Below are 55201 nucleotides of genomic sequence, written 5' to 3' on the forward strand. Positions count from 1 at the left end.
CTCTCGTACGTCGGCTCGCTACCGTCGTGAGCGGTGCCGAGACAGGCCGCTCGTCCCTGCAGACACTCCAGGCGGTCGGATCGGCGATCGTCGGCGCCGCATACTTCGTCTACCTGATCGCGGCCACCAGTTCGTTCGCCAGGTTCGGCGGTCTCGCCGCATCGTGGTGGCTCCCGCTGAGCATGGTCGTCGTGGTGGCGAGCGGACTCGGCCTGTTCTGGGTGGGAGTCAGCGGCCGACTTGACCGTCTCCTGCCCGTCGCCGCCGCCGCCGCGATCGCGTACCTGGTCCTCATGACGTTGTGGTTCGTCGCATGGAACGGGACGTCCACTCGGAGCGGCGACGCCGACCCGACGATTATCGTCTGGTTCACGATCATTCCCGCGCTGGCGTGTCTGGCGCTGGTCCTCGCCGAACGACCCTTCCTGGCGGTCGCCAACCTGATCGTCGCCGGCGCGCTGAGCGAAGCCGTCGCATCGGCGGGCGACTACGGTCTGGACACGGTCCTGCGGTCGGTGTGGTCGATCGCGTGGTGCGCGGTCTACCTGGCGATGGGCGCCACCAGCGTCGCCTTCGCCCGTCGACTCGATCAGACCCGGTCGGCGACCGTGGCGGCCGCTCGCGACCTCGCACGCGAGGACATCCGCGACATCGAGAGCCGTCGCGCCGACGCTCTCGTCCACGACCGGATCATCGCCTTCCTGCTCGCCCTCCCGCCGGGGCACCCGACGTCTGCGACGAGGTCCGCGGCAGCGGCGGTCCTCCATGAACTCGACCACTGGTGGGATGAGCCGATCGAGGCGGACGCTCCGGTCGACGCTCGAGAGTTCGTCCAACGACTTCGGACCACCGTGGCGCGGCTGGGCGCCGACGTCGCCGTCCGTGCGGATGTCGATGCGTCGGTGACAGCCCGCTATCACGACGACACGACCCCGGCGCTCCTGGACTCGGCGGCCGAAGCCGTCCGCAACTTCCACCGGCACGCGGGCTCGGAGGCATCGTGCGTGGTGCTCGCCGTGGTGCATGACGACGAGATCACTGTGACCGTCGCCGACGACGGCATCGGATATGACCCGGACGAGACTCCACCCGGCAGGCTCGGCGTCTCGTTCGGAATCACCGGTCGCATGGCTGCCGTCCCCGGAGGGTCGAGCAGCGTACTCAGCGCGCCCGGCCACGGCACCCGCGTGCGTCTGCGGTGGGAGCGGCCGTGAGCCCGTCGGCCGGTGAGCGGCTCGGGCGACCGCCCGCCGTGCGGATGCTCGTCCTGGGTGTCGTCGTGATCTACTTCGCCGCTCTTGGCGCATACACCGTGCACAGTGGGATCGAGGTCGGGTTCGACTCGGTGAGCTGGATCGGCATGAGTGCGGCGTTCGTGCTGTTCGTCGCCGCGGCGGTCCCGCTGAGCATCACGATATTCGCGGAGCTCACCGACGCCCAGGCGCGGGCGATCGCGCTCCTGACCGTCGGTGGCGTCGCCGCGACATGGGGATCGGCCGCGTATGCTCACGCACCCGGTCTCGCCGCCTACCAGCCGATGCTGGCCACGGCCACTGTGGTCGCGGTGATCCTCATGTTCCGAGGCCGCGTTGCTTTGGTGTGGGCGGCGATCTCCTCGAACATCACAATCGGGCTGATCCTCGGCCCGTTCACCGAGTCGGCACGGTGGTTCAACGCGGTCCTGCCGCGTGCGAGCCTGACGATCCTGTTCGTCGGGACCTGCGGCGCCGTTTTACTCGGCCCGCAGATGGCGGAGATGCGGGCCCTCGGGCGTCGGCAGCGGGCCGACGACAAGGACGTGCAGGACCGCCGCCACGACGCCGCCGACCGCGAGGACCGGATTCGGCGGATCGACGACCGCGTCCGACCGCTGTTGAGTCGTATCGCGGACGGGCACGAGGTGACCGACGACGACGTCATCGATGCGCGACTGATGGAAGCGAAGCTGCGCGACGGCATCCGCGGTCGTGCGTTGGACGTGCCACGGGTGCGTGCCTCGGTCTGGGATGCGCGACGTCGGGGTGTATCGGTGGCGGTCCTCGACGACGGTGGACTCGACGCCCTCGGCCCGGACCGTTCGGCCGCCGTGGTCGAGGCGGCGGCAGTGGTGCTCGAATCCGAGCTGGCGACGCTGACGAGCGGCGACGTCGTCGCCCGCATCGCGCCCGCGGGGCGGGATCCCGTCGCGACCGTCGTCGTCGTGTCCGGAGCGATCCGGCGACGGATCGAACTGGGGGCCGACGGCTTCGTCGTGCGGACGGTCGAAGCGTGAACGAGTCCCGGATGCGTCGTGCCGCGTCGCTCACGGTGGCCGTCTGCACGATCGTCGTCTCGTGCGTATCGGTGATCCCGATGCGCAAAGGCGCGCAACTGACAGCATCCTGGTGGACACCGGTGTCGGTGGCTGCTGTGGTCGTCGCCGCAGTGCTCCTGTTCGCCGGAGCCCTCTGGGGCGGGACCTCCTCCGGTCGTGCCGCGCAGCGGATCGGCGTCCTGCGGGCCACGATCGTGCTCCTCGCCGCCGTCGACGTCGTCATGCTCATCCTCTGGTTCCCCGCGTGGTCGGGGGCCGTGTCGGACGTCGGGGGATCACCGCCGATCTGGATGGCGAACAACGTGGCGCTTCCGGCGTTGGCGTTGGCCACCGTCTTTCCCGTCTGGTGGTCGCTCGCCTACGCGCTCGGCGGCCTCGCCCTCCTCGCCGCGGTCCAACAGCGGATCGGTTTCGGGGGACAGGGGTGGGACGCCTACCTCAATCAGGCGATGACGTTCGGCATGCTCGCGGTGTTCCTCACCATGCTCGGCACCGCGATGCACATGGCGCGCAACGTCGATCGCAGCCGGGGCGCAGTGCTCGCCGAGACTGTCGAGACCGCGACCGCGGCGGCTCGCGGAGCCGAACGTCGGCGAGTGGACGCCGTCGTCCGCGACCGCGTCATCGGAGTGCTGCGCGACATCACTCCTGGACGTCCCGACGACCGCCGTCGAGCCGAGGCGCAGATCGCCATGGACGAGCTCGACGGGATCGTCGCGGACGCCCCGGCGCGGCATCGGACCAGCGTCGCGGACGCCGTCGTCCGACTCCGCGAATCAGCGATCGCATTCGGCGACGACGTGCTCGTGGCGGTCGACGCCGCCGACGATGCCGTCGACCTTCCCGACGACGTCGTGGACATCCTGGGCGACGCGCTGAACGAAGCAGTGGGGAACGCCGTCGCCCACGCAGGTCCGAACGCCTCGACGGCGGTCGTCGGACACATCGCCGCCGAGGGCATTCGGGTGCGCATCGTCGACGACGGGTGCGGTTTCGACCTGGCCGCGATAGCCCCCGACCGGTCCGGGATCGCCGTCGGGATCACCGGCAGACTGGCCGGACTGTCCGGTGGCCGTTCGGACATCCGTACCTCGCCGAGCGACGGAACGATGGTCTCCCTCGAATGGGTGCGCTCATGACTGCCCGCCGCGTGACAGCGAAGATCGGGACGGGGCAGATCGGGACGGGGCAGATCGGGACGGGGCCGAGTGTGGCGGGGGAGACGGGGTCTGGGCAGATGACGACGGATGTGGGCATGCCGGTGATGCTCGGCCTGCGGACCCGGCGGCTGCACGTGGCGGTGACCGGACTGCTCGTGGTCTATGTCGCGGTGCGCGCCACCGCGTTCGGCGACGCGAGGACACCGGCGCAGTGGGTGCTGGAGGCGGTCGCCGTGCTCGGACTGTCGGTGGCCGCGCACCGCGTCCTCCTCGGCGACGAGGACCCGCTGCCGTCGCGCAGCACGCTCGCTGTCGCCGTCGTCGGAGTCGCGTCCGTCGCCGCGGCGTGGTGGGCCACCCCGCTCGCCGCGGGCGTCTGGGTGCAGGCGGGCGCTCCGCTCGTCGTGTTCGCCGTCGTCGCGGGACTGTTGACGTTGCGCGGGCGTGCCGCCGCCGCGTGGACGGTGTGCGGCGCGGCTCTGGCGATCGCCGTGATCTGGTCGATGCAGCGCGGTGGCACCGCGGTCGCAGGCGGCCAGCTCACCGTGCGCATGGTGATGGCGTTGCTGCCCGCCACGCTGATGGCGTCGCTGGTGCGGCCGATGCTCCGGTTGACCGGTGCGTTGGAGGAGCGCCGAGTCCAGGCGGCTCGGTCGGCTGCCGTGACCGTTGCGACGGCGGCCGAACGCGCTCAACGACTCCGGCGTTTCGATGACGAAGTCCGCCCCTACCTGCAGCGAGTGGCCGACGGTGCGGAGTTCGACGAGGCGGCTGCGATGCGCGCGAGCCTGGTGGAGCACAACCTGCGGGACGCGGTGCGCGGCCGCGGGTGGTGGTCGGCGCAGACGAAGACGTCGTTGGCGGCGGCGCGCGGTGCGGGCGTCGCGGTGCGGGTCCTCGATGACAGTCGGACGGAGTTGTCCGCCGACGACGCCACGGTGCTGCACACCGAACTCGCCGCGACATTGGCCGCGGCGAGTTCGGGAGTGGTGACCGCTCGGATCCTGCCGAGCGGCCGCGAGGACGTCGCGGTGATCACCGTGGTGACCGCGGACGGAATCATCCGTCGGGTCGCCGGGCGTCGCAGCGGCGTCCTCGTCTGGCGTTCTGGAGTGTCGGTCGACTGACCGGCGAGCGCTTCTGGCGGCCGAGTGCTTCTAGCGGCCGTGACCGGACATCTGCGAGGCGAGGTCCTGCACAGCAGTCGCCGACAGCTTCCATGTGCCGTCGACGTTCACGTACGCGAAGTCCATGTCGACCGGGGCGGGCGCGTGCGGCGACTTCACGGCAACGGCGGCTGTGGCCTTGTCGCCGTCGACCTTCACCGACTTCACGGTGTAGATGTCCGGCGTGTAACCGGCCTTCGACGAACCCTTGGCGTAGCCGACGAGAGCGGCCTTCACGCCGGGGTTCGTGATCTCGACGATCGCGTCCAAGTCCGCTTCGGGGGTCGCCGGGTCGACCGCGGTGCGCAGAATGGTCTGGGCCTGCGCGTTGTCGAGTTCAGCGGACTGCTCGGCCGACGTCGACGACGTCGCGGTCGAGTCTGCTGCGGTGTCGTCGTCTGACGAGCAACCAGTCAATGCGATGGCGGCGCCTGCGGCGAGAGCGACGACGCCGACGAGCGGGCGACGCCAAGCGGGAGAGACGGTCATGAGATTCCTTTCCTCGTGTGAGGTAAACCTAACATGACGGTCTTCTGGCGGAAGGTTCGCAGGTCGCTAACCATGCGAGTCCATTCGTCTTGAATACTTTCCCATATCGGAATATATTGTTGGCATGGCTCGAGCAGCGACGACGTCCGACGTTTTCAACGCGATCGCCGAAGTGCGGCGTCGGGACATTCTGATGCTGCTTCGGGGCGGGGAGTGTCCGGCGACCGCGGTCGCCGAGGAACTGGGGCTCACCCAACCCGGAGTGTCCAAGCATCTGCGGGTGCTCCGTGAAGTCGGCCTCGTTCGGGACCGTAGGGACGGCAAGCAGCGTCTCTACTCACTCGATGCGCACGGGCTGCGATCGGTCCACGAGTGGGCCGGTGGATTCGAGCAGTTCTGGAACCAGAGCTTCGACCGGCTGGACGACTACGTGCAAGAACTCAAAGAGGAAGCACGAACTCAAGAAGGCAGCAACAACCCCAACAAGAAGGCAGGACGAGTCGATGAGTGAGACAGACACGGGTGCGGCACTGTCCGCAGGCGGCCGCGAGATCGTGATCTCCCGGGTGATCGATGCACCGCGAGAGCTGGTGTTCGAAGCGTTCACGCAGGTGCGTCACCTATCGCGATGGTGGGGGCCGCACGGGTTCACGACCACTACGCGGGCATTCGAATTCCGCGCAGGCGGAGTGTGGGAGTTCGTGATGCACGGACCTGACGGGACCGACTACCCCGAATGGATCACGTGGACGGAGATCGTCTCGCCGGAGCGGATCGCCATACTGCACGGCGAATACAGCGACGACCCGAACACGTTCGAGTCGGTGTTGACCTTCGAACCGATCGGGCAGACGACTCGGGTCGAGATGCGGGCGGTGTTCGCCACCGAGGAGCTTCGCGACGAGGCGGTGCGCAAGCACGGTGCGATCGAGGGCGGCCGCCAGACGCTCGCCGGCCTCGCCGCCTACGTGGCCGACCTCGCCCGCGACGCCCAGGCGCGCTGACGGCCCGGCGCGCTGACGGCCCGGCGCGCCGTGGACTCCGGTGGTCAGCCGATGTCGACGGCGTCCTCGAACACCATCGACAGGTTCTCGACCGAACTCGTCATCAGGGCGTGCCGGGACAACTGGAGTCGACGCAGTTCGTCAGCCATCGGATGGTCACCGAGACGCAGCGTCGCTCCGCCGATTCGAGTGCGAGTGCCCGTCGTCGACGTCAACCGCCAGGGGGTGCGCCGGGTTACCGCGTCCAACTGCGCATACGACTGCAGCACCGCTTCGGACGTACTGTCCGGGACGCCGATCCCGCGTCGGACCGCCAGATCGACGATGAGCTTGCCCTCCTGACTCACCCGACCGGTCTTCGTCGCCGAATCGTGGTCGACGTCGAAGTCGGCGAGCACCTTGGGGAAACCCCAGATCCCGCGGCCGGCGGCCAGCGTGAACTCGCCGTCGACCGGGAGTTCGTGGATGAGTGCGTGTGCGTCGCCCTTCACCAACGAACCGAGCGCGCGCAGCGGCGACGGCGCGGCACGGTCGGGGTCCTGCACGAGGAAGCAGACCCCGAACTCGTTGTACGGGCCGAGATCGCCGTCGACGTAATCGACGAACACGAGCATGCACATCGCGCGGCCGGGACGGACCCGCAATGGCGCCAGTTCGACGTCGCCCCGCGAGGCGATGGCGGACCGGACTGCGGACTCGGACGCGGTGAACCCGGCGACGAAGCATCGGGCGGAACGGATATGGACGGGCATCGACACTCGCGTGCCGAGAACCTGGTGGCTCGAATCGGGCATGTCGTCGACGCTAGGCGAGCCCGGCGGGCTTCGTGGCCGATTCGACGGACCGATCGGGACAGCGTAGAGCAGGAGAACGAGGGCAGTACGAAAGCCCGTCGGGGACTCGAGAAGGCAGGAATTGTCCGAGGTATCTACTACGTTAGGTAGAGGATTCCGATGAAGTGGTCGGAGCAGGGGCGAACAGCAGAAGGACGTCGTGATGACGGAATCGCAAACGGCAGTACGGGTGGGGATGGTCGACGACCATCCGTCACCGGTGTGGGGGATCGACCGGATTCTGGAACCTCAAGCCGACCTTGATTTCGTCTGTGCGGCAGCCACCGTGACCGAACTCCTCACGACCGCCGCCGATCTCGATGTCGTCATCCTCGATCTCCGACTCAACGACGGAACCACTCCGCGCGAGAACGTGGAGCGGCTCACCCAGCGGGGGATAGGCACCGTCGTCTACACCTCCGGCGAGCATCCGGACCTGTTGCGGTCCGCGGCGCGCGCGGGCACTCTCGGCGTCGTGCTGAAATCCGCCTCGGAGGACGAGATCCTGGACGCGGTCCGTGCCGCGGCGGCGGGCGAAGGCGTCATCACGACCGAGTGGGCCGCGGCCGTGGACGGCGACCCCAATCTCGACGCTGTCGACCTGAGTCCGCAACTGCAACGGGTGCTCACTCTCTATGCGTCCGGGGGCACGTCGACGAGCGTGGGTAGGGAGCTCGGCGTCGCTCCCGACACCGTGAACGAATACCTCAAACGCATCCGGCAGAAGTACGCCGACGCCGGGCGGCCGACCCACACCAAACTCGACCTGTTCAAGCGCGCAGTCGAAGACGGGTGGTTGCCGATGCCGCACCGCGCGCGGGGTGAGTGACCCCAGTCCCGGTGTTCAGATAACCGGTGTCACCAGCTCTGGGTCTACCGCGGGCTGTCGTGTGTTCGTACGGTTGTATTTGAGCCTGACGTGATGGATGCCGCACGTAGGTGTTTCACCCCATTGGTCGGTTTCTCACAGGAGGACTCCCATGACCGCTGCTCCTATGGCCGCTGCTCCTATGGCCGCTGCCCCCATGACCGCTGCCCCCAAGCCCCTTACTCAGGTCGAGCCGATGATCGCACCGAATCAGACGCCGGTCGTCTCCCTCAGCAGCCCCGCACAGCACAGACCCGCGGGCGTGCCCCCGTTCTTCGCCACGGGCGACCCCACGCTGGTTCGGCCCGCGTTGTCCTCGCGCGAAGTCGAGGTTCTGCTCGCGTGGCTGGCCTCCGAGTCGAAAGAGGATGCGGCGGCACGTCTGTTCATCTCGGCGTCGACGGTCAGTACCCACATCTCGCGGATCCGCGCGAAGTACGGCGCCGTCAGACGGTCCGCGCCGACCAAAGCGCACCTGCTGGCACGTGCCCTGCAAGACGGATACACCACGCTCGACGTCTGGTGACCAAACCGGCGACCACCAGCTGAGGCGCCGCGTGACAACTGTCTCTGCACTCAGACGATTGGCCTCGAAGCCGTCCCCGGACGGTGTCGAGGCCAGTCGCCGTCGTGGGCGCCAGCCATCGGTCGAACACGACCGCATCGTCATCGTCATGTCGACGATCATCGCCGTCGGATACGTCGTCTACCTGATCGTGACGCTGCCCGCGATGCTCGTCGAGGCCAACGGAGTGGTCGCGGGCTGGTATCCGTTCGTCGGCACGATCCTCGCGTTCGGTCCCGGCCTGGCATTGCTCGCGGTCCGGTGGGCGCGGGCCCCGCAACATCGCGCGCTCGTCACCGCGATAGCTTGTCCGGTCGGCGCCGTGGTCGCCGCCGGGGTGTGGGGGCTGGCCGGCGTCGGCGAGTCGGCGGAGCCCGCCGTGTGGATGCTCGACTTCGTCGGGCTGGCCGCCGTCGCGGTGGCCATCGTCCGACCAGTACGCGAAGCGCTCCTCGTGCTCATCGTGTGCAAGAGCACCGCGGCGTACACCGCGCTCGCCCACAGCCCCGGCGTCGACGTCGGGGCGATGGCCCGCGAAGCGGTCTTCGGGATGCTGTTCACCTCGGCGTTCGTCTACGTGACGTCGATGGTTGTGCGTGCTGGCGCATCGTTGGACGCGTCCCGGTCCGAAGCCGCCGACCTGGTGGCGGCGAGCGTGCGTAACGACGAGCTCACCCGGTTCGACGGTTTGATCCACGACCACGTCATCTCCACCCTCGTCGCCGTCGGCGCTGATCGGCGAGACCCGAGAGTCGTCGACCTCGCGTCGTCTGCGTTGGCGCGACTGGACGCACTCGCCGGCCACGACGGCGACGACGAACAGGTGTCCGGCACCGAGCTCGTCGCCCGGATCCGCACCGCGATCGACTCGACCGTCGAGACCGTGGTCCACGTCGACACGTCGACGGCATCGTCGTTCGATTCGTCGACGGTCCGCGCGCTGTCGGAGGCGGTCGGCGAGGCGGTCCGGAACTCCCGAACACATGCGGGCGCCGACGCCGACGTCTTGGTCGCCATCGACGTCGCAGACGGTCGAGTGTCGGTGGTGGTCGCCGACGACGGGATCGGATTCGATCCCACCGGGGTCGCCACCGACCGACTCGGCCTGCGATCGAGCGTGCGGTACCGGATGGACTCGGTGGGCGGCTGGTCTCGGGTGCGCAGCGCACCCGGGCGGGGGACGACTGTCGAGGTCGGATGGGCGCGACCGTGACCGGGCCGGACATTCAGGTGCCAGACATCTGGTGGCGGGGTCGTCCGCGCGACGACGCGTCGGCGATCGTCGGGTTGCAGACGCCGCAGGTGATGATCGGGGCGGTCATCGTCTGGGCAGGGTTCGTCGTCCTCGGTCTCAGCGGGGGAGGGCTCCAGTGGCCCGCCCTGTACGCGGTGTCGTTTATCGGCACGGGGGCGGCGTGGGCAATCGCGCTGCGCGCTCGCGGCACTCCGATGGCTCGGTCGTCGGCGGCCGCTGTCGTGGTCCTCGAGACCGCAGCCGTCGTCGGGGTGATTGCGGCCGTCGAACCTCTGGTGCGCGGACCGCTCATGCCGTGCGCGGGCGCCACCGCGATCGTCGGCGCCCTGCTGTGTCTGCGGGGGAGGGTCGACGTCGCGTGGATATCGTTCGTGGTCTCGACCGCGGCCATCGGGGTGGCGGGGATGGTCCGCGCCGACTCCGGTGAATATCTGGTGATTATGACCCCGGGCAACCTCGGGGTCCTCGTCCTGATGACGGTGTTCGCGACGGTGATCGGCCCGCGCGCCGAGCAGATCTTCGCGCTGCGTCGACAGGCTCGCCGGGAGAGTGCGGCGTTCGCCGTTCGCGCCGTCCGCGACCAGCAGTTGGCGCGTCTGGACGAGCGTGTGCGGCCGCTGCTGCAGTCGATCGCGGCGGGGGAGGTCCTCGACGACGAGCAACTGGCGCACTGCCGGCTCGTCGAAGCCCAGCTACGGGATCGGATCCGCGCACCAGGACTCGATGTTCCCGCGCTGGCAGACGCCGCATGGGCGGCGCGCAAGCGTGGGGTCCGCGTCCTCCTCCTCGACGACCACACCGACCCCACCGTCGCGGACGAGCCCGCGCTCGCCGTCGTGGGCGACGATCGTGCCCGACTCGTCGAGAGGGTGTGGACCGCGGGGACGGCCGCGCTCGATCAGGCGGAGCCAGGCGCAGATGTCACCGTCCGGCTGCTGCCCGCCGGACGTGCGGTCGCGGCGACGATCTCCGTCGCCGCCGACGGCACGGTCAGCTTGCAGGAGTTCGCGTGAACCCCCATCGGACTCGACTCGCTCGGGGCGGCTCGTGATGACGGTGGGCTTGATTGACGGCGGCCTTGATTGAGGGTGGCCGTGATTGACGGTGGCTAGGAATTTGTCCCTGACCGGCCGTTTCGCCTACACTAGAGCGGTTGCCTGCGGTGCGTGCACCGCGAGCCGGCATGCGAACCCACTGGCATGGAGCCGTTCACGCGGCGAAATGCCAGGCAGGCGCATGTTTCGGTGGCGGCAGACCATGTGCGTCGGGTCGGAAATCCGGCGGACATAGAAATCCAGGTCAAGGAGACAAGCAGTGATTCAGCAGGAATCCCGCGTGCGCGTCGCCGACAACACCGGTGCCAAGGAAGTCCTTTGCATCCGTGTCCTCGGTGGTTCGGCGCGTCGTTATGCAGGCGTTGGCGACGTCATCGTCGCCACCGTCAAGGACGCCATCCCCGGCGGAAACGTGAAAAAGGGTGAGATCGTCAAGGCCGTCATCGTTCGCACCACCAAGGAGCGTCGACGCCCTGACGGTTCGTACATCAAGTTCGACGAGAACGCCGCAGTGCTTCTCAAGAACGAGAGCGACCCGCGGGGCACCCGCATCTTCGGCCCGGTCGGCCGTGAACTTCGCGACAAGCGCTTCATGAAGATCGTGTCGCTCGCACCGGAGGTGATCTGATTCATGAAGATCCACAAGGGTGACACTGTCATCGTCATCGCAGGCAAGGACAAGGGCGCCAAGGGCAAGGTCATCGAGTCCTACCCGAAGCGTGAGCGCGTTCTCGTCGAAGGCGTCAACCGCATCAAGAAGCACGTCGCAGACTCCGCCAACGAGCGCGGCGCGAGCTCCGGCGGCATCGTGACCCAGGAAGCTCCGATCCACGTCTCGAACGTGATGATCGTCGACTCCGAGGGCAACCCGACCCGCGTCGGCTACCGCGTCGATGACGAGACCGGCAAGAACGTCCGTATCTCGCGCAAGACCGGGAAGGACATCTGAACATGACCGCAACCGAAAAGGTTCAGCCGCGGCTGAAGCAGCGTTACCGCGAGGAAATCAAGGAAACGCTCAACAACGAGTTCAACTACGCCAACGTGATGCAGATCCCGGGCGTCGTCAAGGTCGTCGTGAACATGGGTGTCGGTGACGCCGCGCGTGACGCGAAGCTGATCAACGGCGCCGTCGCCGATCTCGCTCTGATCACCGGCCAGCAGCCGGAGATCCGTCGCGCTCGCAAGTCGATCGCCCAGTTCAAGCTTCGTGAGGGCATGCCGATCGGCGCCCGCACCACGCTGCGCGGCGACCGCATGTGGGAGTTCCTCGATCGCCTCGTGTCGATCGCCCTCCCGCGTATCCGCGACTTCCGCGGCCTGAGCGACCGTCAGTTCGACGGCAACGGCAACTACACGTTCGGCCTGACCGAGCAGTCGATGTTCCACGAGATCAACATCGACAACATCGACCGGCCGCGCGGCATGGACATCACCGTCGTCACCTCGGCCACCACGGACGACGAAGGCCGTGCGCTGCTCCGCGCGCTGGGCTTCCCGTTCAAGGACAACAACGCTAAGGACAACTGACATGGCAAAGAAGGCGCTGGTCAACAAGGCCAACAAGAAGCCGAAGTTCGCCGTGCGTGCCTACACGCGCTGCAACAAGTGCGGTCGCCCGCACTCGGTCTACCGCAAGTTCGGTCTGTGCCGCGTGTGCCTGCGCGACATGGCTCACGCCGGCGAACTGCCGGGCGTGCAGAAGTCGAGCTGGTGACTTCTTCTCGGATCCTCTCTCTGCGCTGATCCGAGAACACCGCAATAACGCTGTCGGCCCCGTCTCCCTTGTCAGGAGGCGGGGCCGACGGCGTTTTCGTGCAACGCGGATGCGGCGTCCAGGGCCTAATCGCGACTATTTGGTTGCGCACAATCGAGTTACGTGCAACTATGAATGGGTGGATGCAGATCGGAAGCTGGAATCGCAGTTGTGCTTCGCCCTCTACTCGGCGTCGAAGGTGGCTTCGGGTGCTTACCGCGGAGAACTCGCGGCACTCGGACTCACCTACACCCAGTACGTGACGCTGCTCGCCCTGTGGGACGAGGATGCGGTCACTGTCCGTGATCTCGGCGACCGACTCCACCTCGACAGCGGCACGCTGTCGCCGCTGATCCGGCGTCTCGAAAAGAGCGGGTACGTCGAGCGACGCCGTGATCAGTCCGACGAACGCCTGGTCACCGTGCACGTGACCGAGGCGGGACACGCACTGCAGCCCGTGGTCGACGCCGCTCGCGAGCGGGTCTACGAGGGATTCAAGCTCTCCGTCGACGACGCAGTTTTGCTCCGCGACCTCGCGGTCCGCTTCTGTGAGGCCCACAGTGCACCCAACCCCTCCCAATCGAGTTAGGAACTAACGATGAATGCCGTCTATACCGCTGAAGCCATCGCGACCGGAGCAGGCCGCGACGGGCGCACCCGCACCGCCGACGCCCGCGTCGATCTGCAACTTGCCGTCCCGAAGGAGATGGGCGGCTCGGGCGAGGGTGCCAACCCGGAGCAGTTGTTCGCTGCTGGCTATGCGGCCTGTTTCCATTCGGCGCTGCAGATGGTCGCCCGGTCGCAGAAGGTGGATCTCGGTGACTCGAGCGTCGGAGCCCGGGTCGGCATCGGCCCCAACGGATCCGGTGGATTCGAGCTCACCGTCGCCCTCGAGGTGATCATTCCCGATCTCGACCACGACGCTGCGCAGGCCCTCGCGGACGCCGCGCATCAAGTGTGCCCGTACTCGAACGCGGTGCGAGGCAACGTCGACGTAGCCGTCTCCGTCTCTGACGACTGAACCGCAGACGCCACCGAATACGCTCGGCCACCGCTCACCGCTCGACCACTGACCTCAAGGAGAACTCATGCGCGCACTCGTACACGACGAATTCGGCGATCCCGCTACCGTCCTGTCCGTCCGCGACGTCCCGCTTCCCGAACCCCGCCCGGGCCAGGTGCGTGTCCGCACGCTGCTCGCGCCGATCCACAACCACGACCTCTGGACGGTCAAGGGCGACTACGGCTACAAGCCCAGCCTGCCGGCCGGATCCGGCTCGGAGGCGGTCGGCGTGATCGATGCCCTCGGCGACGGTGTCAGCGGTCTTGAAGTCGGGCAGCGCGTGGCCACCGGGTCCGCCTTCGGAACCTGGGCGGAGTACTTCGTCGCGAGTGCGAGCGGCCTGCTTCCGGTGTCCGACCTCGTTTCCGACGAAGCGGCCGCACAGCTGTTCGCGATGCCCTTCAGTGCGGTGACGCTGCTCGACTACCTCGACGTCGAGCCGGGCCAATGGGTTATCCAGAACACCGCGAACGGGATGGTCGGACGGCTGGTGGCACAGCTCGCGAAGGCTCGTGGAGTCAATGTCGTCGGCATCGTCCGTCGATCGGCGGCCGTCGACGAACTCGCCGCGGCCGGCGTCATCGATGTCGTGTCCACCGATACGGACGGCTGGCGAGAGAAGGCAGCGGCGTTCGCCGGCGAGGCGGGCTTCGCCGCGGCGATCGATTCGATCGGCGGTCCTGCGAGCACCGACCTCGCCGAATTGCTCGGCTTGCGCGGCACACTCGTCTCGTTCGGTGCGATGAGCGCACCCGGCGCGGGCCAGAAGGCGCTCCTGGAGATCCCGGTCAACGCGGCGATCTTCAAGGAACTCACGGTGAAGGGCTTCTGGGGCCGCACGGTCAGTCAAGAGATGTCGCTGACCAAGCGCGCGGCGCTGATGCGAGAGGTCATCGACTCCGTCACCACCGGACGCATCACGCTGCCGGTCGACGGCGTGTTCCCGCTCGCCGAGATCGCCTCTGCGGTCGACGCCAGCGGGACTCCGGGACGGTCGGGCAAGGTCCTGCTTCGGCCGTGATCGCATCCGCCGCAACGGTGACGGTTCACCGTCTGCGGCGTGCGAGGTAGTCGCCGATCGACGCGACCGCCCGCGTCAGGACGTGTTCGTCGGGGAGACAGACGATCCGGAAATGGTCGGGCTCGGGCCAGTTGAAGCCCGTCCCGTGTGTCACCAGGATGTGCTCGGTGTGCAGCAGGTCGAGCACGAAAGCCTCGTCGTCGGCCACACCGAACATCTCACGATCGATCCGAGGGAAGCAGTACAGTGCACCGCGCGGCGGGACGCAGGTGACGCCGGGGATCGCGTTGAGCGCATCGGCGGTCAGTGCGAGTCGACGCTCCAGGCTCCCGTCGGGATCGACGATGTCGGCGGGCAGCGGAGAACCGGGTGCGCCCGCGCCGAGTGCGACGGGAATCGCGTACTGGCCGGACACATTCGGGCAGACACGCATGTTGGACAGGAGGGTGACGCCTTCGAGCAGATCGGCCGCGCGATGCAGCGGTCCGGTCGCGACCACCCATCCCGCCCGGTAGCCGCACACCCGGTAGGCCTTCGACAAGCCGCCGAACGTCAGACACAGGACGTCGTCGCCCGCCGTGCGGGCGGCATGGTGGTGGCGGGCGTCGCCGAACACGAGCTCTTCGTAGATCTCGTCGCTGAGCAGGATCAGGTCGTGGCGGCGCGCGATGTCGGCGATCCCGCGGACCGTCTCCTCGCTGTAGACGGCGCCCGTCGGGTTGTTTGGGTTGATCATCACGAGAGCGCGAGTTCGCGGGGTCACCTTCGACTCGATGTCCTCGATGGACGGATTCCATCCGTTGGCCTCGTCGGCCAGATAATGCACCGGTACCCCGCCGGTGAGGTTCACCGCGCCGGTCCACGTCGGATAGTCGGGGGCGGGCACCAGGATCTCGTCGCCCGGGTTCACCAGCGCCTGGAGTGTGAGCGTGATGAGCTCGCTGACCCCGTTGCCGAGGAACACGTCGTCGGCAGACACGTCGTCGATGCCGCAGCGCCGATAGTGCTCGGCGACCGCCTCTCTCGCCTCGGGGATTCCGCGGGAGTCCGAGTACGCCTGCGCGGGAGCGAGGCCGGCGGCGACGGCGTCGACGATCTCGGGGCGGGCCTCGAGTCCGAACGGGTGCATGTTGCCCAAGTTGAGGCGCAGCACGTCGTGGCCCTCGGCCTCGAGGCGCATGGCCTCGGTGAGGATGGGGCCGCGGACGTCGTAGCGGACATTACGGAGGCGGTCGGACTGTCGGAACGATGTCATACGGCTATTCCACCCGCGAAGTGGCCATCATGGTAGATCCACTTCTGTCATTATCGCAGGACCACTATTCTGGGTTCCATGCCACGCAACCCCGGTCCTGGTTCTCTAGTCCTCGGCGATGTGGCGGGTGCCGCCGACCTGGTGAACGCAATCGTCGACCGGATCGCCGACGGCGCGCTCACGGACGGCGACGCCGTGCCGTCCACTCGCGTGCTGGCTCGGCAGACCGGACTCTCCCGAGGAACCGTGGTGCGGGCGTTCGACGAACTCGCCGCCGCGGGCTTCATCTCCTCGACGCACGGGTCGGGCACGCGTGTCAGCGGCGGGGCGACACAGGCGGCACGGGCCGGGGCGAGGACACGCGGGCGTGACGAGGCAGGTCCGGGGCTCACCGTCGAACCGAGACGCGGTCGGTCGCACCGCGACCTGAGGCCCGGAATCCCCGACGCCACGCTGGTCGACGCGCGGGCCTGGCGCAGCGCGGTCCGAACTGCTGCGGTCGGAGGACTGGCCGGATTGAATCCGTGGGAGGAACCGAGCCCGACACTCCGCGCGGCTCTGGCCGGGCATCTTCGGCGTCACCGAGGCATCGCCGATGCAGACCCGATGCTGTTCGACAGCTCGCGATCGGCCGTCGCGGCTCTGTGTGCGGCGTTCGCGGCGGACGGGCAGGCCCCGTTTCACATCGAGGACCCCGGCTATCGCGGAGCAATGCTCATGGCGCGCGAGCAAGGACTGTCCGTGCGAGTGCATCCCGCAGACCTCGACGGCCTCGACGCGGCCCTGCTCGGCGACGAGCCCTCGATCGTCTTCGTGACACCAGCGCACCACTATCCGCTCGGGTATCGGATGAGCGTGGACCGTCGTGTGGCGTTGGTCGAGTGGGCGCGCACGACCGGCTCACTCGTGATCGAGGACGACTACGACGGGGAGTTCCGCTACGGCGTCGCCCCGTTGCCCGCGCTCGCGACACTGCCCGGTGGGGCGGAGAGCGTGGCGTACGTCGGGACGTCGTCCAAATCCGTCGCGCCCGACCTCCGGGTCGCGTGGTGTCTGCCACCTGCGACGTTGCGCCGCGGTGTGCAGCGATGGCTGGCCGTGCACCGTCGCGGCCCGTCGTCGGTGCCCGCCGATGTGCTCGCGGAGTTCATCGGATCGGGAGCGATGGATCGCCATCTCGCGAGGGCGGCCCGCGTGTACAGCGACCGACGCTCACGGCTGGTGTCCGCGCTCTGCCGAGAGTGTCCCGACTTGGCGGTGACCGGTGTCGAAGCGGGGCTGCACCTGTGCGTGTTGCTGCCAGGGCGGGACGACGACGAGATCGTCCGCGCTCTGGAGGCAGCGGGGTGGCGGACCCGATCGTTGAGCAGTCAGGCGCACCGGTATGCGGTCTCAGGTCTCGTACTGAACTATGCGCGTCTGCGCGGACCGGACGCCGCAGAATTCGCGTCTGCTCTGCGCGAGGTACTCGCGCGAGCCGGGTAGCCCGATCGCCTCAGCGGCCGAGGAATCCTCCGAGCATGCCGCCGACACCTGCATCGTTTCCTCCGCCGGTTCCGCCGATGAACCCGCCGGGCGGCTGCTCGGACGGTTGGACGACGACGAAACCCTGTCCGCCGAAGGCCAGGGTAAACCGTTCCCCGGTGCTGCGACCCAACAGTGTGTTGAGACCGAAACTGTCATTGGTCTTCACCGTGGTCCGCAGGCTCGAGGACCAGGCGACGGCGGCCTGCGGATCGGCGAAAGTGTCGCCGGCGACGTTCAGTACGACGGGCGAACCGTTCGTCGTGATCGCGATGCGTCCACGGCCGGTGAACACGCAGTTGAACATGCCCGCATTGCTCATGGCGCCTGCGCCGTGCATGCGTTCGACGTTGTACTGCAGCGTCGGTTCGAAGGCCAGCACGTTGGCACCGTTGATGGTGAGCCCGTCCGACCCGTCCAGGTCGATGAGGTGGACGTCGGACGCATTGTCGGCGAGGAACAGATCGCCTCGACCGGACACCTTCATGAGCGGCACCCCCTCACCGGTCACCGCTTGACGCACCATCCGTCCCATGCCGCCCGCGCCGAGCGCTTCGAAACGGAGGTCGCCCTGGTAGGCGACCATCGAACCCTGGCGGGCCATGACCTCGCCACTGAGCCCGACCCGGCACATCTTGCTGCCCTGCTTGCCGATGCCCTGCGACTGCACTTCGGCGTGTGCGGGGGCGAACAGTTCGCTCTGCATGGACCCTCCTGGGGTGCGGCCCGCGACGCTGGCGGTCGCGGCGGGGTTGGGCACCGGCGTCGGTGACGGCGGCTGCTGGATCGAAGTCGGCGTGGGCGGCCACTGCTGTGGGTCGGCCATCGGTGGCCCGCTCGGCTGCGCGGGCTCGTCGTCGACGGAGATGCCGAACGCGGACGCGAGGCCGGCGAGCCCGGTGTCGTAGCCCTGTCCGACGGCACGGACCTTCCACGCGTCGCCGCGGCGATACACCTCGAGGCAGACGACGGCGGTCTCGCTCGTCAGGCCGGGAACAGTGAAGTCGGCGGTCGCGGTCCCGGCTGCATCGAAGACCGTCGCCTGCAGGACGCCCGCGGTCGCGAACGATGCGGGGCCGGTGCCGTCGAGGCTCGCGGTGATCGCGATGGTCACCACATCCTGGTCGACGGAGCCGGTGTCGATGGCGATCGTGTCGACCGCACCCTCGTCGCGGTACTGCACCCCGCGCGCCGACGGCTGGTTGTAGAAGACGAAGTCGGCGTCGGACCGGACGCGTCCGCTGTCGGTCAACAGGATCGCCGATGTGTTCGCCTGCGACGCGCAGCGGACCTGCACACCGATCGTCGACGACGGCAGTGGCTGGTTCTCGCCGGGTGACAGCTGCTTCACGGATCACAGTGTACTGAGATCCAGGCTCGAAGGCCCCCGGCTCGAAGCGGATGTACGAACGATGTTCCCTGTCTCGGATGCGGCCGCGCTACCGGCGGTGGCTACGCTCAATCCGAAGAGTCGGAGCGAACCGATGCGAGCGGAGGCGGATGTGAGTGTTGCGCAGTCGGTCGTGCTGGCGGCCGACATCGACGATGCGGCGTCACTCGTCCACGAGATCGGCGAGATGATCGGCACCATCGCGTTCGCCGCGTCCGGAGCACTGTTGGCCGTCCGCCGGAACCTCGACATCGTCGGCATCGTGTTCCTGGCTGTCAGCACCGCGCTCGGCGGTGGCATCATCCGCGACGTTCTGGTCGGCAACACGCCGCCGACCGCATTCACCGATCTTCAGTACCTTGCCGCGGCGGCGGTCACCGGGTTGATCATCTTCTTCTGGCATCCGCCCACGCGGTTGACGCGCTGGCCGCTCGACGTGACCGACGCGATAGGTCTCGGAATGTTCGTCCTCACCGGCACCGCGGTCGGTTACGCGTGGGGAGTGTCGCCGCCTGCCGCCGCGCTCCTCGGGCTCACCACCGGCGTCGGCGGCGGCATCATCCGCGACGTGCTGTCCGGCCAGGTGCCCGCGATCCTGCGCACGGACGAACCCCTGTATGCGATCCCCGCGTTCGTCGGCGCGGTGGTGACGTCCGCCCTGATGTACTTCGACTGGTATCGGCCGTGGATCGGACTGATCTGCGCGGCGCTGGTGATCTTCGCGCGACTCCTCTCCCTCAGGTACGGATGGCGGGGCCCGCGACCGTACTACGTGTCGCGCGGCGAATGAGGGTCAGGCCGAGCGGCCGTACGCGGCGACCTCGGGGCTCCTCGGACTCACCTTGATCAGCCGCCACAGGTCGGCGGCAATCAGGAACGGTCGGACGAATCCGCGCGAACTCGACGTCGGTGATCTTGCCGCGGCTGATGAGTCGGTATCAGGGGCGCCCTACACCGCTCAGGCCTTGCAACGGTCTATAGACAAGTGTTCGCGCTACGCGGTGTAGGTTCAGTCCCGTCCTGGGGGCGACACGGCGCAGTTGGCTACTTTCGGCGTTTCCAGAACTGTGAGGGATCGACCCTCGATCAATCGAGCGCGGGTCACCTAGTCGAGTGGACTCGCGTCGCTGGCCGCGGTGTTCGACCGGAAGACCGCCCAGCTGCGGGACTGGGTCGAGGCGAGCGCGGCGGCCGGGCGACGGGTGTACGGCTATGCGGCGGCCTCCCGGGGCTTGCGGGGCCTGGCGTCGAGGAGTGTGGGGCGACCTACACCGCTCAGGGCTTGCGTTGGTCTATCGGCGAGTGTGTGCGCTGTCCGGTGTAGGTTTACGCCCGTCCCTCGTGGTGCCGCGCAGCGCGACGGTCAGCATCACGGCCGAGTCTTCGTCTGCCATCAGCCCGTGCCGCACGTTCGGGATGTCGATGAGATCGCCCGCCGTGCCGTGCCATTCGCCGTCGGCGGTGGTGAGTCGGACGGTGCCGCGCAGCACCTGGAGAGTGGCCTCGCCCGGACTCTCGTGATCCGACAGTCCGTTGCCTGCGGCCAATGCGATGACCGTGTGCCGCAGCGTGTGCTCGGCGTGGCCGCGGACGGTGCGCGCCGACCGGCCCGAACTCGCCTCGCGCGCCTCGGACATCAGCTCGTCGACAACGGCGGGCAGCGATACCGAACTCATGACTTCTCCACTCTCGGTTCCTTGACTCTCGATTCCGCCGCAGACTCGGAGGCACTGCGCCCGATGCCGAACACGGTGAACAGGCAGGCGGCTGCGGCGAACGCGACCAGGAGTGCGAGGCCGATCGTGTACGAGTGGCCTGCCTCGTCGTAGGTCGCTCCCATGACCAGCGGCGGGAAGAATCCGCCGAGGCCGCCCGCGGCGCCGACGAGACCGGTGACGGCGCCGACCCGCGCAGCGGGCGACGCGGTCGCGACCCAGGCGAACACCGAACCGGATCCGAGTCCCATCATGATGGCCATGCCGATGAAGTCGACGGCGGCCAGACCCGATCCGGTCGACGGCTTGGTGATCATCCAGACCGCGAGCAGGGCGGCGCCGCCGCAGGAGATCGCGGTGATCAGCCGGGCGCCGAACTTGTCCGACAGCGCGCCGCCGATGGGGCGGGCGATGACCGCGGCGATTGCGAACCCGGCCGTCCTGGTGCCGGCCGACGTCGGATCGGTGATCTCGTAGACGTCGTTCAGATAGGTCGGCAGGTAGGTGGAGAAGGCGACGAAGCCCCCGAACGCCGCGGCGTATAGGAACGACATCTGCCAGGTGATCGGCAGCTTCAACGCGCTGATCAGCTTCGGGAAGCCGGGCTCGGTGCTCGGCACGAACGACGGCGCGTCACGCATCCACGCCCAGCAGATGCCTGCCACCACGACGAGCGCCACCGCGATGATGATGTGCGTCGCGGTGTACCCGAACCAGTTCACGAACCGAGGGGTGAAGAATGCGGACAGGGCGGTGCCGCCCATGCCCGCACCGAACACGCCCGTCGCGAGACCTCGCCGAGACGGCTCGAACCAGTTGTTGACGAACGGGATACCCGCCGCGAACGTCGTGCCGCCGATGCCGAGGAAGAAGCCGATCACGATCATCATCGGATACGAGCCGAGGTTGCTGGCGACGGCGATGAGGACGACGAACGGTGCGGTCAGCACCAGCAGCGCGGGGAACATGACCCGTCCGCCGTACTTCGGGGTGAGGACGCCGACCACGATCCGCCCGAGGGAACCGACGAGGATGGGGACGGCAACGAGGACCGATTTCTGGCTCGCCGACAGGTCTAACGTCTCGGTGTAGTACTTGCTGAGCGGTCCGACGAGGTTCCACGCCCAGAAGCTGATCGCGAACGCTGCCGTCGCCAGAACGAGGTTACGGGTCTGCCCGGTGACCGAGGCAGGGGCGGAAACGCCGGGTGCGGTCATCAGTCTCGATCCTTCACTCCGATGGGCGACCAGCCGCGGCGCGGCGGCGCGTTGCCCGGAGCGGGCCGGTCGTCGCGACTGCGGTAGACGATGTAGGGGCGGAACAGGTAGTGCAGCGGTGCGGTGAAGATGTGCACCAGTCGGGTGAACGGCACCAGGATGAACATGCACATGCCGATGACGACGTGAATGTGGAATCGCAGGGGCGCGGCCTCCATCGCGGAGATGTCCGGCTGCAGGGCGAAGATCGACCGGAACCACGGGGAGACGGTCACGCGGTAGTTCACCCCGTGCCCGTGCGGGTCGATCATTCCGACCAGCGTGATGTAGCTGCCCGCGAGTAGAGCGGCCAGCAGGACCGCGTACATGAGTTTGTCGTTCCGGGTGGTCGCCATGAACACCGGGCCGACGGTCCGACGCCGGTAGACCAGAAGGGAGACGCCGACGAGGGTGGCGACTGCGGCGATGATTCCGCCGACGGCGGCCACCCAGTGATAGAAGGTCTCGCTGATGCCGATGGCAGCCGTCCACGATTCGGGGATCACCAGTCCGATCACATGCCCGGCGATCACCATCAGGATCCCGTAGTGGAACAGCGGCGATCCGAAGCGCAGGAGACGAGATTCGTAGAGCTCCGACGATCGGGTCGTCCACCCGAACTTGTCGTAGCGGTACCGCCAGATAGTCCCGCCGATCACGGCGATCAACGCCAGGTAGGGGAGGACGCCCCACAGGAAGATGCTCATCGTAGGGCTCCCGCCTCGGCTCCGGTGTGCAGGGGAAGTAGTCGTGGGTCGAACGGTTCGAGTCCGACGGACTCCACTTCGGGGCGGTGCCCGCGCATCGCGATCGCCGACGCACGGTCCGGCGGCGACTCGCCCGGCAGCGTCGCGCACACAGCGGCGAGCACATGCGCGTACGGGGACGCCTTGTCGAGCAGCGAGAAGCGGATCAACTCGAGGGCGCCGCGGTGCTCGGCAAGGAGCGTGCCGCCGCGCTCCGGGTCGACGCGTGCCGCGAACTCCAAGATCACCGGGAGATAGTCGGGCAGCTCGCCGCGCAGTTTGACGGCGAAGCCGGAGTCTCGATACACGCGTTTGATGGCGGCGAGAGTCTCGCCGCGCCGCCGGGTGTCACCGTCGGTCCAATAGGTCAGGAACAACGTCTGTCTGCCGGAGAGGTCGAACACGTCGACATAGTCGTGGGTCAGGTGCGCCGGATCGGTCTCCGACAGGTGGTCGAGGAACGACGTCAGCAGGGCGCTCGCCTCGGTCTGCGGCGCCTCGGCCAGGCCTGCGCGCAACATGCCGATCTTGCTGAGGAGATCGTCGTCCGGGTAGGCGAGGCACCAGGAGGCGACGAGACGCACGACGCGGTGGTCGGCGGCGATCGATCGTTCGGACCGTAGACGCAGCCTCATTGCGACGCCTTCCTCTCCGGGTAGAGCCCGTCGGGGACACCGTTGCCGTCCCAGTTCAACAGGTTGGTGCGCCCGCGCAGTGCCGCGTCTCCCGCTGCACCCTCGCTGGTCTGACGTTCCTGCAAGGCGTGGAACGTCTCGACCGACACCGGGGTCGGCCGGCCGCTGGCCTCGCCGAACGCGCCGGAGTCGTACATTCCGGGACCGCCGTCGTAGTCGAGCGAACACGCGAGCTCCTCGAGTTCGCTGGCGCGCTCGTGTTGTTCGGTGTGCGCGGTCGGGATGACGTATCGGTCGTGATATTTGGCGATCGCCAGGAGACGGTACATCTCGTACATCGTCTCCTCGGACATGCCGACCGACGCCGGGATCGACGCGTCCGGTTCGCGGCCCAGATTGATGTCGCGCATGTACGAGCGCATCGCCGCCAACGTCCGCAGCACGTGCGCGACCTTGTCGGTGTCGCCTGCCGTGAACAGTTCGGCGAGGTATTCGAGCGGGATCCGCAGCGCGTCGATCGCACCGAACAGCGTGCCTGCCGCCTCGCCGTCGTGCCCCTGCTCGGTGAGGAGGTCGACGATCGGCGAGAGTGGCGGCACGTACCAGACCATCGGCATCGTCCGATACTCCGGATGCAGCGGCAGCGCGATCCGATACTTCTTAGCCAGCGCGTACACCGGTGAGCGTCGAGCCGCGTCGAGCCATCCGTCGGTGATGCCCGCGGCGCGCGCCTGGCGAATCACCTCCGGGTCCTGCGGATCGAGCATCAGATCGAGTTGTGCCTCGTACAGGTCGGTGTCGTTCTCGACGGACGCGGCCTCGGTGACGCGGTCGGCGTCGTAGAGGACCAGGCCGATGTAGCGCAGACGTCCCACACAGGTCTCCGCGCAGACCGTCGGTTGCCCGACCTCGATGCGCGGATAGCAGAACGTGCACTTCTCGGCTTTGCCGGACCGGTGGTTGAAGTAGATCTTCTTGTACGGGCAACCGGTGACGCACTGCCGCCAGCCGCGGCACCGGTCCTGGTCGACCAGGACGATCCCGTCCTCGGACCGCTTGTAGATGGCGCCAGACGGACAGGAGGCCATGCACGACGGGTTGAGGCAGTGCTCGCAGATCCGCGGGAGGTAGAACATGAACGTCTGCTCGTAGGAGAACTTGATCTGCGCCTCCGACTCGGCGCGCAGCTTCGCGATGATCGGGTCGAGTTCGGCGGCCTCCGGTCCGCCTCCGAGGTTGTCGTCCCAGTTCGCCGACCACGTGACCTTCGTGTCCTTGCCGGTGATGAGCGACTTCGGTCGGGCGACGGGGAAGTCGTCGCCCAGCGGAGCATTGATGAGTTTCTCGTAGTCGTAGGTCCACGGCTCGTAGTAGTCGTGCAACGTCGGCTGGACGGGACTGTGGAAGATGGTGAGCAGCTTCTGCAGCCGTCCGCCCGCGCGCAATCGCAGCCGGCCTCGCCCATCGAGCTTCCACCCGCCGCGCCACCGTTCCTGGTCCTCGTATTGCCGCGGATACCCCTGCCCGGGGCGTGTCTCCACATTGTTGAACCAGACGTATTCGGTGCCCGCCCGGTTGGTCCACGCCTGCTTACAGGTGACCGAACAGGTGTGGCAGCCGATGCACTTGTCGAGATTCATCACCATCGCGACCTGCGCCATGACTCGCATCAGTACGTGACCTCCTGGCTGCGTTTACGGATTGTCGAGACCATGTCCCGCTGATTTCCCGTCGGACCGAGATAGTTGAACGCGTACGACAGTTGCGCGTACCCGCCGATCAGGTGTGACGGCTTGACCAGCAGTCGCGTCGCCGAGTTGTGAATGCCGCCGCGTCGGCCAGTGGCCTCCGACTTGGGGACGTCGATGGTGCGTTCCTGCGCGTGGTGCACGTAGCAGACGCCTTCGGGCATCCGGTGGCTGACGACGGCGCGCGCGACGAACACGCCGTTGGCGTTGACGCATTCGATCCAGTCGTTGTCCTTCACGTCGATCGACTCCGCGTCCTCCGCCGACATCCAGCACGTCGGGCCGCCGCGGGAGAGCGACAGCATCAACAGGTTGTCCTGGTATTCGGAGTGGATCGACCACTTGTTGTGCGGGGTCAGGTAGCGGACGGTGATCTCCTTCTCACCGTTGGCTCCGAGCTTCGGTTCGCCGAACAGACGGTGCATGTCGAGGGGCGGCCGGTAGATCGGCAGGGATTCGCCGATGTCGATCATCCAGTCGTGGTCGAGGTAGAAGTGCATGCGTCCGGTGAGCGTGTGGAACGGCTTGTCGCGTTCGATGTTGACGGTGAACGGGGCGTACCGTCGCCCGCCGGTCTCCGACCCCGACCATTCCGGCGAGGTGATCACCGGGACCGGTCCGGCCTGTGTGTCGGGGAACGTGATCCGCTTCTCCTCCGAGCCGGAGGCGAGGTCGACGAGCGTCTTACCGACACGTCTCTCCAATTTCTCGAAGCCGTCGACGGCGAGCGCGCCGTTCGTCGTCCCGGAGAACGTCAGGATCGCTTCGGCGAGCTTCTCGTCGGTTTCGATCGCGGGCCTGCCGGCGCCTGCACCGGACTGCATCACACCGTTCTTGGCGGCCAGGCGCGGAATCTGCGAGGCGATGTCGTAGTTGACGTTCTTGACGGTGAAACCGAGTGTGTCCGCCAACGGTCCGACCGTCGCCAACTTGTCGGCGATCGCCGTGTAGTCGCGTTCGACCACCGCGAACGTCGGCATGTTGACGCCCGGCTTTCCGGGGTTGCCTTCCTCGCGCCAGTCGACGACGCGGCCGTGCGGTTGCGCAGTCTCACCGGGGGTGTCGTGCTGGACGGGCGTGCTGACCAGGTCGTGGCGGGTCCCCAGGTGGGTCTTCGCCAGGTGGGAGAGCTTTTCGGCGAGCAGGTGGAACAGTTCGAAGTCGCTCTTGGCCTCCCACGGCGGGTCGATCGCCGGGGTGAAGGCGTGCACGAACGGATGCATGTCGGTGGAACTGAGATCGTGCTTCTCGTACCAGGTGGCCGCGGGCAGCACGATGTCCGAGAGCAGGGTCGTGCTCGTCATGCGGAAGTCCGCCGACAGCATCAGGTCGAGCTTGCCCTCGGGTGCGGTGTCGTGCCAGGCGACGCTCGACGGCCGCGGCGTCTGCGGGTCTTCGGAACCGAGCACGTTGTGGTGGGTGCCGAGGAGATGTCGCAGGAAGTACTCGTTGCCCTTCGCCGACGACCCGAGCAGATTCGACCGCCACAGCGCCAGGGTGCGCGGCCAGTTCTCGGGAGCGTCGACGTCGCTGATCGCGGGAGTGAGTCCGCCGTCGCGCAACTTCTCCGCCACATACGACGCGGCGTCCGGGGCGTCACCCGCGGCGACGGCGGCCTGCGCGTCGTCGGCGACATCGAGCGGATTCGCGGTGAACTGCGGATAGAACGGCATCCACCCGAGCGCCGCCGACTGGGCGATCGCGTCGGCGGTGTGCTCGTGGTCGAGCGTGCCCTGCGAGAGCGGGGACGCCAGCGCCGACGTCGAGTAGCCGTCGCCCCGCCACTGGTCGGTGTGCATGTACCAGTACGAGGTGCCGGGCTGGGTGCGCGGTGGACGCGACCAGTCGAGGCCGTTGGCGAGGGAGATCCAGCCGGTCATCGGACGGCACTTCTCCTGGCCGACGTAGTGCGCCCAACCGCCGCCGTTCCGGCCCATGCTGCCGGTCAACAACAGCATCGCGAGGATCGCGCGGTAGGTCGCGTCGCCGTGGAACCACTGGCAGATGCCGGCGCCCATGATGATCATCGAGCGTCCGCCCGACTCGCGGGCGTTGGTCGCGAACTCGCGGGCCACCCGGATCGCGGTGTCGGCGGGCACCGACGTGATCGCCTCCTGCCAGGCGGGGGTGTATTGCACGGACGCGTCGTCGTAGCCGGTGGGCCAGACACCGGGTAGTCCGTCGCGTTGCACGCCGTATTGGGCGAGCATCAGGTCGAACACCGTCGTGACGAGGTGTCCGTGGATGCGGCGGGTCGGCACACCGCGGACGATGACGCTTCCGCTGCCGTCGGGGGCGTCGAATGCTGGGAAGCTCACTTCGCGCGGCTCGTGGTCGCCGTCGTAGAGGCTGAGCGCGGGGACGACGTCGCCGAGGTCGAGGTTCCATTTGCCTGCGCCGGATTCGGCGTACCGGAACCCCAGCGATCCGTTCGGGGCGACGGGGGTGTCGGTGACCGAGTCGAGGACAACCGGTTTCCACTGCTCCTCGGCGCCAGGTGCGTCGTCTGGGCCGTCGGTCGGTGCGCCGTCGAGTTCGTCGGCTGTCACGAACTTGCCTGCGACGAGGGTGCCGTCGCGCTCGTCGAGGCGGATCAGGAACGGCAGGTCGGTGTACTTGCGCGAGTAGTCGGCGAAGAACGGGGTCTGCCCGTCGACGTAGAACTCGCGCATGATCACGTGCCCCATCGCCATGGCGAGGGCGGCGTCGGTGCCCGCCTGGGCGGGGAGCCATTCGTCGGCGAACTTCGTGTTGTCGGCGTAGTCGGGTGAGACGGTGACGACCTTGGTGCCCCGGTACCGTGCCTCGGCCATCCAGTGCGCATCGGGAGTGCGGGTCACCGGGACGTTGGAGCCCCACATCATCAGGTACGACGCGTCCCACCAGTCGCCGGACTCGGGCACGTCGGTCTGGTCGCCGAACACTTGCGGGCTCGCGACGGGAAGGTCGGCGTACCAGTCGTAGAACGACGTCATGACGCCGCCGATCAACTGGACGAACCGGGTGCCGACGCAATGGCTCACGATCGACATCGCGGGGATCGGGGAGAAGCCGGAGCAACGGTCGGGCCCGTACGTCTTGATGGTGTGCACGTGGGCCGCGGCGGCGATCTCGATCGCCTCGTCCCAGGTGACCCGGACCAGTCCGCCCTTGCCGCGCGCCTGCTGATAGGAGCGACGCCGCATCGGATCGTTCACGACGTCGGCCCACGCGAGGACCGGGTCGCCGCCTACCTTCTTCTTGGCCTCCCGGAACATCTCGACGAGGACGCCCCGTGCGTACGGGTGCCGCACTCGGGTCGGGGAGTACGTGTACCAGGAGAATGCGGCGCCGCGCGGGCAGCCGCGTGGCTCGTACTCGGGGCGGTCGGGACCGACCGACGGATAGTCGGTCTCCTGTGTCTCCCACGTGATGATGCCGTCTTTGACGTATACCTTCCACGAACACGATCCGGTGCAGTTGACGCCGTGCGTCGACCGGACGATCTTGTCGTGGCTCCACCGATCCCGGTAGAAGACATCGCCCTTGCGGCCACCGTCGCGGAACACGGCGCGACCGTCGTCGCTCTCATCCCATTTAGTGAAGAAGTTGCCGACGTCGAGTAGGGCTTGCGCCGCCGGGCCTTGCACGCTGTGAGACTCCCGCATGGGTCGGACTCTATGCCTGAAATGCCGCCAGAACCGGCGTTCTCGCGACATTCGGGACCTTCGTGCGACAGCGTCCCAGCTCCTCGTCCGACTGCCCGATTTGGTCCTCGCCAGCGAGTTCCCTACACTAGACCAGTTGCCTGGGTGAAGTGTGCCCCCGGGACTTACAACTTCATAGCTCGCGGGTGCCGGTGAAAAGCCAATGGCATCAGCGGGGGAGAACAATGCACAACTATCCACTTCGTGGAAGGCCCACCGGCGCATCATGCGAGAAATCGCAGGTCACCGCTGTATGGGAACCGCTACGAGAAAGGTTGACGGTCAACCATGACCATGACTGACCCGATCGCAGACTTTCTGACACGTCTGCGCAACGCCAACTCGGCGTTTCACGACGAGGTAAGCCTCCCGTCGTCGAAGATCAAGGTGAACATCGCCGAGATCCTCAAGCGCGAGGGCTACATCACCGACTTCAGCGTCGAAGACGCAGAGGTCGGCAAGAAGCTCGTCGTCACCCTGAAGTACGGCCCGAGCCGGGAGCGCAGCATCGCTGGTCTCCGTCGCGTCTCGAAGCCGGGCCTCCGGGTGTACGCGAAGTCCACCAACTTGCCCAAGGTCCTGGGCGGCCTCGGCGTGGCCATCATCTCCACGTCGTCCGGTCTGCTCACTGATCGCCAGGCAGCCAACCAGGGCGTGGGCGGCGAAGTCCTCGCCTTCGTCTGGTAGGGGAGCGTAGAAAAATGTCGCGTATTGGTAAGAATCCCATCGAAATCCCGGCCGGCGTCGACGTCAACATCGACGGCCAGGACGTGAAGGTCAAGGGCCCGAAGGGCGAACTGAGCCTCACTGTCTCCGAGCCGATCGAGGTGACGAAGGAAGAGAGTTCCATCGTCGTCACCCGCCCGAACGACGAGCGTCGCAGCCGTGCCCTGCACGGACTGAGCCGTACCCTCGTCAACAACCTGGTGGTTGGCGTGACCCAGGGCTACACCACGAAGATGGAAATCTTCGGTGTCGGCTACCGCGTCCAGGCCAAGGGCAAGGACCTCGAGTTCGCCCTCGGCTACAGCCACCCCGTGCCGATCGAGGCACCGGAAGGCATCACCTTCGCCGTCGAATCGCCCACCAAGTTCTCGATCTCGGGCATCGACAAGCAGCAAGTCGGCCAGATCTCGGCGAACATCCGCCGTCTGCGTCGCCCCGACCCGTACAAGGGCAAGGGCGTGCGTTACGAGGGTGAGCAGATCCGCCGCAAGGTCGGAAAGACGGGTAAGTAGACATGTCTGAAACAACTCAAACGACCGCCAAAGCACGCAAGCCCCTCGGCAAGGACGTGTCGACGCGCCGTCGCACCGCGACGAACCGCCGTCACTTCCGTCTGCGCAAGCACATCGCCGGCACGGCAGAGCGTCCGCGCCTGGCCGTCAAGCGCAGCAGCCGTCACATCCACGTGCAGGTCATCGACGATCTGACCGGTCGCACGCTGGCAGCAGCCAGCACCATCGAAGCTGACGTTCGCGCAGCCGGTGGCGACAAGTCGGCACAGGCCAGCAAGGTCGGCGAGCTCGTCGCCGCCCGCGCCAAGGCTGCAGGCATCGACGCTGTGGTCTTCGACCGCGGCGGCAAGGCGTACCACGGCCGCATCGCGGCACTGGCCGACGCCGCCCGCGAGGGAGGCCTGAAGTTCTGATGATGATCAACAAGACCAACACTGGAGGGGACATCTGATGCCCGGACGTCAGCGTGATGGCGGCAACGGACCCGCCGGAAATAGCAACAACACCAACAGCAACGAGCGCGGCCGCGGCCGCGGCGACCGTCGCGACAACCGCGGAGGGCGTGACCGCGAAGAGCGGAACCAGCTCGAGCGCGTTGTCACGATCAACCGCGTGTCCAAGGTCGTCAAGGGCGGTCGACGCTTCAGCTTCACCGCTCTCGTCGTCGTCGGCGACGGCCAGGGCATGGTCGGCGTCGGCTACGGCAAGGCCAAGGAAGTTCCCGCAGCGATCCAGAAGGGCGTCGAAGAGGCTCGCAAGAACTTCTTCCGCGTCCCGCTGATCGCGGGCACCGTCACCCACCCCGTTCAGGGTGAGGCGGCTGCCGGTGTCGTCATGCTGCGCCCGGCCAGCTCGGGTACCGGTGTGATCGCCGGTGGCGCCGTCCGCGCCGTCCTCGAGTGCGCAGGCGTCAGCGACGTCCTGGCGAAGAGCCTCGGCTCGGACAACGCGATCAACGTCGTTCACGCGACGGTCGCCGCCCTGAAGATGCTGCAGCAGCCCGAAGAGGTCGCTGCTCGTCGCGGACTGACCGTCGAAGAGGTCACCCCCGCCGGGATGCTGCGCGCACGCGCTGCTGCCGCAGCGAACAAGGGAGCATAAGCCATGGCTGAACTGAAGATCACCCAGATCAAGGGCACCATCGGTACCAAGAAGAACCAGCGTGACAGCCTGCGCACCCTTGGACTCAAGGGCATCCGCAAGACCGTCACCCGCGAGGACACGCCGATCAACCGCGGTCTCATCAACGTGGTGCGGCACCTCGTGACAGTCGAAGAGGTTTAAGTCATGACCATCAAGCTGCACCACCTTCGCCCCGCACCGGGCGCGAAGACCGAAAAGACCCGCGTGGGTCGCGGTGAGGGCTCGAAGGGTAAGACCGCGGGTCGCGGCACCAAGGGCACCAAGGCTCGTAAGAATGTGCCTGCCGGCTTCGAAGGCGGCCAGATGCCCATTCACATGCGTCTGCCGAAGCTCAAGGGCTTCACCAACCGCAACCGCGTGGAGTACCAGGTCGTCAACGTCGGCGACATCGCCAAGCTGTTCCCGGAGGGTGGCGCCATCGGCGTCACCGAACTCGTGGCAGCAGGCGCAGTCCGCAAGAACCGTCTCGTGAAGGTTCTCGGCAACGGCGAACTGAACGTCAAGGTCGACGTGACCGCTGACAAGTTCACCGGCTCCGCCAAAGAGAAGATCGCCGCCGCAGGCGGCACCGCCACCGAGCAGTAAGACTTGGTGCACATCTGATCACCCGGTCAGGCGAGCGTAAAACGGACACATCGTGTTCGCGACCCGCTCGCCTGACCGGCTGTGGTTGGACGACTGTTAGAGTTCGTAGGGGCATCCTGACGACGGGGTGCCCGGAATCTTTCGAGCGTGATCGCCGAGAATGCTGGCCAGCGGTCCGCATACTCAGGTGCTTATAGGAGGACTTGGTGCTTTCCCCCCTCGTGGCGACCTTCCGGACGCCCGACCTGAGGAAGAAGATCTTCTACGTCCTCGGAATCCTCGTCCTGTACCGCCTGGGCGCGACGATGCCGTCGCCGGGCGTGAACTTCAAAGAGATCGATCGATGCGTCGAAGCCGCCAGCCAAGGCGACTCCGGTCAGATCTACTCGCTGATCAACATGTTCTCCGGCGGCGCACTGCTGCAGCTGTCGGTGTTCGCGATCGGCATCATGCCGTACATCACGGCCAGCATTATCGTTCAGCTGCTCACCGTTGTCATTCCGCGGTTCGAGCAGCTGCGTAAGGAAGGCCAGTCCGGCCAGACCAAGATGACGCAGTACACGCGTTACCTGACCTTGGCGCTCGCCCTCCTGCAGTCCACCGGCATCGTCGCGCTCGCCGCCAGCGGCAACCTGCTGCCGACGACCGGAGCAGACTGCAACTCCCAGGAGATCATCTCCGACCGGTCGATCTTCGGCCTCATCATCATCGTGCTCGTCATGACCGCAGGCGCCATGCTCGTCATGTGGTTCGGCGAGATCATCACTGAACGCGGCATCGGCAACGGCATGTCGATCCTGATCTTCGCGGGCATCGCGGCACGCCTCCCGTCCGAAGGCCGCACCATCCTGCAGTCGCGCGGCGGACTCGCGTTCGGCCTCGTGGTCGTCGCCGTCCTGATCATCCTCGTCGCCGTCGTGTTCATCGAGCAGGGCATGAGACGGATCCCCGTCCAATACGCCAAGCGTATGGTCGGCCGCAAGATGTACGGCGGATCGTCGACCTACATGCCGATCAAGGTGAACACCGCAGGCGTCATCCCGGTGATCTTCGCGTCGTCGCTGCTGTACATCCCGCAGCTGATCCTGCAGATCACCAACCAGAACAACACCGATGTCTCCGGCTGGCAGGTGTGGATGCAGGACAACCTGATCAACCCGTCCAGCTGGTTCCACATTGTGGTCTACTTCCTGCTGATCATGTTCTTCACGTTCTTCTACGTGGCCGTCACGTTCAACCCCGAAGAGCGCGCAGACGACATGAAGCGCTACGGCGGCTTCATCCCCGGCATCCGACCGGGACGTCCGACCGCCGAATACCTGGGCTATGTGCTCAACCGGATCACCTTGCCGGGATCGCTGTACCTCGGCATCATCTCGATCCTCCCGAACCTGTTCATGGACCTTGGTGGCAGCAGTGCGCAGAACATTCCGTTCGGCGGCACGGCGTTGCTGATCATCGTGGCCGTCGGCCTCGACACCATCAAGCAGGTGAACAGCCAGTTGATGCAACGCAAGTACGAAGGATTCCTGAAATGAGACTCGTCATCCTCGGTCCTCCCGGAGCAGGCAAGGGCACGCAGGCAGAGCTGCTGTCGGAAGCGGTAGGCATTCCGCACATCTCGACCGGAGACCTGTTCCGGGCGAACATCTCGCAGGGCACCCCGATCGGTGTCGAGGCAAAGAAGTTCCTCGACGCAGGAAACCTCGTGCCGCCGGAGATCACCATCAACATGGTGCGTGAACGCCTCGCCGAGCCGGATGCCGTGAAAGGCTTCATTCTGGACGGCTTCCCCCGCTCCACCGAGCAGGCGATCGCGCTCGAAGGAATCCTCGACGACCTCGGCACCAAGCTTGACGGTGTCTTGTCGTTCGAGGTGGACGCTGATGTCGTCGTCGAACGCATGCTGGCCCGTGGCCGCGCCGACGACACCGAAGACGTCATCCGCAACCGAATGTCGGTGTACGACGCCGAGACCGCTCCGCTGCTCGACCACTATGCGGGCACCGTCAAGAGCATCGACGCCGTCGGCGAGTTGGCCGAGGTCCATCAGCGCGTCATGTCGGCGCTCGGCAAGGCCTGACCCGGCCCGTGGGATTCCGTAAACCCAAAGCTGTGCCGTTCCGTTCGGCCGGTGAACTCGACGCGATGGCGGCCGCAGGCGAGATCGTCGGCGCCGCCCTCGTCGCGGTCCGTGCGGCCGCACGCGTCGGCGTCAGCACCCTCGATCTCGACGAGGTCGCCGAAACCGTGATCCGCGAGGCCGGCGCGGTCCCGTCGTTCAAGGGCTATCACGGTTTCCCCGGTTCGATCTGCACGTCGGTGAACGAGGTCGTCGTACACGGAATCCCATCCGGAGATGTGGTGCTCGCCGACCACGACCTCGTCTCCATCGACTGCGGAGCCGTCTACGACGGGTGGCACGGCGACTCGGCGTGGACGTTCGGCATCGGTGACCTGTCGACTGCCGACCACGAACTCAACGAAGCCACCCGACTGTCGATGGAAGCCGGGATCGCGGCCATGGTCCCCGGCGGACGCCTCACCGACGTGTCTGCCGCCATCGAAGCCGGGACGCATGCGGCCGCAACGAAGTTCGGCAGGCGCTTCGGCATCGTCGCAGGCTACGGCGGACACGGTATCGGGCGCGAGATGCATATGGAACCGTTCCTGCCCAACGAGGGCAAAGCCAATCGCGGTCCGCGCCTCGTCGTGGGGTCGACGCTCGCCATCGAACCGATGCTGACCCTCGGCACTGAGGACACCACCGAACTCGACGACGGGTGGACCGTCGTCACCGACGACGGAACCCGTGCCTCGCACTGGGAGCACACCGTCGCGGTCACCGAGAACGGTCCGCGGATCCTCACCGTCCGACCCAGCTGACCCGAGCCCGGCCTGATTCATCCGACGATCGCGTCGCCGCACGAGAATGTGCGACGGCGCGATCGTCGTCTGCCGGGCGGAGTACGCTGTCTCACACCATGACGACGCAACCGAGTGAGCCCGCCACCGCACGATCCCCAGAGGATGGGCCCGCAGAGGATCGGTATCGTCGGCTGGCCGCCATCGGGATCGTCGTCGTCTGCGTGGTCGCGGTGATCGTAGGCGGTGTGTTCGCCTACCGTGCGGTGAGTTCCGCAGACCCCAAGACCGACACCGAACTCGTCGACGAACAGGCCAGAGGTTACCTCGACGACATCTCGCACGCCGATCTGCGCAGCGCGTCGACACGCATGTGCCAGGCGCTCGGATCGGTGGTCAGCGGAACCGGAAACATCCCCGACCTCCCGTCGAGCGACAGTTCCGCACGCGACGGCGAGACCGTCGTCGACGACATCTCGATCACCGGCGACACCGCTACCGTCGACGCATCGCTGCGCTACGGCTCGACGTCGGTGCCGACCCCGATGACGCTGCGGCGCGAGAGCGACGGCTGGTGCATCACGGACGTCGGCTGAGGACGTCCCACGTCCGGGGACTGCGCGACGCGCCGACGGCCAGCACGGCGGCTGTGAAGATCACATAGGACGCACCGATGATCTGCTGCCACCAGGACCATTGCAACTCGACGTCGTTGCTGCCGGGCAACAACCAGTGCGGCCCGATGAAGAACATGATGAACGCCGTTCCGGTCGCCGCGACGAACCAGCGGTCGCTATGGCCCTCGACGATCGCGTTCCCGGCGATGACGAGTGCCGGAACGAACCACACCCAGTGATGTGACCAGCTGATCGGCGAGATGAGGAGGATCGCCGCTGAGTTGACGACCAACGCGGTCGCCAGGCGGCGTTCGACGAGCAGCCGGTGCATCCACACGGCGGCGAGGATCACGACCACCGCCGACAGCGCCAGCCACAACAGGGTCGCCGCGGTCTCACTCAACCCGAGGCGGTAGACCAGACCTTTCCACGACTGGTTGCCCGCGAAGTACGGGGCGCCGATCCGGCCGGTCTCGCTCAACTTGTGGAACCAGTATTCGCGGGAGTCGTCGGGCATCACGAGCCAGGCGACACCGACCGAGACGATCGTCGACACGATGGTCGTCGCGAACGCCCGCCAGTCGCGTCGAATCAGGAACAGCAGCAGGAACCCGGCTGGCGTCAGCTTGATCGCCACCGTGATCCCGATGAGGATGCCGCGCGGCCACCTCTCGCAGCGGTTCAACAAGTCAAAGGCGACCGCGGCCATCAGTAGAGCGTTGACCTGGCCGTATCCGAGCGTCCCGCGGACCGGCTCGGTGTACTCGGCGACGGCGACGACGGCGAGAACGATCGCCAGTCTGGTGCCGCGGTCCATCGACGGCCTGATCCGGTCGAGGACGAGCCACACGGTGAGGCCGATCGCAGCGAGCGAGAGCGCGAACATGAGCGAGACTGCCACGTTTTCGGGGAGAGCGGCCAACGGCGTGAAGACGACGGCGGCGAGAGGCGGATACGTGAACGGGAGGTGGACCTCGCCGTTCTGCAACGCGGGAAGCGGCCCGTACACCCCGTTGCCGTCGAGCAGGGCCTGGGCGCCGAGCCGATACACCAGGAGGTCTACGTGACCGTGCCATGCGTGGAACGCGACGCCAAGCGCGGTCGTGACTGTCAACAACGCGGCGGCGGCTCCGACTAGTACGGCGGGCGAGCGGTCACGGAGGGTCAACGACGATGGCACCGCGCAAGAATACCAGTGCTGCCAGCGGAAACGCCGACCTGGCAGGGGATTTCGGTCACACGTCGAGGACGATCGTCACCGGCCCGTCGTTGACGATGTCGACGTGCATGTGGGCCCCGAACCGGCCGGTCTCGACGGTGGCGCCGGCATCCCGCAGAGCGGCGACGACGGCGTCGACCAGCGGCTCGGCGACCGGGCCGGGCGCAGCCGCGTTCCACGACGGTCGACGTCCCTTCGCTGTGTCGGCGTACAGGGTGAACTGGCTGACGACCAGGATCGGCGCGCCCAGGTCGGCGGCCGACGCCTGTGGCCGGTCCTCGTCGCCGTCAAGGATGCGCAGCCCCCAGATCTTGTCGGCCAGCGCGCGGGCATTCGACTCGTCGTCGTCGTGGGTGACGCCGACGAGCGCGACGAGTCCCTGTGCGCCCGACGACAGTTGGAGGGCGCCGACCGCTTTGCCGTCGACCGTGACCGATGCTGCACTGACACGTTGAAGGACTGCTCGCATGACTGGGAGGTTAGTGCCCGTCACGTCACGAGCGTCGGCCGCCCTGCTTCCGAGCGGTAGCCGGATCCCGTTGACCGGTGACCGCGAAAAGCTCGGACCACTGTTGGGGTGAAAGATCGCGCGGCAGCGGTGTGCCCCGAAATCGTTGGCCAGCGAGCCACTTTTCAACCGCGGCTGTGCCGGACCGGCCAGTCACCCGCGGCACGATCTGATGCAGGCCGTGGCCTTTGCCTGTGAAGACGGCGTGGACGAAGGCCCTGTATCGAGGTCGGAGCGCGGGATCGACGAGTGGGATGGTCCGCCGAGTGATGGTCATCAGCCCTGCATCGACTCCCGGCCGTGGTGTGAACGCCGATGCGGGGACACGGCCGACGAGTCCGAACTCGTACCACGGCCACCATTGCGCGGTCATCATCGTCGCACCACCGACCGCTGCACGACGACGTGCAACCTCCCACTGCACAAGCAGAACCGCTGCTGTCCAGTGCTCGGCATGCAGGATGTGCCGCAGTATCGCCGTCGTGTGGTGGAACGGCAAGTTCCCCACGACGGTGTGCGGTGCTTGGGGCAGCCGGTATTGCAGAAAGTCTGTGTGCACGACTGTCGTACTCGGATCGACGCGATGTCGAAGCTTGTGCGCATGTCGCGGATCGATCTCGATAGCTGTGATCGGTCGGCTCAACGCTTGCAGGGGCAGTGTCAACGCGCCACCGCCGGAGCCGATCTCGATGAGCGGGCCATCTGTTCGAGAAACGAGGTCGACGATCGTGTCGATTGTTGTGCGGTCGGTGAGGAAGTTCTGGCCGAGCTCGTGGCGGCCGGCACGGTAGGCAGGCATTGGGGAATTCACTCCGGGCAATAGTCGGATGGCCCGGGCAGCACAAATACGCCGCCCAGCGAAGAAGATGCTGAAAGCGGCGGAGCGTTAAACGTTAGCTCTCCGCCGCTAGAAGCGGCGGAACTTGGTCACTGCGATGCTCGTAATTCCCACGGGCCGCATGCTACACCACGGATATCACGGCGTATGCAACGTCATGACTCGCAACAGTCTAGACGGTAATCGGCCTGCCGCTGTCGGCGCGGACCGCACCCGGTTCGATCCGGACGACGACCTGTTTGGACGCGGGAGTGTTGCACTCGTCGGCGACGGCGCCGCGCGGAATCAACGCGTTACCCTCGGGAAAGTACAGTGCGGCGCAACCCTTCTTGGTCGGGTAGGCGACGACGCGGTAGCCGCGCAGGACACGGTCGTCCTCGCCCGGCCATTCGCTGAACACGTCGACGGTCTGGCCGTCGGACAGGCCGAGTTCGGTGAGGTCGTCCGGGTTGACGAACACCACGAACCGGCCGGCTGCGATGCCGCGGTACCGGTCGCCGAGCCCGTACATGGTGGTGTTGTGCTGGTCGTGGGCGCGCATCGTCTGCAAGATCAGACGGCCCGCAGGCGCGGCGACGTGTTCGGCGGTGCGAACGGTGAACTGGGCGCGACCCGACGCGGTCGGGAACGTGCGCGAATCGCGGGGGCCGTGCGGCAACAGGAACCCGTGGTCGCGGTGGAGCCGTTCGTTGAAGTCGTCGAAACCCGGTATCACCTTCTCGATGGCGTCCCGGATCCGGTCGTAGTCGGCTTCGAAACCGGCCCAGTCGATGTCGCCGACGTAGGGGACCAGACGCTGCGCGAGCCGGCAGAGGACGGACACATCCGACAGGAGATCCGGTGACACGGGCGGGAGTTCGCCGCCGCTCTGATTGACGAAGCAGACGGTGTCTTCGACAGTGGTCACCTGCCGGCCGGTGGCCTGTTCGTCGTACTCGGTGCGGCCGATGACCGGCAGCAGCAGCGACTCGGCACCGGTGATCACATGTGACCGGTTGAGTTTCGTCGTCACCGAGACCGTGAGGTCCACCGACCGGATCGCCGCCTCGGCGCGTCCGGAGTCGGAGATCGCGGCGACGAGGTTGCCAGCCATCGAGAAGAACACCCGGATGTCCCCGCGGTCCATCGCATTCATCGCGTTCACACTGTCCAGACCGTGCTCGCGCGGCGGCTCGAATGCGAACGCCTTGCCCAACTCGTCCAAGAACGCGGCGGGCATCTGCTCCCAGACGCCCATCGTCCGATCGCCCTGCACATTGGAGTGGCCGCGGATCGGCGACGCGCCCGCGCCCCGCTTTCCGATGTTGCCCTTCAACAGGAGCAGGTTCATGATCTCGGCGATCGTGCCGACCGCTTGCTTGTGCTGGGTGATGCCCAACGCCCACGTGACGATCGTCGCGTCGGAGTTCAGATAGCGTTCGGCGAGCTCTTCGATCTCGGCGGCGTCCAGCCCGGTTGCAGCGAGCACCTCGTCGTCGTCGATCGCGAGGATGTGATCGCGGTACGACTCGAAGCCGGTGCAGTGCGCGTTGATGAAGTCCCAGTCGAGCACCTGTCCGGGCGAGACCTGTTCGGCGAGAAGGACGCGTTTGGCGACAGCCTGGATCAGGTGCATGTCGCCGCCGATCTTGATCTGTACGAACTGGTCGGCCATCGCGATGCCGTCGCCGAGCACGCCGACCGGCTTCTGCGGATTCTTGTATCGCAGCAGCGAGGCCTCCGGCAAGACGTTGACGGCGACCATCTGTCCGCCGTTGACCTTGGTGTCCTGGAGCGAGTTCAGCATGCGGGGATGGTTGGTGCCCGGGTTCTGGCCCATGACGATCACCAGGTCGGCGTCGGCGAAGTCGTCGAAGTGGATGGTCGACTTGCCGACCCCGATCGCCGGGACCATGCCCGCGCCGGTCGCCTCGTGACACATGTTGGAGCAGTCGGGCAGATTGTTGGTGCCGTATGCCCGGACGAGCAGCTGGTACAGGAACGCGGGCTCGTTGGTGATGCGGCCGCTCGTGTAGAAGACGGCCTCGTTCGGATCGTCGAGGCTCCGCAGTTTGTCGGCGACGAGGTCGAGTGCGTCGTCCCAGGAGATCGGACGGTAATGGTCGGAGTCGGCGGCCTTGTACATCGGTTCGCCGATCCGCCCCTGCAGACCCAGCCAGTACTCGGATTTGTCGGCCATGTCGGTGAGCGAGTGCTCGGCGAAGAAGTCACGGGTGACGACGGTCGGGATGGACTCCCACACCACCGACTTCATGCCGTTCTCGCAGAACTCCAACGGCTTGGACTTGTCTGGGTTCGCCCACGCACAGCTCGGGCAGTCGAAGCCCTTCTTGTGATTGATCGAGAAGGCGACTTTGGCCGTTCGTTCGGGATCGAGCTCGCCCAGCGCGGGCAGCATCGCGTGCTCGATGGCAGGGAGACCGACCGCCCACGTGGCCGGAGGGCCGACCGTGAGTCCCGCGTCTGTGAAATCGTCTACCGGCGGCTTGCGAGTCATGGGCGTCCTCACGCGTCCGGCGCCGAAATGCTGTTCGGACGCCAAGGGATACGACGCGTTCAGCCTATCGGTCAGTCGGGGAGTTATGTCGCGCTAATGGAGATCGGAGGTCGGGTGATCCCGCTCGGACGTGCCATCCGTGCTACAGGTTTTCCAACCTGTCCTTCATGACGAGCGCAGTCAGCCAGCCGACGATCGAGATGACGATGGCGCCGAAAATGCCCGACCAGAAGATGTCGTCGACCTCCAACCCGACATGGAAGACGTTGTCGGTGAGCCACGCCGTCAGCTTCAGCATCAGCGCGTTGATGATCACGTGGATCAGGCCGAGGGTGACGATGTACAGCGGTATCGACAGGATCTGAACGATCGGTTTGATGAATCCGTTCACCAGGCCGAAGACGGCAGCGACGAGCAGGACGACGCCGACTTTCGCCCACCAGGACGAAAGATCGCCGAAGTCGAACTCGACGCCCGGCACGATGAGAGTCGCGATCCACAGAGCGACGCCGGTGAGGGCGCTTCGGACGAGGAATGTGCGCATGGAGTCCATATTGACACGCGGCGCGGACGATCGGCGAGCACTCAGCGAGGCCGGACCGCAGCCGCTTGATCGAGCGCCGGAATACAACGGAACGCCGGACAGGTTGCACCGACTATGACAGGCAGCGACAAGACCGCACACATCGTCCGGTTCGGCAGGCACGGCGTCTGGGGCGGGTTCAACCAGTTCTCGCCCGACACGGCGCGTGAGATCGAACGACTCGGCTACGGCGCGCTGTGGCTCGGCGGTTCGCCGGCCCACTTGCGGCCCGCACGAAAGATGTTGGAGGCCACCGAGAACCTGACTGTCGCGACCGGGATCGTCAATATCTGGAACACCGACCCCGCGGCGATCGCCGCCGAATACCTCGAACTCGACCGCGACTTCCCGGGGCGCTTCTACCTCGGCATCGGCGCGGGACATCCCGAAGCGACCGCCGAATACACCAGCCCCTTCCGAGCCGTCGAACGGTACCTCGACGTGCTCGACGACGGTGGTGTTCCGGTGAACCGTCGCGTCCTCGCGGCGCTCGGCCCGCGCATGCTGGCCCTCTCCGCCGAGCGCGCACTCGGTGCCCACCCGTATCTGACGGTCCCCACACACACTGCGCAGGCTCGCGAGACGGTGGGCGACGGCGTGCTGTTGGCGCCCGAGCACAAGGTGGTGCTCGGAACCGACCCGGTCGCGGCCCGCGCCGTCGGCCGTCCGCCGGTCGACCAGCCGTACCTGCACCTGCGGAACTACACGTCCAACTTGAAGCGACTCGGCTACACCGACGCCGACATCGCCGACGGCGGCAGCGACGCGCTCATCGACGCGTTGGTCGCGCACGGCGATGCCGCCACGGTCCGCGCACAGATCGACGAGCACTTGGCAGCGGGAGCCGACCACGTCGCCATCCAGCTTCTCGGTTCGTCTGACGTGGCCGCCGACCTGGCGGCGATCATCGGTGCCGTTTGATTGAGCGAGCGTCCCGTCAGCCGATCTGAATCGGAAAGAACACCGTGTAGATGAGCGTCATGATGAAGTTGACGCCGATGATGCCGACTGTGGAGACGACGACGGTCGCGTTGACGCCGTTCGCGACGCCCTGCGGTCCGCCCCGCGCCTCCAGACCGCGCTGACAGCCGATGACGCCGATGATGATGCCGAAGACGATCGCCTTGACGACGCCGAGGATCAGGTCGCGTCCGGACGCGAACGAGCCGAACGACTGCCAGTAACTGCCTGGGCCGACGCCTTGGATCATCACGGCGAGGTAGAACGCCGCGATGACACCGACCAGGATGATGAACAGCGCGAGGAGTGGGGCGACGATTGCGGCGGCAAGCACGCGAGGCACGACGAGACGTTGAATGGGATCGATACCCATCGTGCGCATCGCACTGATCTCCTCGCGGACGGTTCGTGCACCCAGATCGGCGGCGATGGCCGAGGCTCCCGCACCGCCCAGCAGGACACCCGACGCCAACGGCGCCGCCTGCTGGATCACCGCGAAACCGCTCGCAGCGCCCAGTAACGATTGGGCGCCCAGCTGATTGATGATGTTGCCGATCTGGATGGTGACGATGACGCCGAACGGGATCGCCATGAGGAAGGCTGGCACCGCGGTGACGCTGATGAGATACCAGCCCATGACGACGGTCTCCCGGATCTTCAACTGGCCGCGGACGATGTCCAGGACGATCTGAACGATCGAGATGATCGCCAACCGAAACGTTCGGCCCAACGTGCGGATCGGGCCGAGGGCGTTGTCGTTGAAGTTGTCGGTAAACCCGCCGATCGCGGACGGCCGGGAGCGCCCTTCGATGCGCATGTCAGTTGCCGGGCGCCGGTGCGGCAGGCGCGGCCGGGGCGTCCGATGTGGACCCGAGATTGCCCGCGACGGTGTTCGTCGGGTCGCCGACCTCGGTGATGAGCCAATCCTTCGAGCGGTCCAGCGTCAACTTGTAGACGGCGACGGCGTTGCCGCCGCTCGGATTCTGCACCGTCGTGGTGTTGACGTTGACGACGGCGTCGACCCGGAATAGGTCTCCTTCGGAGTCGGAGAGTGATGTCGTCACCAGTTCGGCACTGGTCTTCATTCGCAGCGGGGTGATGATCTGTTCCATCGTCTGGCCGACCGCGTCGTAGCGCTTGGACAGTTCCGGGCTCACGCCCTTCTTCATCGCCGTGATCCAGGGCGTCAGATCCTGGTAGTCGAGCGTCGCGGCCGACACCGCGTACTTGCCTGCCACCATCTCCGCGTCTGCTTCATCGGCTGCGGTGGCACGCATCGAGTCGAGGTCGCTGCGAGCGGACGAGTCGCGGAGCACGAACAGGACGGCCGTCGCGGCCAGGACGATGATCAGCAGCCCGGCGACCAGTGAGGCGATCAGGGCAGGGATCGACATCATCACCTGACGCCGGCCGCCCGATCCGCGGGCGTTCTTCTGCGACAGCGTCTCGGCGGCCTTCTCGTCGCCGGGCCCGTCGTCAGCGGTCTTGTCTGCGGGGGCCTGCTCATCGATCTGGGGCTCGTTCAGCGTCGCCACGGCACCTCTATCGGCGTCGCCCCTATCGACGTGGTTTCTGCCGGCGTCGTCCCCACCGCTGTTTTCACGATCGGTGTAGTGGCGATCGGTGTTGTCCTCAGTCATCGGGTACTCCTGTTCGATACGGAAAGTGCTGTCGGGTTCATGTCAGTTCGGTTGGGAGATGACGAGCTTGACGCCGTCTCCTCCGCCGAGTAGTTCCAGCGCCTGGGCGAGGAAGGCGCTCATGTCGATCTGCGGGACGGTGTCGTCGATCGCGAATGCGATCGGCATCAGCGGGCCGATGGCGTCCATCACCGGGGGGATGATGTCGGCGAGGTACGGGTTGAGCTTCGCGAAGAACGGCTGCACCGAGTCGCGCATCGCCGAGTTCAAATGTCCTTTGTCGACGAGGTCGCCGGTCGCCTCCAACGCGGACAGGAACGTGACGATGATGTCGTGCAGACCGCCCGAGAACTGCGGGAGCGTCTTGACGATCCAATCGAGGTCGGCCGTGTAGACTTGCGTGTTGGAGAACATCTTCCGCATCTGTGGCGAATGTGTCATCAGCATCGTCGCCACCAGTCGCGTGCCGTCGGTGATGCGGTCGAGTGACCCCTCGGTACCGTCGAGAGCTTCGGCGAACGACTTCAATATCCCCGACATCGGCCCGGCGTCGAACACCGACGACATCGTCGAAATCTGGTTGAAAATGCCGGGGATCGACTCGGGCTCCTCCAGATTCTCCGCGGCGATCGTCGCGCCGTTCTTCAGGGACGGTCCACCGCTCGTGCCGGGGGTGAAGTTCAGGTAGGGCTCGCCGAGCGCCGACTGGAGACCGATGGACAGGACGGAATCGGCCGGCAGCGAATTGTCGGCGTCGTACTCAAGCACCAGGGTGGCGCCGTCCGGTTTGATCCGGACGTCGGCCACCTTCCCGATTCGGATTCCGCTGACGAACACACCCGTGTCCTCGAGGATCAGGTTGCTGTCGGTGAGGCTGACGTACGCGGTCTTCGTGTCCTGGAGAGGTTTCCAGTGGTAGGCCTGAGTCGCCAGGTACGTGCCGCAGACGATGATCACCGTCGCGAACGCGAGGACGTTCAAGGCCAGTTCGATTCTGCTGCTCCGGTTCATCGGACCATTCCCAACATGCGGAAGGCGCGGACCATCTCTCGGGAGAGGTCACGGTCGGACACGTCGTTCTCGACCGTCACCGACCTCAGGTTCACTCCCGGTGTGTTCTTGAGCCACGGGAGGACCTTGTCGTCGATCACGTCGGTGAGCAGCTCGGCGTTCGAGACGTCGTTCTGGGGGAAACCGGGGATCAGGAGCGGTGTGACGACGTCGCCGATCAACCGGGTCAAGCTCGACAACACCGGTACCAGCGGCAGCGCCGGGCCGAGCGCGTCGGACAGTCGGCCGAGGATCGCGACCATGTACGTGGTGCTGCTGATCGCCCGGAACTGGTTGACGCCCGCCGGGCTCAGTGCGAACTCCAGGGTGCCCTTCATCGTCGTGAGCCGCTGCGACAGGCCCGCGACATCGCTGAGGATGGCCCCGAGATCATCGGTGTTCGACGCCCAGGTGTCGAGGGTGTCGGCGAGGACCGATTGGATCTCGACGATGTCCTTCGGGTTCTCGGGGAACTGGTCGTTGACCGCGCTGAAGGCGGCGCCGAGCTGCAGAAGGCTTCCGCTGCCGAGGAAGTTGGCCAGGCTCGACAACAGTTGCTCGATCTGGACCGGTTCGGCGACCTGCTCGATGCGCAGTGTTCCGCCCGCGGGCAACGCGTTCGCGGTCGGATCCGACGGGTTCGTGATCGACACGTAGGTGTCGCCGAGCAGCGTGTCCTGCTTGAGTTCCAGCCGCGCGGTCGCCGAGACGACGGTCGAGTCGTCGATCCGCATCGTGATCCTGGTGGCGCCGTCGTCGGGCACGATCGCCGACACCCCGCCCGCGTCGATGCCGTTGACGAGCACCTTCGATTCGAGCGGAAGGTTGACAGCGGTCGGCACCAGCGCGCTGATCTCACGGCCGTCCCGGAGTCCCTGCGGAGTCGGTAGGTTCTCGGGGGCGAACTCGGCGTACGTCGAGCAGCCGGTGAGGGGCACGGCGACGACGAGGGGCACTGCGGCGACTAGAAGGATCACGATCATGCGGAGGATGGGGCGCGCCGCGACGCGAGTCACGGAGGTCATCGGGCCGCTCCCGTCAAGGTCAGGGCCAGTGACAGCGCGTCGATCTCCATCCCGGAGGGATCGGTGACCGTGCATTGCCCGGGCGCATAGCGGTTGATGTTGGCGCACGTGGTCTGCGGGTTCTTGGCCGGGATGCGCGTGGTCGGCGGGGTGTACTTGATGCGCAGGCCGAGCGTCTTCTGATCGAAGGAGATGTCGAAGGCTCGGATGAGGACCGGCACGATTCCCAGGACGTCGCCGAAATTGCGCATGCCGTTGCCGACGACCCGTGCGATCGGGACCACGACGTCCGCGGCGGGCCACACGAAGTGGCTGTAATTGTCGATCACCTTGGTGAGCATGGTGAGCGTCTCCGGCAGTGCGCCGATGATCCGGCTGACACTGCCGATGGTCGGCAGGATCAACGGTTTGACGACACCGGAGATCTCGGTGATGAACGATTCCAGGAACGGCCAGTTGTCGGCGAGACCGGTGGAGAGCGAACTGACGCTGTCGATGATGCGTGAGGTGTCGTCCAATGCCCCGGTGATCGGCGAACGTCCGGGCGCCGCGAGTTGTTTGATGATCGTGTTCAGCAGCGGGCCGGTGCCCGCCAACGCCTCGTCGAGGTTCGACATCGCCGACAGCATCTGCTTCGACTCGGTGAGCCCGCCCGCGGTCGTCAGCTGGGAGGCGACATCCGAGAGGCTTTGCAGCGACTCGGAGATGGACGCGGGGGTGTTCGTGTTCGCCAGCCGGACGCAGTGCTCGGGCTGCAGCTGTGGGCCGCCGTCGTAGTCGCCGAGGAGAGCGAGCTGTCGGACGGCGATCACCGACGGCGCCACGGTGGCGGCCTCCGTGTCGGCGGGGATCGGTACGTCGTCATTGACGGTGAATCGGACCACGGCGTGCCCGCCCTCCGCCTCGACCCCGGTGATCTCGCCGATCGGAACGCCGCGCCGGGTCACCTGGTTGCCGACGAACAATCCGATCGCGTCGTTGAACTCGGCGCAGTATTTCGCGGCTCGCGAGGAGCTGACATCGGCGATCAAGAAACCGGCGACGGCGGAGAGGATGACGGTGATGACGCAGCCGGTGATCAACCAGCGCGATTTAAGGACCTTGGCGATCATCAGCACGTCACCCCCGGCAGCGGGATGCAAAAGTCCGAGGTAAGCACGATCTTGCCTTGATCGACGACGATCGAGCCGTCGGGCTGCACCATCCCTTCGAGGCGGTAGATGAGGTCGCGGGCCCGGCTGATCATCGGCCCGTAGCGCTCGAGCGCAGGACCAAACTCCCGACCGACTGCGTCGATCTGGTCGACGAGCGGCGCGATGTCGTGCATGTAGATCATCGCCAGACCGCGGACCCGCTCCAGGAGCAGTGCCAGGTGGTCGAGGACGACGTTGAGGCGCGATCCGAACACCGAGTACTCGGTGACGAACGAGTCGAGGTTGCGTGCCAGCTGGGTGAGCACGTCGCCGTTGGCGTTGATCTGCTCGGAGTAGTCGGCGGCCAGCGCCAACATGGAGCCGAACTCGTCCTGACGGTTCTGCAAGTTGGTGAGCATCGACTGGATCGTCGTCAGGTTTTCGCGTAACGCGTCCGGATTGTCGTCCAGAGCCTGACCGATCTGGGCGATGCTCTTGCGTGCGGGCGCGGCGTCGATCTCGTCGAGCTTGGGCTGCATCTTCTGGAAGGTCTCCGCAAGGCTGTACGGGATGCTGGTCCTGCTCTCGGGAATGACGTCGTCGCCGAGCGGATCGGTGCCGACAGTGGTCAGGTCGATGTAGCTGCCGCCGACGAGCGTCAGCATCTTCACGTCGGCGTTGGTCTCGTCGCCCAGGAACGTGCCCCACCGCACGGCCATCTCGACGTCGACGTGGTCGTTGCGAAGCTCGACCGACTTGACTGTGCCGACGGGTACACCCGCGACGCGGACGCTGTCGCCGGATTCGAGCTGTCCCGCTTCGCTGAACTGGGCGACCACACGGTAGTGGCCGGGGGAGTACCAGTACGCGGCGACACCGATGACGATCGCGACGAGGGTGACGCCGATGGCCACGACGCCCCAGCCGAATTCGAGCGCACGATCGTGCGACTCGGTTCGCTGGCGCGGGTTGATGACCCACCCGATGATCCCGCCGATCCAACGGAACGGTGCGGTGACGATCTTCATCGCTTGCACAGGGTCACCTGGCTTTCCCGGATGAACAGCTGCAACTGCTTCGGAATCTCGGCGCGACCCCGGGTACACGTCGACTGGGCTTGGTTGGAACTGGTCTGGTTCGAACCGGGTGCGGGGACCGCCGTGTTGAGTGTCTCGAGCAGGACGGGCGCCAGCGACAGCAGCGAGACGGCCGCCTCGAGAGTAGGTTTCGCCTGCGCGAGGAAGAAGCTCGCGTCCGGGGTCCCGTTCGGCTCGACGCCGAGCGAGGCCAGGAGATCGTCCGCCTGGACCAGGAGCGCGCCGGTGTTGTCGGCGAGCTCACGCAACGACGGCGTCCACTGCGCGAGGACGCTGCCGAAGCGGGAGACGTAGTCGATGATCGGCGTGATGTACTGCGACCGTCCGGCCACGGAACCGGAGAGCTCGGCCAGATTGTCGACGAGCGTGTTGATCACCGCGGCGCGGTCGTCAGCGAACCGGACGACTTTCGTGAGGGACGCGACGAACTCGCCGAAGCCGGAGCCGTCGCCCTCGATCACCGCGAGCAGACTCTCGGAGAAATGGTTGATGTCCTCGGTGTTCATGGTCGCGAACACGGGTGCCAGACCGTGGAACACGCGGGTCACATCGAACGACGGGTCGGTGTGGTCGGTGCCGATCACCTGGCCTTTGCGGACCGTGGCGCCGGGCGTCGTCGGTTGCCGCACGTCGACGTATCGGATGCCGGTGAGGTTGAGGTAGCGGATGGCGAGCCGCGTGCCGTCGTAGATCTTCTGCTTCTCGTCGATCTCGAATTCGACACGACCGACCGAGGTGCCGTCCTGGTCGTCGTGGTGGACGGCGATGTCGGTGACCTTGCCGATGCGTGCGCCGAGGACGCGGACATCGCTGCCGACCTTCAGGCCTGCGACGCTGGTGAAGTCGGCAGTGTATTTCGTGGTCGCGGTGTCGACGGGGCGGATGATGGCATTGCTGATGAACAGGCCGCCACCCACGCAGAAGACGGCGAACACGATCAGATAGACCAGTGCGCGAGGGAACTTGGTCACCTGGTTCCCTCCTGTCCGGTCGGGCGGTCGGCTGGACGTTTCGTCACCGACGGCCGATCGAGGACCGCCTTCAAGCCCGGTGCGGACGCCAGGACCGCGTCGACGGTGAGCACCGGCGAGCCGTCGGGGCCCGCGGGCAGTGCTCGGCGGAGCCGCTCGATGAGCGTCGCGATCTGGATGCCGTTGGTCCGTGAGTCGGGGAACGTGTTGTTGATCCGGTCGAGGAGCGCGGTCAGCACCGGCATGAGGGGAGCGGTCTGCCCGAGTTCGGCGTCGGAGAGCAGCGCGGTGCTCTCGTCCATGACCGGCCCCTCGGTGAACGACAGCCCCTGTTCGGCGAGATCGCTGAAGCCCGGCCGCCGTGGCGCCTGCCAGTCCATGAGTCGTCGAATCGGCGGAAGGAGATCGTCGAAGGTGCCCCGAACCTGGGCGACCAACTGCGTGAACTGCGGCAACGTCCGACGCGGGCTCACCACTTGGGTTTCGGCGATGTCGTTCATGATCTGACCTGCGACGCCCAGAATCGGAAGGAGGCCGTCGGTCGCTTTCGCGGCGACGGTCAGGATGTCGCTCATGTACGGGTCGAACGCCTCGTTCTGGAGGTCGCTGAGTTCGCGCAGCAGCGTCGTCATCGTCGCGTCCTCGGGGGAGCCCGCGTCGAGCGTCGATCCGTTGTGTAGCTGAGTTCCACCCGCCTGGCTGGTCAGGACGACGGCGGATATGCCGAACAGGTTCTTCGGCGCGTACGTCACCACGGTCCGATCAGTGAGTACGGCCAGTGCGTCGTCGCCGCGGTCGCCGCTTAGGTCGAGAGTCACCGCGTAGGTGTCGGGGGCGGTGACCTCGATCTCGCTGACGACACCGACCTCGGAGCCGTTGAGGACGACGGCGGCGTCGGGGCGGATGCCGCCCGCCACCGAACTCGTCTTCAGAACGATCTCGGTGGTGTCGTCGGGCAGGGCGCGCACCCCGACGACCGTTGCGGTGGTGACGGCGGCGACGGTTACGATCGTGACCAATGCGCGGTTTCGGTATGCGCTCGCCGTGGCGGACATGCCGGGGATTCGAAATTCGGTCATTGAGTCACCCTCGGAACAGGAACGGCGAGTTGACGCCCCAGAACGCGAGCGTCAGAGCGAGATCGAGAACCATGATCGCGACGAGGCTGGCCCGGACCGCTCGACCGGATGCGACGCCGACGCCCTCTGGCCCGCCGGCCGCGAAGAAACCCTTGTAGCAGTGGATGAGGGTGATCGCCACGATGAACGTGATGGTCTTGACGGTCGCGGCCAGCATGTCGGGGAAGTTCACGAACTGGTCGAAGTAGTGGGCGTAGGCGCCGCGGGATCCGCCTCGGGAGACCACGACGAACGCACTGCTCAGATAGCTGGCGACTAGCGCGACGAGGAACGTTGGGATGGTGGTGAGGACGCCCGCGATGACGCGTGTCGAGACGACGAACGACATCGAATGCACGCCGATCACCTCGAGAGCGTCGATCTCCTCGCTGATGCGCATGGAGCCGATCTCGGCGGTCATGCGGCAGCCGGCCTGGATGGTGAAGGCGACAGCGGCGAGGATCGGAGCGAACTCCCGCGTGATCGCGAACGACGACACCGAACCGGTCACCGAGCCGAGGCCGACGAGGTCCAGGGTGCTGTCGGCGATGATCGCGACAGTCGCTCCGGCCGCGATGCCCAGACCTGCCATGAGCAAGGCCGTTCCGCCGCCGATGACGACGGCGCCACGACCCCACGTGAGGTCTGTGATCGTCCGGATGGTCTGTCGCGGATAGCGGAACGGCGTGACCGGGATGTACCGCACCGTCTGCCACAGAAACGTGAGGAACTGACCGAGATAGGCGAGTGAGAGGTCGACGCCATCCTTCGCTCGGATGAACCACCGAGCGAAGCCGGGTTCATACGTTGATGGAATGCCCAATGGATCCCCCGACCCGTCTGTCTCGTCTCCGGGAATCTGCTCCCGCGCCTGTCACGCCACGCAGTGTGTCGGCCGCCACTTCTGTGCGACGGTTGATTTCTACCACGGATGTAACACGAACGCGAACAGTGTTTCATCGAGCTGGCTGGGTTCCTGCGTCGATATCTAGGCATCGACTGTTGTGCGTCGACAGCTATGTGCCGACTGGGTGCGGCTCCGCGCGGCGGGGTTGGGTGAACGGCGTTTGGCCAGAGGGCCGGAATGGAAGCATGGCACTGGGTGGGTACGCCGGGACGCGCGGAGGTAACGGGGCTGATGTCGCACGGTTCGAGTTGGTCGGAACCGGATGCCTCGCGTAGACTCGAACGTCGGTGCGTCGTGCGGTTTCCGTGTGTCCGTAACCGAGTGGCGACAGTCACTCGGCGAGGAGGGAGCCGCAGTGCGTGCCACCGTACCGGAAGTCGAAGGATCCAGGCCCGGAGTCGCGTAACGCGTGCCTCCGGAGAATCGCGGAGGACATGGCGAAGAAAGACGGAGCCATCGAGGTCGAGGGTCGAGTTGTCGAACCCCTGCCCAATGCAATGTTTCGCATTGAGCTGGAGAACGGACACAAGGTTCTCGCCCACATCAGTGGCAAGATGCGGCAGCACTACATCCGCATCCTGCCCGAGGATCGTGTGGTCGTGGAGCTTTCGCCCTACGACCTGGCCCGTGGACGAATCGTCTACCGGTACAAGTAACCCTCGAAGTTCAACAAGGAGAACGGTGACGTGAAGGTCAAGCCGAGCGTCAAGCCGATCTGCGAGAAGTGCAAAGTGATCCGCCGTAACGGCCGGGTCATGGTGATCTGCGAAAACCTGCGTCACAAGCAGCGTCAGGGCTGATCAACGCCCCTCTTCGGGTCGCTTGAGAAACACAACTGAACATCGCGAATGAACTTCTGGCACCAGTGTTCGCAGACGCGCGGACACCTACCCCCGGTGCAGAGGCCGGGGCCCGGCATATGAGTTCGGGACGGACCAGAAGCAGACCTCTGAGAAATACGAAGGAATCGCCACATGGCACGTGTTGCTGGTGTGGATCTTCCCCGCGAAAAGCGGCTGGAGATCGCACTCACATACATCTACGGGGTGGGTCGCACCACTTCGAAAGAGATCCTCGCCGGAACCGGTCTCTCGGCCGACCTCCGCGCGAAGGATCTGACCGACGCAGACGTTTCGAAGCTGCGTGAATACATCGAGGCATCGGTGAAGGTGGAGGGCGACCTCCGCCGCGAGGTGCAGGCCGACATCCGTCGCAAGATCGAGATCGGCTGCTACCAGGGTCTGCGGCACCGTCGCGGCCTGCCGGTACACGGTCAGCGCACCAAGACCAACGCCCGCACTCGCAAGGGACCGAAGAAGACCATCGCCGGGAAGAAGAAGTAATGCCTCCGAAGTCACGTAGCGCAGGCCCCAAGAAGGGCACCCGCCGTCGCGATAAGAAGAACGTCCCGCTCGGCCACGCACACATCAAGTCGACGTTCAACAACACCATCGTCTCGATCACCGACCCTGAGGGCAACGTGATCAGCTGGGCCTCCTCCGGCCACGTGGGCTTCAAGGGCTCGCGCAAGAGCACCCCGTTCGCCGCGCAGCTCGCTGCCGAGAACGCTGCTCGCAAGGCGCAGGAGAACGGTGTCAAGAAGGTCGACGTATTCGTCAAGGGACCGGGTTCAGGTCGCGAGACCGCCATCCGTTCGCTGCAGGCAGCCGGCCTCGAGGTCGGCACCATCTCCGACGTGACCCCGCAGCCGCACAACGGCTGCCGCCCGCCCAAGCGGCGCCGGGTCTAAGCGGGAAAGGAAGAGATAAACCATGGCTCGCTATACCGGCCCCGCAACTAAGAAGTCTCGTCGACTCCGCGTCGACCTCGTCGGTGGAGACGCATCGTTCGAGCGTCGCCCGTACCCGCCCGGCCAGCACGGCCGCGCGCGGATCAAAGAATCTGAGTACCTGCTCCAGCTGCAGGAGAAGCAGAAGGCTCGCTTCACCTACGGCATCATGGAGAAGCAGTTCCGCCGCTACTACGAAGAGGCGAACCGTCGCTCCGGCAAGACCGGCGACGTGCTGCTCCAGATCTTGGAGACCCGTCTCGACAACGTCGTCTACCGTGCAGGCATCGCTCGCACGCGTCGTCAGGCCCGCCAGATGGTCAGCCACGGCCACTTCACCGTCAACGGTGTTCGCGTGGACGTGCCCAGCTACCGCGTCAGCCAGTACGACATCATCGACGTTCGTCCGAAGTCGCTGCAGACCACGCCGTTCCAGATCGCCAAGGAGACCATCGGCGATCGACCGACCCCGGCTTGGCTGCAGGTGGTTCCCTCCACGCTGCGCATCCTCGTGCACTCGGTGCCCGAGCGTGCTCAGATCGAGGTCCCGCTGACCGAGCAGCTCATCGTCGAGTTCTACTCCAAGTAGTCACTGGGGGCTGCGTCCCCCGAGTGTTCCTGGACGCTCTCGCGCAGCCTGCTGCGTGCGTGTCCAGGGCACACTCGCCAAGAGAACTCGAACGGCTAGCCGTTCACACAGAAAAGACCAAAACAGCAGCGAGATGCTGTTTGGTTTCCGCTTCCAGACCGTCAAATAGCGGGCGGTCACGAAGGAGACACACCCTCAATGCTCATCTCACAGCGACCTTCACTGTCTGAAGAGGTCATCGCCGAGGACCGGTCGAAGTTCATCATCGAACCGCTCGAACCGGGATTCGGCTACACCCTCGGCAACTCGCTGCGGCGCACGCTGCTGTCATCCATCCCGGGCGCGGCAGTGACCAGCATCCGCATCGACGGCGTTCTGCACGAGTTCACCACCGTCCCCGGAGTCAAGGAAGATGTCACCAACATCATCCTGAACCTCAAGGGACTCGTCGTGAGCTCCGAAGAGGACGAGCCGGTCACCATGTACGTCCGCAAGCAGGGTCCGGGAGCCGTCACCGGCGCCGATATCGTGCCGCCGGCAGGCGTCACCGTCCACAACCCGGACCTGCACATCGCGACCCTCAACGACAAGGGCAAGCTCGAGATCGAGCTCGTCGTCGAGCGGGGCCGCGGTTACGTGCCGGCCGTGCAGAACAAGGCGTCCGGCGCCGAGATCGGCCGCATCCCGGTCGACTCGATCTACTCGCCGGTCCTCAAGGTGACCTACAACGTCGAGGCCACCCGCGTCGAGCAGCGCACCGACTTCGATCGTCTGGTGCTTGACGTGGAGACCAAGAACTCCATCACCGCGCGCGATGCACTCGCCTCCGCCGGTAAGACCCTGGTCGAGCTCTTCGGCCTGGCTCGGGAGCTCAACGTCGAGGCAGAAGGCATCGAGATCGGACCCTCGCCCGCCGAGGCCGACCACATCGCTGCGTTCACGCTGCCGATCGAGGATCTGGAGCTGACCGTTCGTTCGTACAACTGCCTCAAGCGCGAGGGTGTTCACACCGTCGGCGAGCTGGTGGCACGCACCGAATCGGATCTGCTTGACATCCGCAACTTCGGACAGAAGTCGATCGACGAGGTGAAGGTGAAGCTCCACGGTCTGGGACTGGCCCTCAAGGACAGCCCGGCCAGCTTCGACCCGTCGCAGGTCGCCGGTTACGACCCGGCCACCGGCACATGGACGGACGAGGCGTCGTACGACGCCGACTCCGGTGAGGATTTCGCGGAGACCGAACAGCTCTAAGGGGCTGCTAGAACCACTACGACTTTCGGTCTGCAGATCGCAAGTCCCCTCCTAGGAGAGAGAAATGCCCAAGCCCACAAAGGGTGCCCGCCTCGGCGGGTCGGCCAGCCACCAGAAGGCGATCTTGGCGAACCTCGCCACGGCGCTCTTCGAGCACGGCCGCATCACCACCACCGAAGCGAAGGCCAAGCGGCTCCGTCCGTACGCCGAGAAGCTCATCACCCACGCGAAGGCAGGCGCGCTCGCGAACCGTCGCCAGGTGCTGAAGGACATCCGCGACAAGGATGTCGTTCACACGCTGTTCGCCGAGATCGGCCCGCACTTCGCCGAGCGCGATGGCGGCTACACGCGCATCATCAAGACTCTGCCGCGCAAGGGCGACAACGCCCCCATGGCAGTGATCGAGCTGGTCCGCGAAGCCACCGCGTCGAACGAGGCCAACCGCGTCGCACGCGCCGCGGCGTCGAAGAAGAAGGCCGCCGAAGGCGACAACGTCGTCGAGGCCGTCGAGGCCGAGGCGACGGACGCACAGGTCGAGAACGCCGAAGCGGTCGCTGAGGCCGTCGACGACGTGTCGACCGCAGCTGTCGTCGCCGACGCCGACGCTCCGGTAGGCTCGCACGCTCCGATCGAGGGCGACGAGCAGCCGGAGGGCTTCCCGATCAAGGGCAATGCCCAGTCGAAGCTGTACCACCGCCCGGGCACTCGTTTCTACGAGTCGACCGTCGCGGAAATCTGGTTCGCCACTGAAGCGGACGCAGAGGCAGCAGGCTACTCGCTGCCGCCGTCGCAGCAGGAAGACTGATCCTTCCAGACACGGCACTGCCCGCCCCCGTCACCGACGAGGGCGGGCAGTGCCGTCTCCGATTGACGATCGGATACGACGGCACCGACTTCTCGGGTTGGGCGACCCAACCCGGCAGGCGCACCGTGTGCGAGACGATCGAGACCACTCTCGCGACCATTCTCCGCGCCCCGGTGCGACTGACGGTCGCGGGCCGAACAGACGCAGGCGTCCACGCGTCCGGTCAGGTGGCGCACTGTGACGTGCCCGTCGCCTCACTGGCCACCCGC

Annotated in this window: 62 protein-coding genes (2 of these 62 running past the window's edge); 38 read left to right on the top strand and 24 right to left on the bottom strand. The window is 66.4% G+C overall.

All coding sequences use genetic code 11. The annotated features are described in order from the left end of the window. The 4 genes in view from L5G33_RS00660 to L5G33_RS00675 are tightly spaced (each overlapping or abutting the next) and all read left to right on the top strand, a layout consistent with a single transcriptional unit that may run on beyond the window. Positions 1-1214 carry the 3' portion of a sensor histidine kinase gene (locus L5G33_RS00660; protein ID WP_236996213.1) on the top strand. 25 nt of this gene lie to the left of the window's left edge, so 1214 of the gene's 1239 nt are visible here — the last part of the coding sequence; its start codon lies off the left edge, out of view; the stop codon is at positions 1212-1214. Continuing rightward, entirely contained in the window at positions 1211-2272 is a 1062-nt protein-coding gene (locus L5G33_RS00665; protein WP_236996214.1) for a hypothetical protein, read from the top strand. The genes L5G33_RS00660 and L5G33_RS00665 overlap by 4 nt, the downstream gene beginning before the upstream one ends. Further along, positions 2269-3453, top strand: a complete 1185-nt coding sequence (locus tag L5G33_RS00670) for a sensor histidine kinase (RefSeq protein ID WP_236996215.1) — start codon at positions 2269-2271, stop codon at positions 3451-3453. Before L5G33_RS00665 ends, L5G33_RS00670 begins: the two co-directional genes overlap by 4 nt. Further along, on the top strand, positions 3450-4601 hold the full coding sequence (locus L5G33_RS00675; RefSeq protein ID WP_236996216.1) for a DUF8320 family protein: 1152 nt from the start codon (positions 3450-3452) through the stop codon (positions 4599-4601). The genes L5G33_RS00670 and L5G33_RS00675 overlap by 4 nt, the downstream gene beginning before the upstream one ends. A 30-nt stretch (positions 4602-4631) precedes the next feature. Here the strand turns inward: L5G33_RS00675 and L5G33_RS00680 are convergent, their stop codons facing one another. Continuing rightward, on the bottom strand, positions 4632-5129 hold the full coding sequence (locus L5G33_RS00680; RefSeq protein ID WP_236996217.1) for an MTB12 C-terminal domain-containing protein: 498 nt from the start codon (positions 5127-5129) through the stop codon (positions 4632-4634). A gap of 124 nt (positions 5130-5253) precedes the next feature. On the opposite strand from L5G33_RS00680, the gene L5G33_RS00685 reads away from it, so the two are divergent. Next, positions 5254-5640 carry an ArsR/SmtB family transcription factor gene (locus tag L5G33_RS00685; protein WP_236996218.1) on the top strand — a complete coding sequence of 129 codons (387 nt, stop codon included), beginning with the start codon at positions 5254-5256 and terminating at the stop codon, positions 5638-5640. Beyond that, on the top strand, positions 5633-6133 hold the full coding sequence (locus L5G33_RS00690; protein WP_236996219.1) for an SRPBCC family protein: 501 nt from the start codon (positions 5633-5635) through the stop codon (positions 6131-6133). The genes L5G33_RS00685 and L5G33_RS00690 overlap by 8 nt, the downstream gene beginning before the upstream one ends. A gap of 44 nt (positions 6134-6177) precedes the next feature. On the opposite strand, the gene L5G33_RS00695 is transcribed toward L5G33_RS00690, so the two are convergent. Next, positions 6178-6927 (bottom strand): acetoacetate decarboxylase family protein, encoded by a 750-nt coding sequence (locus tag L5G33_RS00695; protein ID WP_236996220.1) that lies wholly within the window; start codon positions 6925-6927, stop codon positions 6178-6180. A gap of 202 nt (positions 6928-7129) precedes the next feature. On the opposite strand from L5G33_RS00695, the gene L5G33_RS00700 reads away from it, so the two are divergent. The 11 genes from L5G33_RS00700 to L5G33_RS00750 all read left to right on the top strand — a co-directional run bounded on the left by L5G33_RS00700 (position 7130) and on the right by L5G33_RS00750 (position 14549). Then, positions 7130-7795: a response regulator gene (locus tag L5G33_RS00700; protein ID WP_236996221.1), complete on the top strand. Its 666-nt coding sequence runs from the start codon at positions 7130-7132 to the stop codon at positions 7793-7795. Positions 7796-7946: 151 nt separating this feature from the next. Beyond that, positions 7947-8360 (top strand): response regulator transcription factor, encoded by a 414-nt coding sequence (locus L5G33_RS00705; protein ID WP_236996222.1) that lies wholly within the window; start codon positions 7947-7949, stop codon positions 8358-8360. 148 nt (positions 8361-8508) lie between these two features. Then, a complete protein-coding gene (locus L5G33_RS00710) occupies positions 8509-9612 on the top strand; it encodes a sensor histidine kinase (RefSeq protein ID WP_236996223.1) in 1104 nt (367 codons plus the stop codon). Then, complete coding sequence (locus L5G33_RS00715; protein ID WP_236996224.1) at positions 9597-10667, top strand: DUF8320 family protein; 1071 nt, start codon at positions 9597-9599, stop codon at positions 10665-10667. The genes L5G33_RS00710 and L5G33_RS00715 overlap by 16 nt, the downstream gene beginning before the upstream one ends. 301 nt (positions 10668-10968) lie before the next feature. Beyond that, on the top strand, positions 10969-11337 hold the full coding sequence (gene rplN / locus L5G33_RS00720; RefSeq protein WP_236996225.1) for a 50S ribosomal protein L14: 369 nt from the start codon (positions 10969-10971) through the stop codon (positions 11335-11337). Positions 11338-11340: 3 nt separating this feature from the next. Beyond that, positions 11341-11658: a 50S ribosomal protein L24 gene (gene rplX, locus L5G33_RS00725; protein WP_236996226.1), complete on the top strand. Its 318-nt coding sequence runs from the start codon at positions 11341-11343 to the stop codon at positions 11656-11658. A 2-nt stretch (positions 11659-11660) separates the two neighbouring features. Continuing rightward, complete coding sequence (rplE, locus tag L5G33_RS00730; protein ID WP_236996227.1) at positions 11661-12239, top strand: 50S ribosomal protein L5; 579 nt, start codon at positions 11661-11663, stop codon at positions 12237-12239. A 1-nt stretch (position 12240) separates the two neighbouring features. After that, a complete protein-coding gene (locus tag L5G33_RS00735; RefSeq protein ID WP_183370365.1) occupies positions 12241-12426 on the top strand; it encodes a type Z 30S ribosomal protein S14 in 186 nt (61 codons plus the stop codon). A gap of 178 nt (positions 12427-12604) precedes the next feature. Then, positions 12605-13054 carry a MarR family winged helix-turn-helix transcriptional regulator gene (locus L5G33_RS00740; RefSeq protein WP_236996228.1) on the top strand — a complete coding sequence of 150 codons (450 nt, stop codon included), beginning with the start codon at positions 12605-12607 and terminating at the stop codon, positions 13052-13054. Between the two features lie 9 nt (positions 13055-13063). Further along, entirely contained in the window at positions 13064-13486 is a 423-nt protein-coding gene (locus L5G33_RS00745) for an organic hydroperoxide resistance protein (protein WP_236996229.1), read from the top strand. Positions 13487-13553: 67 nt separating this feature from the next. Continuing rightward, positions 13554-14549, top strand: coding sequence for a zinc-binding dehydrogenase (locus L5G33_RS00750; protein ID WP_236996230.1), 996 nt, complete (start codon positions 13554-13556; stop codon positions 14547-14549). Positions 14550-14574: 25 nt separating this feature from the next. Here the strand turns inward: L5G33_RS00750 and L5G33_RS00755 are convergent, their stop codons facing one another. Further along, on the bottom strand, positions 14575-15804 hold the full coding sequence (locus L5G33_RS00755) for a pyridoxal phosphate-dependent aminotransferase (RefSeq protein WP_236996231.1): 1230 nt from the start codon (positions 15802-15804) through the stop codon (positions 14575-14577). A 78-nt stretch (positions 15805-15882) separates the two neighbouring features. On the opposite strand from L5G33_RS00755, the gene L5G33_RS00760 reads away from it, so the two are divergent. Next, positions 15883-17289, top strand: a complete 1407-nt coding sequence (locus tag L5G33_RS00760) for an aminotransferase-like domain-containing protein (RefSeq protein WP_236996232.1) — start codon at positions 15883-15885, stop codon at positions 17287-17289. Between the two features lie 10 nt (positions 17290-17299). Here L5G33_RS00760 and L5G33_RS00765 read toward each other — a convergent pair whose 3' ends face one another. Next, a complete protein-coding gene (locus L5G33_RS00765; protein ID WP_236996233.1) occupies positions 17300-18679 on the bottom strand; it encodes an AIM24 family protein in 1380 nt (459 codons plus the stop codon). A 151-nt stretch (positions 18680-18830) separates the two neighbouring features. Between L5G33_RS00765 and L5G33_RS00770 the strand changes: the two genes are divergently transcribed. Further along, positions 18831-19508 carry a trimeric intracellular cation channel family protein gene (locus L5G33_RS00770; RefSeq protein ID WP_236996234.1) on the top strand — a complete coding sequence of 226 codons (678 nt, stop codon included), beginning with the start codon at positions 18831-18833 and terminating at the stop codon, positions 19506-19508. A 502-nt stretch (positions 19509-20010) separates the two neighbouring features. Here the strand turns inward: L5G33_RS00770 and L5G33_RS00775 are convergent. From L5G33_RS00775 to L5G33_RS00800, 6 genes are read right to left on the bottom strand one after another with little or no spacing between them, the layout of a single operon-like run. Next, positions 20011-20394 (bottom strand): cupin domain-containing protein, encoded by a 384-nt coding sequence (locus tag L5G33_RS00775; RefSeq protein WP_236996235.1) that lies wholly within the window; start codon positions 20392-20394, stop codon positions 20011-20013. Then, positions 20391-21650, bottom strand: coding sequence for an MFS transporter (locus L5G33_RS00780; RefSeq protein WP_236996236.1), 1260 nt, complete (start codon positions 21648-21650; stop codon positions 20391-20393). Before L5G33_RS00780 ends, L5G33_RS00775 begins: the two co-directional genes overlap by 4 nt. Continuing rightward, a complete protein-coding gene (gene narI, locus L5G33_RS00785; protein WP_236996237.1) occupies positions 21650-22396 on the bottom strand; it encodes a respiratory nitrate reductase subunit gamma in 747 nt (248 codons plus the stop codon). Before narI ends, L5G33_RS00780 begins: the two co-directional genes overlap by 1 nt. Next, positions 22393-23070 (bottom strand): nitrate reductase molybdenum cofactor assembly chaperone, encoded by a 678-nt coding sequence (gene narJ, locus L5G33_RS00790; RefSeq protein WP_236996238.1) that lies wholly within the window; start codon positions 23068-23070, stop codon positions 22393-22395. Before narJ ends, narI begins: the two co-directional genes overlap by 4 nt. Next, a complete protein-coding gene (gene narH / locus L5G33_RS00795) occupies positions 23067-24740 on the bottom strand; it encodes a nitrate reductase subunit beta (RefSeq protein ID WP_236996239.1) in 1674 nt (557 codons plus the stop codon). The genes narJ and narH overlap by 4 nt, the downstream gene beginning before the upstream one ends. Continuing rightward, entirely contained in the window at positions 24740-28465 is a 3726-nt protein-coding gene (locus L5G33_RS00800; RefSeq protein WP_236996240.1) for a nitrate reductase subunit alpha, read from the bottom strand. Before L5G33_RS00800 ends, narH begins: the two co-directional genes overlap by 1 nt. A gap of 327 nt (positions 28466-28792) precedes the next feature. On the opposite strand from L5G33_RS00800, the gene rpsH reads away from it, so the two are divergent. From rpsH to L5G33_RS00850, 10 genes are all read left to right on the top strand, one after another. Next, positions 28793-29191 (top strand): 30S ribosomal protein S8, encoded by a 399-nt coding sequence (gene rpsH, locus L5G33_RS00805; RefSeq protein WP_236996241.1) that lies wholly within the window; start codon positions 28793-28795, stop codon positions 29189-29191. A gap of 14 nt (positions 29192-29205) precedes the next feature. Further along, positions 29206-29742, top strand: coding sequence for a 50S ribosomal protein L6 (gene rplF / locus L5G33_RS00810; protein ID WP_236996242.1), 537 nt, complete (start codon positions 29206-29208; stop codon positions 29740-29742). 2 nt (positions 29743-29744) lie between these two features. Next, positions 29745-30155, top strand: a complete 411-nt coding sequence (rplR, locus tag L5G33_RS00815; protein ID WP_236996243.1) for a 50S ribosomal protein L18 — start codon at positions 29745-29747, stop codon at positions 30153-30155. Positions 30156-30192: 37 nt separating this feature from the next. Beyond that, positions 30193-30843 carry a 30S ribosomal protein S5 gene (rpsE, locus tag L5G33_RS00820; RefSeq protein WP_236996244.1) on the top strand — a complete coding sequence of 217 codons (651 nt, stop codon included), beginning with the start codon at positions 30193-30195 and terminating at the stop codon, positions 30841-30843. A gap of 3 nt (positions 30844-30846) precedes the next feature. Beyond that, entirely contained in the window at positions 30847-31026 is a 180-nt protein-coding gene (rpmD, locus tag L5G33_RS00825) for a 50S ribosomal protein L30 (protein WP_161897451.1), read from the top strand. Between the two features lie 3 nt (positions 31027-31029). Then, positions 31030-31470: a 50S ribosomal protein L15 gene (gene rplO, locus L5G33_RS00830; RefSeq protein WP_236996245.1), complete on the top strand. Its 441-nt coding sequence runs from the start codon at positions 31030-31032 to the stop codon at positions 31468-31470. Positions 31471-31676: 206 nt separating this feature from the next. Beyond that, on the top strand, positions 31677-33008 hold the full coding sequence (gene secY, locus L5G33_RS00835; RefSeq protein ID WP_236996246.1) for a preprotein translocase subunit SecY: 1332 nt from the start codon (positions 31677-31679) through the stop codon (positions 33006-33008). Next, positions 33005-33553, top strand: a complete 549-nt coding sequence (locus tag L5G33_RS00840; protein WP_236996247.1) for an adenylate kinase — start codon at positions 33005-33007, stop codon at positions 33551-33553. The genes secY and L5G33_RS00840 overlap by 4 nt, the downstream gene beginning before the upstream one ends. Before the next feature lie 8 nt (positions 33554-33561). Then, positions 33562-34356, top strand: a complete 795-nt coding sequence (map, locus tag L5G33_RS00845; protein WP_236996248.1) for a type I methionyl aminopeptidase — start codon at positions 33562-33564, stop codon at positions 34354-34356. A 98-nt stretch (positions 34357-34454) separates the two neighbouring features. Beyond that, positions 34455-34931, top strand: a complete 477-nt coding sequence (locus tag L5G33_RS00850) for an Rv0361 family membrane protein (RefSeq protein ID WP_236996249.1) — start codon at positions 34455-34457, stop codon at positions 34929-34931. On the opposite strand, the gene L5G33_RS00855 is transcribed toward L5G33_RS00850, so the two are convergent. From L5G33_RS00855 to L5G33_RS00875, 5 genes are all read right to left on the bottom strand, one after another. Further along, complete coding sequence (locus L5G33_RS00855; RefSeq protein WP_236996250.1) at positions 34915-36132, bottom strand: glycosyltransferase 87 family protein; 1218 nt, start codon at positions 36130-36132, stop codon at positions 34915-34917. The genes L5G33_RS00850 and L5G33_RS00855 overlap by 17 nt on opposite strands. Before the next feature lie 55 nt (positions 36133-36187). Beyond that, positions 36188-36640, bottom strand: coding sequence for a D-aminoacyl-tRNA deacylase (gene dtd / locus L5G33_RS00860; protein WP_236996251.1), 453 nt, complete (start codon positions 36638-36640; stop codon positions 36188-36190). Positions 36641-36665: 25 nt separating this feature from the next. After that, the gene (gene erm(46) / locus L5G33_RS00865; RefSeq protein WP_236996252.1) at positions 36666-37478 is read right to left on the bottom strand and encodes a 23S rRNA (adenine(2058)-N(6))-methyltransferase Erm(46); all 813 of its coding nucleotides are present in this window, start codon (positions 37476-37478) and stop codon (positions 36666-36668) included. Between the two features lie 211 nt (positions 37479-37689). Then, on the bottom strand, positions 37690-40014 hold the full coding sequence (locus tag L5G33_RS00870) for an FdhF/YdeP family oxidoreductase (protein ID WP_236996253.1): 2325 nt from the start codon (positions 40012-40014) through the stop codon (positions 37690-37692). Between the two features lie 142 nt (positions 40015-40156). Beyond that, the gene (locus L5G33_RS00875; RefSeq protein WP_236996254.1) at positions 40157-40558 is read right to left on the bottom strand and encodes a phage holin family protein; all 402 of its coding nucleotides are present in this window, start codon (positions 40556-40558) and stop codon (positions 40157-40159) included. Positions 40559-40672: 114 nt separating this feature from the next. Between L5G33_RS00875 and L5G33_RS00880 the strand changes: the two genes are divergently transcribed. Then, complete coding sequence (locus tag L5G33_RS00880; protein WP_236996255.1) at positions 40673-41518, top strand: LLM class F420-dependent oxidoreductase; 846 nt, start codon at positions 40673-40675, stop codon at positions 41516-41518. A gap of 16 nt (positions 41519-41534) precedes the next feature. Here L5G33_RS00880 and L5G33_RS00885 read toward each other — a convergent pair whose 3' ends face one another. Genes L5G33_RS00885 through L5G33_RS00925 form a run of 9 tightly spaced genes read right to left on the bottom strand, consistent with a single transcriptional unit; the run spans position 41535 to position 50414 of the window. Further along, a complete protein-coding gene (locus L5G33_RS00885; RefSeq protein WP_236996256.1) occupies positions 41535-42374 on the bottom strand; it encodes an MlaE family ABC transporter permease in 840 nt (279 codons plus the stop codon). Position 42375: 1 nt separating this feature from the next. Continuing rightward, complete coding sequence (locus L5G33_RS00890; RefSeq protein WP_236996257.1) at positions 42376-43197, bottom strand: hypothetical protein; 822 nt, start codon at positions 43195-43197, stop codon at positions 42376-42378. A 42-nt stretch (positions 43198-43239) separates the two neighbouring features. Beyond that, a complete protein-coding gene (locus tag L5G33_RS00895; protein WP_236996258.1) occupies positions 43240-44208 on the bottom strand; it encodes an MlaD family protein in 969 nt (322 codons plus the stop codon). After that, complete coding sequence (locus tag L5G33_RS00900) at positions 44205-45272, bottom strand: MlaD family protein (RefSeq protein ID WP_236996259.1); 1068 nt, start codon at positions 45270-45272, stop codon at positions 44205-44207. Before L5G33_RS00900 ends, L5G33_RS00895 begins: the two co-directional genes overlap by 4 nt. Then, positions 45269-46384 carry an MlaD family protein gene (locus L5G33_RS00905; protein ID WP_236996260.1) on the bottom strand — a complete coding sequence of 372 codons (1116 nt, stop codon included), beginning with the start codon at positions 46382-46384 and terminating at the stop codon, positions 45269-45271. Before L5G33_RS00905 ends, L5G33_RS00900 begins: the two co-directional genes overlap by 4 nt. Further along, positions 46384-47433 carry an MCE family protein gene (locus tag L5G33_RS00910; protein WP_236996261.1) on the bottom strand — a complete coding sequence of 350 codons (1050 nt, stop codon included), beginning with the start codon at positions 47431-47433 and terminating at the stop codon, positions 46384-46386. Before L5G33_RS00910 ends, L5G33_RS00905 begins: the two co-directional genes overlap by 1 nt. Next, the gene (locus L5G33_RS00915; protein WP_236996262.1) at positions 47430-48473 is read right to left on the bottom strand and encodes an MlaD family protein; all 1044 of its coding nucleotides are present in this window, start codon (positions 48471-48473) and stop codon (positions 47430-47432) included. Before L5G33_RS00915 ends, L5G33_RS00910 begins: the two co-directional genes overlap by 4 nt. After that, complete coding sequence (locus tag L5G33_RS00920) at positions 48470-49552, bottom strand: MlaD family protein (RefSeq protein ID WP_236996263.1); 1083 nt, start codon at positions 49550-49552, stop codon at positions 48470-48472. The genes L5G33_RS00915 and L5G33_RS00920 overlap by 4 nt, the downstream gene beginning before the upstream one ends. A 4-nt stretch (positions 49553-49556) precedes the next feature. Beyond that, complete coding sequence (locus tag L5G33_RS00925; RefSeq protein ID WP_236996264.1) at positions 49557-50414, bottom strand: MlaE family ABC transporter permease; 858 nt, start codon at positions 50412-50414, stop codon at positions 49557-49559. 518 nt (positions 50415-50932) lie between these two features. Between L5G33_RS00925 and infA the strand changes: the two genes are divergently transcribed. The 8 genes from infA to truA all read left to right on the top strand — a co-directional run. Further along, positions 50933-51154, top strand: a complete 222-nt coding sequence (infA, locus tag L5G33_RS00930) for a translation initiation factor IF-1 (protein ID WP_007616247.1) — start codon at positions 50933-50935, stop codon at positions 51152-51154. Positions 51155-51184: 30 nt separating this feature from the next. Then, complete coding sequence (gene rpmJ / locus L5G33_RS00935; protein WP_026917227.1) at positions 51185-51298, top strand: 50S ribosomal protein L36; 114 nt, start codon at positions 51185-51187, stop codon at positions 51296-51298. Positions 51299-51472: 174 nt separating this feature from the next. After that, positions 51473-51841, top strand: coding sequence for a 30S ribosomal protein S13 (gene rpsM, locus L5G33_RS00940; protein ID WP_236996265.1), 369 nt, complete (start codon positions 51473-51475; stop codon positions 51839-51841). After that, positions 51841-52248 (top strand): 30S ribosomal protein S11, encoded by a 408-nt coding sequence (rpsK, locus tag L5G33_RS00945; protein ID WP_006895581.1) that lies wholly within the window; start codon positions 51841-51843, stop codon positions 52246-52248. Before rpsM ends, rpsK begins: the two co-directional genes overlap by 1 nt. 22 nt (positions 52249-52270) lie before the next feature. Then, the gene (gene rpsD, locus L5G33_RS00950; RefSeq protein ID WP_236996266.1) at positions 52271-52876 is read left to right on the top strand and encodes a 30S ribosomal protein S4; all 606 of its coding nucleotides are present in this window, start codon (positions 52271-52273) and stop codon (positions 52874-52876) included. Between the two features lie 198 nt (positions 52877-53074). Beyond that, the gene (locus L5G33_RS00955) at positions 53075-54127 is read left to right on the top strand and encodes a DNA-directed RNA polymerase subunit alpha (protein ID WP_236996267.1); all 1053 of its coding nucleotides are present in this window, start codon (positions 53075-53077) and stop codon (positions 54125-54127) included. Between the two features lie 64 nt (positions 54128-54191). Then, positions 54192-54932, top strand: a complete 741-nt coding sequence (gene rplQ, locus L5G33_RS00960; RefSeq protein WP_236996268.1) for a 50S ribosomal protein L17, sunset domain variant — start codon at positions 54192-54194, stop codon at positions 54930-54932. A 62-nt stretch (positions 54933-54994) separates the two neighbouring features. Continuing rightward, positions 54995-55201, top strand: partial view of a tRNA pseudouridine(38-40) synthase TruA gene (gene truA / locus L5G33_RS00965; RefSeq protein ID WP_372476835.1) — the 5' end (the start) only. 627 nt of this gene lie beyond the right edge of the window; only the first 207 of its 834 coding nucleotides appear in the window; the start codon lies at positions 54995-54997; its stop codon lies beyond the right edge, outside the window.

Origin of the sequence: Gordonia liuliyuniae, assembly GCF_021738805.1 — a bacterium.
Lineage (GTDB): Bacteria > Actinomycetota > Actinomycetes > Mycobacteriales > Mycobacteriaceae > Gordonia > Gordonia liuliyuniae.

What these genes read in the sequence shown, in the direction of transcription:
- L5G33_RS00695 (WP_236996220.1), bottom strand. Translation starts at nt 6,927, where the DNA reads ATGCCCGATTCGAGCCACCAGGTTCTCGGCACGCGAGTGTCGATGCCC.
- L5G33_RS00700 (WP_236996221.1), top strand. Translation starts at nt 7,130, where the DNA reads ATGACGGAATCGCAAACGGCAGTACGGGTGGGGATGGTCGACGACCAT.
- rplE (WP_236996227.1), top strand. Translation starts at nt 11,661, where the DNA reads ATGACCGCAACCGAAAAGGTTCAGCCGCGGCTGAAGCAGCGTTACCGC.
- rplR (WP_236996243.1), top strand. Translation starts at nt 29,745, where the DNA reads ATGTCTGAAACAACTCAAACGACCGCCAAAGCACGCAAGCCCCTCGGC.
- L5G33_RS00905 (WP_236996260.1), bottom strand. Translation starts at nt 46,384, where the DNA reads ATGATCGCCAAGGTCCTTAAATCGCGCTGGTTGATCACCGGCTGCGTC.
- infA (WP_007616247.1), top strand. Translation starts at nt 50,933, where the DNA reads ATGGCGAAGAAAGACGGAGCCATCGAGGTCGAGGGTCGAGTTGTCGAA.
- L5G33_RS00690 (WP_236996219.1), top strand. Translation starts at nt 5,633, where the DNA reads ATGAGTGAGACAGACACGGGTGCGGCACTGTCCGCAGGCGGCCGCGAG.
- L5G33_RS00675 (WP_236996216.1), top strand. Translation starts at nt 3,450, where the DNA reads ATGACTGCCCGCCGCGTGACAGCGAAGATCGGGACGGGGCAGATCGGG.
- L5G33_RS00800 (WP_236996240.1), bottom strand. Translation starts at nt 28,465, where the DNA reads ATGCGGGAGTCTCACAGCGTGCAAGGCCCGGCGGCGCAAGCCCTACTC.
- L5G33_RS00705 (WP_236996222.1), top strand. Translation starts at nt 7,947, where the DNA reads ATGACCGCTGCTCCTATGGCCGCTGCTCCTATGGCCGCTGCCCCCATG.
- rplQ (WP_236996268.1), top strand. Translation starts at nt 54,192, where the DNA reads ATGCCCAAGCCCACAAAGGGTGCCCGCCTCGGCGGGTCGGCCAGCCAC.
- narH (WP_236996239.1), bottom strand. Translation starts at nt 24,740, where the DNA reads ATGCGAGTCATGGCGCAGGTCGCGATGGTGATGAATCTCGACAAGTGC.
- L5G33_RS00840 (WP_236996247.1), top strand. Translation starts at nt 33,005, where the DNA reads ATGAGACTCGTCATCCTCGGTCCTCCCGGAGCAGGCAAGGGCACGCAG.
- rplX (WP_236996226.1), top strand. Translation starts at nt 11,341, where the DNA reads ATGAAGATCCACAAGGGTGACACTGTCATCGTCATCGCAGGCAAGGAC.
- L5G33_RS00780 (WP_236996236.1), bottom strand. Translation starts at nt 21,650, where the DNA reads ATGACCGCACCCGGCGTTTCCGCCCCTGCCTCGGTCACCGGGCAGACC.
- L5G33_RS00735 (WP_183370365.1), top strand. Translation starts at nt 12,241, where the DNA reads ATGGCAAAGAAGGCGCTGGTCAACAAGGCCAACAAGAAGCCGAAGTTC.
- rpsD (WP_236996266.1), top strand. Translation starts at nt 52,271, where the DNA reads ATGGCTCGCTATACCGGCCCCGCAACTAAGAAGTCTCGTCGACTCCGC.
- rpsM (WP_236996265.1), top strand. Translation starts at nt 51,473, where the DNA reads ATGGCACGTGTTGCTGGTGTGGATCTTCCCCGCGAAAAGCGGCTGGAG.
- L5G33_RS00710 (WP_236996223.1), top strand. Translation starts at nt 8,509, where the DNA reads ATGTCGACGATCATCGCCGTCGGATACGTCGTCTACCTGATCGTGACG.
- dtd (WP_236996251.1), bottom strand. Translation starts at nt 36,640, where the DNA reads ATGCGAGCAGTCCTTCAACGTGTCAGTGCAGCATCGGTCACGGTCGAC.
- L5G33_RS00870 (WP_236996253.1), bottom strand. Translation starts at nt 40,014, where the DNA reads ATGACTCGCAAGCCGCCGGTAGACGATTTCACAGACGCGGGACTCACG.
- L5G33_RS00895 (WP_236996258.1), bottom strand. Translation starts at nt 44,208, where the DNA reads ATGAACCGGAGCAGCAGAATCGAACTGGCCTTGAACGTCCTCGCGTTC.
- L5G33_RS00920 (WP_236996263.1), bottom strand. Translation starts at nt 49,552, where the DNA reads ATGACCGAATTTCGAATCCCCGGCATGTCCGCCACGGCGAGCGCATAC.
- L5G33_RS00715 (WP_236996224.1), top strand. Translation starts at nt 9,597, where the DNA reads ATGGGCGCGACCGTGACCGGGCCGGACATTCAGGTGCCAGACATCTGG.
- L5G33_RS00885 (WP_236996256.1), bottom strand. Translation starts at nt 42,374, where the DNA reads ATGCGCATCGAAGGGCGCTCCCGGCCGTCCGCGATCGGCGGGTTTACC.
- L5G33_RS00850 (WP_236996249.1), top strand. Translation starts at nt 34,455, where the DNA reads ATGACGACGCAACCGAGTGAGCCCGCCACCGCACGATCCCCAGAGGAT.
- L5G33_RS00750 (WP_236996230.1), top strand. Translation starts at nt 13,554, where the DNA reads ATGCGCGCACTCGTACACGACGAATTCGGCGATCCCGCTACCGTCCTG.
- rpmD (WP_161897451.1), top strand. Translation starts at nt 30,847, where the DNA reads ATGGCTGAACTGAAGATCACCCAGATCAAGGGCACCATCGGTACCAAG.
- rpsK (WP_006895581.1), top strand. Translation starts at nt 51,841, where the DNA reads ATGCCTCCGAAGTCACGTAGCGCAGGCCCCAAGAAGGGCACCCGCCGT.
- L5G33_RS00680 (WP_236996217.1), bottom strand. Translation starts at nt 5,129, where the DNA reads ATGACCGTCTCTCCCGCTTGGCGTCGCCCGCTCGTCGGCGTCGTCGCT.
- rpsH (WP_236996241.1), top strand. Translation starts at nt 28,793, where the DNA reads ATGACCATGACTGACCCGATCGCAGACTTTCTGACACGTCTGCGCAAC.
- L5G33_RS00755 (WP_236996231.1), bottom strand. Translation starts at nt 15,804, where the DNA reads ATGACATCGTTCCGACAGTCCGACCGCCTCCGTAATGTCCGCTACGAC.
- L5G33_RS00760 (WP_236996232.1), top strand. Translation starts at nt 15,883, where the DNA reads ATGCCACGCAACCCCGGTCCTGGTTCTCTAGTCCTCGGCGATGTGGCG.
- narJ (WP_236996238.1), bottom strand. Translation starts at nt 23,070, where the DNA reads ATGAGGCTGCGTCTACGGTCCGAACGATCGATCGCCGCCGACCACCGC.
- rplF (WP_236996242.1), top strand. Translation starts at nt 29,206, where the DNA reads ATGTCGCGTATTGGTAAGAATCCCATCGAAATCCCGGCCGGCGTCGAC.
- rplO (WP_236996245.1), top strand. Translation starts at nt 31,030, where the DNA reads ATGACCATCAAGCTGCACCACCTTCGCCCCGCACCGGGCGCGAAGACC.
- L5G33_RS00880 (WP_236996255.1), top strand. Translation starts at nt 40,673, where the DNA reads ATGACAGGCAGCGACAAGACCGCACACATCGTCCGGTTCGGCAGGCAC.
- L5G33_RS00685 (WP_236996218.1), top strand. Translation starts at nt 5,254, where the DNA reads ATGGCTCGAGCAGCGACGACGTCCGACGTTTTCAACGCGATCGCCGAA.
- L5G33_RS00955 (WP_236996267.1), top strand. Translation starts at nt 53,075, where the DNA reads ATGCTCATCTCACAGCGACCTTCACTGTCTGAAGAGGTCATCGCCGAG.
- L5G33_RS00775 (WP_236996235.1), bottom strand. Translation starts at nt 20,394, where the DNA reads ATGAGTTCGGTATCGCTGCCCGCCGTTGTCGACGAGCTGATGTCCGAG.
- rpsE (WP_236996244.1), top strand. Translation starts at nt 30,193, where the DNA reads ATGCCCGGACGTCAGCGTGATGGCGGCAACGGACCCGCCGGAAATAGC.
- L5G33_RS00910 (WP_236996261.1), bottom strand. Translation starts at nt 47,433, where the DNA reads ATGAAGATCGTCACCGCACCGTTCCGTTGGATCGGCGGGATCATCGGG.
- L5G33_RS00875 (WP_236996254.1), bottom strand. Translation starts at nt 40,558, where the DNA reads ATGCGCACATTCCTCGTCCGAAGCGCCCTCACCGGCGTCGCTCTGTGG.
- L5G33_RS00900 (WP_236996259.1), bottom strand. Translation starts at nt 45,272, where the DNA reads ATGACCTCCGTGACTCGCGTCGCGGCGCGCCCCATCCTCCGCATGATC.
- L5G33_RS00745 (WP_236996229.1), top strand. Translation starts at nt 13,064, where the DNA reads ATGAATGCCGTCTATACCGCTGAAGCCATCGCGACCGGAGCAGGCCGC.
- narI (WP_236996237.1), bottom strand. Translation starts at nt 22,396, where the DNA reads ATGAGCATCTTCCTGTGGGGCGTCCTCCCCTACCTGGCGTTGATCGCC.
- L5G33_RS00890 (WP_236996257.1), bottom strand. Translation starts at nt 43,197, where the DNA reads ATGACTGAGGACAACACCGATCGCCACTACACCGATCGTGAAAACAGC.